Source organism: Stenotrophomonas maltophilia (assembly GCF_013464915.1).
Lineage (GTDB): Bacteria > Pseudomonadota > Gammaproteobacteria > Xanthomonadales > Xanthomonadaceae > Stenotrophomonas > Stenotrophomonas maltophilia_AT.
Window position 1 is genome coordinate 113,084 of sequence record NZ_RAVT01000005.1, and the last position, 56,321, is coordinate 169,404.

A 56,321-nucleotide genomic window follows, 5' to 3' on the forward strand; every position below is an offset into this window, starting at 1 on the left:
AGCACAGACGTGCAGAGCACCAACAGCCAGCTGGACGCCCTGCAGCGCCGAATCCAGATCCTGCAGGCCGAACAGGGCAACCCGGAACTGAGCCTGCCCAAGCCGGAAAGCGTGCCTTCGCCGGCACCGGCTGCCGCCAGCGACAGTCGCTGAGGCCCGGCCATCCGCATCCACGCACAACGGCGCCCCAGGGCGCCGTTGTCGCTTTCGGCCTTTCGAGAGCCACGCTCAGCGGCAGGCGTCGTACACCGCGTCGTCCAGTTGACGACGTTGCACGAAGTCCAGGCGCTTGCTCCTGGCCAGCACGTCCCCGCGGTGCTGTCGTGCACGCTCACAGGCCCCTGGGTCCGTACTGATGGGTATCAGCGCGGCCTGCGCCCGCCCCGAACGCACGGTGCGTGGTGGCGCCAGCGCCGCGCTGCCCGCCCTGGCCGGCTTTGGCACCGCTCCGCGTGACAGCGACTGCTCCTCCGGCACCTCCCAGCGCCATTCCGCGCGCCCCTGGCAGGGTGTCTGCTGATAGACCGGATGCGGCCCGTCCACGCATTTGTAGACGTTGGTCTGCGCGTGAACCGTTGTGGCCAGCAGCAGGCACAACAGTGGGCTGCATCGCACTCTCGACATCGCACCCTCCTGGACAGGACCGCCATCATCGTCGGCGCGGACGCCGCCGGGTTCCAGAGCGATACGCGTCACATCCCGGCCAATCCAGCACAGCCGTGCAAGCCACCCACCGGGCCGTGCGCTGTACTGCCGGCGGTACCGGCATATCCGCCGGCGCCGCCCCTCCCTACCGCCAAGGAAACCGCAATGAGCAACTTCGTCACCGTCGCCGACGGCGCGCGCATCTTCTACAAGGACTGGGGCACCGGCCAGCCGATCGTGTTCGCCCACGGCTGGCCGCTGTCCTCCGATGCCTGGGACCCGCAGATGCTGTTCATGGGCCAGAACGGCTACCGCGTGATCGCCCATGACCGCCGCAGCCACGGCCGTTCCAGCCAGACCTGGGACGGCAACAACATGGACACCTACGCCGACGATCTGGCGGCAGTGATCGAGGCACTGGACCTGAAGGACGCGATCCTGGTCGGCCACTCCACCGGTGGTGGCGAAGTGGCGCACTACATCGGCCGCCATGGCAGCAAGCGCGTGGCCAAGGTGGTACTGGTCGGCGCCGTGCCGCCGTTGATGCTGAAGACCGCCGGCAACCCGGCCGGCACCCCGCTGGAGGTGTTCGATGGCATCCGCAAGGGTACCGGTGGCGACCGCTCGCAGTTCTTCAAGGATCTGACCACGCCGTTCTTCGGCGCCAACCGCGATGGCAACAGCGTCACCCAGGGCATGCGTGATTCGTTCTGGCTGCAGGGCATGCTCGGCGGCGTCAAGGGCCAGTACGACTGCATCCACGAGTTCTCGGAAGTCGACTACACCGAAGACCTCAGGAAGATCGATGTGCCGGCACTGGTGGTGCATGGCGACGACGACCAGATCGTGCCGTTCGATGCCTCGGCCAGGTTGTCTTCGCAGATCATCAAGGACGCCGAGCTGAAGGTGTACGCCGGTGCCCCGCACGGCCTGACCGTCACCCACGCCGACCAGTTCAACGCCGACCTGCTGGCCTTCGCACACAAGTGACGTACCGCGGCGGCGCCACCCAGCGCCGCCGCCGTGGTAGAGCCGGCCGCKGGCCGGCTGCGCAGGATCGGGATGGATTGATCGGGCAGCCGGCCKGCGGCCGGCTCTACCTCCGGCAGGTCAGATATCGCTGTGGTGGTGCGGGACCCCCGTCCTGGGCAGCGGATCGTGGCCACCCACGAAGTGACGCACCACCGGCGCACGCTCGCCGCGATGCAGCCCACGCAGCACTTCCTGGATCGCCTTGTCGTCGGCGGTGATGCGTTCGTGCTGGCGCAGGTGCTCCAGCCACGAGGGGGTCACGAAATACTCGAGGTGGATGCCCGGGCTGGCCACATCCTCGACCACGCCCCAGACCACGGCACCATCGCGACGACGGATCGTTCCCAACGTGCGCATCTGTGCCTGGAACGCGGCACGATCTGCATCGTCGATGCGGTACTCGATGGTGACCAGCACCGGACCTCGATCGTTTGACACCGGCACCGACAGCTCCGGTGCCGGCCAGTGCCCGGCCGGGCGCAGATTCAGGTCTTCGGTACCGGCGATGCGTACGCGCCACACCAGCAGCCCACCCATCACCGCACCTGCGGCGGCCACCAGCAATGCCAGCTCCGGCGAGGTACGCTGTGCCAGCGCGCCCCAGCTCAGGCCACCGGCCGCCATGCCGGCCGAGAACACCATGATGTACAGCGCCAGCGCCCGCGCGCGTACCCATGCCGGAACTGCCGTCTGCGCGGCAATCTGCAGCGACGACAGCACGGTGATCCAGGCAAAACCGTTGATCAGCATCACCAATGGCAGCACGTACCAGCTTCGGGTCAGCGCCAGCCCGACCAGGCTCAGCGCCAGCGACAGCGTGGCCAGCAGCACCAGCAGGTCGCGGTCCATCTGCGCGCGCAGCTTCGGCAGCAGCAACGCACCGCCCACTGCACCGATACCGATGCAGCCGAGCAGCATGCCGTACTGCCCCGCCCCACCCTGCATCTGTCCGCGCACCACCACCGGCAGCAGCGCGTTCATCGCGGCGGCAAAGAAGAAGAAACCCACCGACTTGATCAGTACCGCCTGCAGCCGTCCAGCGCGGCTGGCGTAGCGCAGGCCCGCCTTCAAGCCGGCACCGAAACCTTCGGGCGGCAGGCTGGACTGCTTGGGATCACGCTTCCAGCCCCACACCACGAACAGCATCGCGGCGAAGGTGATGGCATTGAAGCCGAATGCCCATACCGCACCCAGCTGCGCCACGATCACGCCACCAATGGCCGGGCCGATCGAGCGCGCGATATTGATGCCGATCGAGTTCAGTGCCACCGCCGAGGCCAGCATCGGCTGCGGCACCAGCTCGGACACGATCGCCGCCTGCGCCGGCATCGCCATTGCCGCACCGCAGCCCATGCAGAAGGTCAACAGCACCAGCAGCTGCGGGGTCAGAAGGTCCATCGCCGTCAGTGCGGCCATCACTGCCGCCACCAGCAGCATCCACCCCTGGGTCGCCAACAGGTATTTCCGGCGATCGACAATGTCGGCCAGCGTGCCTGCCGCCAGTGCCAACAGCACGATCGGCACCGTGGTGGCCGACTGCACCAGCGCCACCATCAGCGGCGAACCGGTGCGTTCGGCCATGACCCAGGCGGCGGCCACATCATTGACCCAGGTGCCGATGTTGCTGGCCAGGATCGCCAGCCAGATCGAACGGAACATCTGGATCTTCAGCGGGGACCAGGCCCCCGCGGCCTGTGCAGGGGGTTGCGACGTGCTTGCGTTCACCATTGCCATGCTCCAACGATCGAGGCGAACAACGTGTCCTGGCCACCGGCCTGCTTCAGTGCAGGCCCGGCATCGACCCAGGCCAGCTGCAGCTGCCATTGCCAGTGTTCGCTGGCCTGCCAGCGGGTTTCGGATTTGTACTGGGTGCCGATGCGGCGCGCCCCGCCGGCGCTGCCCGGCAATGCCACCAGCGGTGCCGGCGTGGTGTAGACCGCATCAGCGCGACGATGCTTCCAGGCCATCTGTACGCCCAGCTCCGTCGTCACCGCGTCGTGCAGGCGCAGTGCCAGCGTAGGCTGCACGTCCATCAGGTTGGCTGGCGCCAGCAGGCTGGCCTCGCTGAAGTAGGCCGATTTCGGGAACAGCGCGTTGAAAGTGCCCAATCGCCCATCGTGCCGGTCGCCATCGCCGCTGGCGACGTCGGCCTTCAGCCCCAGGCGCGGTTGCAGCGGCACATCGCTCCAGCGCCAGCCGGTATCGGTAGCCAGCGTCCAGGCGCGGATGTCGAGGTTGCCGGTAGCGGTGCGCAGTTCACCGCCCTGCACCACCAGCTCGCTGTTCCAGTCCAGCGAACCCGCCTGGCCGAACCAGCGCGCGCCGAGTGTCTGCCGCCGCTCGTTGCCGGAGCCGGCGGCGAAACGCGCGCCGTCGCGGCGATAGTCCAGCAGGTACAGATCCCATTGCCCGGGCCAGCGGCCGCGCGCTGTGGTGGCATAGGCCCCCCACAGATGCGCCCCGGACTCACCGCGATCATCGAACGCCCCCGGCCGGTTCTCAACCGGTCGCAAGGCCATCAGGTCAAGCGTGCCGAGCCGTCCCTTCCAGCCTGCCCGTGCCCCATCGAAGGCCAACCGGATGTTCGGGCCATCGCGAACCGACAGCAACCGTGAGCTTCCATAGCCGGCTTCCTGCCGCCCCAGCTGCATGTGGAAACCGCCGCGTTGCCAACGCCAGTACGCCTGCTGCACGTCCAGCGCACTGCGGTCGGTCCGGCCTGGGCCGCCCGCCCTGCCCTTTTCGCCGTGCACACCCAGCTGCACTTTCGCCCGCCAGTCATCGCGGGCATACGTGGCCGACGCCAACGCACGCAGCAGACCATAGCCATCCTCGCTGCCGTCGATGCCGAACCGGGTCGGGTCGTAGTACATCCCGCGCACGCGCAGCGACGCGTCCCACTGCAGCTGGCCGTCACCCACGTCACTGCAGCGGCCACTGTCACAGGCCAGCGCCAGCGAGGGCGTGGCCAGCAACGCCAGGCTCAGAACGCGAAGCACGAGCATCCCATCGCGCCCCAGAACGCGGTCAGGTCATTGGTCGGCGCCGCGTGCTGCGCGGCATGCCCATGCGCGCCGTGGGTACTGCAGGCCACGCCGTGATGGTGGCGATGCGCAGCTGCCAACCCGGTGGCGGCGCCCCCGACATGGTAGCCACCGAACCTGTTGACCGGCGACCAGTCGGGCATTGCCGGCGGCAGCTGCGGCGCCAGGCCTGCGTAGTCGCCGTCGGCATGCACGATGCGGCCACCGACCACGGTCAGCACGCTGGTGATGTCGGCGATCTGCGCGTCGTCGACGCGGAAGAAATCGGCCGAGAGCAGGATGAAGTCGGCCAGCTGGCCGGCTTTCAGGGTGCCCTTCACGGCTTCGTCGCCGGAGAACCAGGCGCTGCCCTGGGTCCACAGGCGCAGCGCCTGCTCGCGTTCAAGCAGGTTTTCCTCGCCATACAGGGCCAGACCACCGACGGTGCGCCCGGTCACCAGCCAGGACAGCGCCACCCATGGGTTGTAGCTGGCCACGCGGGTGGCATCGGTGCCCGCGCCCACCGGTACGCCCTCGGCCAGCATGCGCTTGACCGGCGGCGTGTGCCGCGCGGCCTGCACGCCGTAGCGCTCGACGAAGGCTTCACCCTGGTAGGCCATGCGGTGCTGCACGGCGATGCCGCCACCCAGCGCACGGATGCGCTCGATGTTCCGCGGGGTAATGGTCTCGGCGTGGTCGATGAACCAGTGCAGGCCATCGAACGGCACCTCACGGTTGACCTGTTCGTATACATCCAGGATGCGGGTGATGCTCTCGTCGTAGGTGGCGTGGATGCGGAACGGCCAGCGCTTCTCGACCAGCAGCCTGACCACGTCGTGCAGCTGCGGCTCCAGTTCCGGTGGCAGCTCCGGTCGCGGCTCGTTGAACAGCTCGAAATCGGCTGCCGAGAACACCAGCATTTCCCCGGCACCATTGTGGCGCAGCAGGTCATCGCCCTGCCGCGGCTGCAGGATCTCGCTCCAGCCCCGGAAGTCGTCCACTTCCTTGCCCTTGTTCTGGGTGAACAGGTTGTAGGCGATGCGCACCGTCAGCTGGTCATCGCGATGCAGCTGCTCGATGACCTGGTAATCCTCGGGATAGTTCTGGAAACCACCGCCGGCATCGATCACCGAAGTGATGCCGAGCCGGTTCAGTTCACGCATGAAATGGCGCGTCGAGTTGGCCTGGTACTCGATCGGCAGGCGCGGGCCCTTGGCCAGCGTCGCGTACAGGATCAGCGCATTGGGCTTGGCCAGCAGCAGCCCGGTCGGGTTGCCGAGCGAGTCACGCACGATCTGCCCACCCGGCGGATCCGGCGTGTCCTTGGTGTAGCCACAGGCGCGCAACGCGGCACGGTTGAGCAGCGCGCGGTCGTACAGGTGCAGCAGGAATACCGGCGTATCCGGCGCGATGTCATTGAGTTCCTGCAGGGTCGGCAGGCGCTTTTCATTGAATTGCGTAGCAGCGAAGCCACCGACCACGCGCACCCACTGCGGTGCGGGCGTGCGGTCGACCTGGGCCTTCAGCATCGCCATCGCATCGGCGAGCGAGCGCAGGCCATCCCAGCGCAGTTCCAGATTGTAGTTCAGGCCGCCACGGATCAGATGAGTATGGCTGTCGTTGAGGCCGGGCAGCAGGCGCCGGCCCTGTGCGTCGATCAGGGTCGCTTCATTGCCCCACTCGCGCATGATCTCCGCGTCGCTGCCAACGGCGACGATGCGCCCTTCCTGCACGGCCAGCGCCTGCGCGTGCGGCTGCTGACGATCAAGGGTGGTGATGCGGGCATTGCGGATGACCAGCGTGCTCATGCGACGCTCCTTGGAAGTGGAATCGAGTGCGGCACCGGCACGGCCGGCCAGGCCCAGCGCCACCGCGGCGCCGCCGGCCAGCACCACGTTGCGGCGGCCGTGGTCGAGTGGATCGTGACTCATGCGAGATCTCCCGGAAGGCGTTGGCCGTCCAGTGCCCAGGCGCCGGGCCCGGCCAGCGCGAGGGCCAGCAGTACCGTGGTCCACATCAACGGGTACTCGCTGCCGCCGCGCATCCAGAACCAGCCCTTGGGCAGGGCCAACAGTACGGTGAAGCCGATGAAGGCCGCTGCCGCAAGCGCGGCGATGCGGGTCTGCCAACCGATCAGCACAGCCAGGCCGGACGCTACCTGTGCCAACGCCAGCAGCAGCGGCAACGGCGCTGCCGACGGCAACCCGAAGCCGCGCAGTTCGGTGGCGAAACCGGACAGCCCGGGACCGCCGAACCAGCCGAACAGCTTGCCCAGCGCGTGTGGCAGCAGGAATCCTCCGGCGGCCACGCGCAGCATCAGCAGGGCCAGGTCGAGGCCATGGCCAGCCAGCATGCTCAGTGCCCGCCTTCCTGCGCGCCGAACATGCGCTTGGCGTACTGGATGCCGATGCCGTAGCCACCGGCGTGATCGCGCGCGATGCCGGTGGTCAGATCGTAGGTCTCACCGCGTGCCCAGTCGCGCTGCAGCTCCAGCAGGTACTGCACGCTGGTCATCGGTACCGCGCCGGCCTGCACCATGCGGGTGATCGCACGCTCGTGTGCTTCCTCGCTGACATCACCGCAGGCATCGGTGATCACATGGACCTCGAAGCCCTGCGCCAGTGCCGACAGGGCCGGGCCGACGATGCAGACGCTGGTCCACAGCCCGGCCATCACCAACCGACGCTTGCCGATACGGTTGATTTCGTCGATCACCAGCGGGTCCTCCCAGGTATTCATCGAGGTGCGATCGAACACCGGCTGGCCCGGGAAGATCGCCGGCAGCTCCGGGAACATCGGGCCGGAGAACGAGGCTTCCGCCACCGTGGTCAGCAGCACCGGCACGTTGAAGCCCTTGGCGCCCTTGCCGATCAGGGACACGTTGTTGCGCAGCGCGGAGATGTCGATGGTGTGGGTAGCAAACGCCATCTGCGACTGGAAGTCGATCAGCACCAGCGCATGGTCGGTCGGCGACAGCAGGGACGGGGCGGGCGTGGCGGTGGCAAGGTTCATGCGTGGACTCCGTTGGAATCAAGGTCTGGTGGAAGCAGGAGGGCGGCATCGCCGGCCAGGTACTGGCCGGGACTGCAGCCCGTCTCTGCGCGGAAGCTGCGGACGAAATGGCTCTGGTCAAAGAAGCCGAGCTGCTGCGCCAGGCAGGACATCGGCAGATGCTGGGCCGACAACAGCTGGCGCGCGCGTTCGATACGGCGGCGGCGTACATAGCGCAGCGGGCTGGCGCCGGTACCGCTGCGGAACAGGCGCACCAGATGGAAGCGGCTGACGCAGGCGACGGCCGCCAGTTCGGTCACCCGCAGCGGCTGTGACAGGTGTTCGTCGACATAGCGCAATGCACGCTGCAATGCGGCGACCTGCTGCGGTGCCAGCGACGCAGCGGGGGATTCCTGTGCAGTAACAGTGGCCATCGAGGACGCCGCGAGGGGGTGGCCCATGGTGCAGGGCCCCTGCGCGATGCCCTACCCCCGTCGGTCGAGGCCAGCACCTACCCGAATGGGGGAGGCCGGCGGCCGATCACGCGGCGACCGAACAGCCGTGCGTCCAGCGAATAGGCGCCTGGCCCCAGCGCCAGCAGGGCCAGAGGCAGCAGCGCCAGTGGCCACGGCCCGGGCAGCGTGGACAGACCTGCGGCCGCCATCACTGCCGCCAGTGGAGTCAGCACACCAAGTGCGAGCATCGCCATAGCCAGCAGGCACAAGGCCGACAACCAGCCCCCTGTCATGCCGGGCGCGCAAAGTGCGGCCGCAATGCACAGCCGCAACCAGAGCAGACCGACGCCCGGGCCACGGTCGGGAAACATCACGAACAGGCGCTGCATGGCCGGGCTCCACGGGGCATGCCGGCGTGATACCGGATGGGGCCGCGTGCCGCCTACCCCGTTCGGGTCACCCTGGCCTGCCCCGCACCTGCCAGAATGCGCACCATGCGTGGCCGCCCCTTCCCGTTCCTGCGTCGCCTGCCGGCGCTGCTGACGTGCCTGCTGTTGATGACCGCCCTGCCCGCGCTCGCCGTGCAGCATCCCGCGCTGAGCAGCGGACTGCCCGGCTACGAGCACACCGCATGGCGGGTCGGCCAGGGTGCGCCGGGCGATATCTGGGACATTGCGCAGGACCGTGATGGCCTGCTGTGGCTGGCGACCGGTTCGGGCCTGTACCGCTTCGACGGCCGCCGTTTTGAACGCCAGGCGCCACCACCGGGCAGCAGCTTCCCGTCCACCAACATGGTCACCCTGGCGGTCGGGCGCGATGATGCAATGTGGATCGGCTACTTCCAGGCCGGCATCAGCCAACTCGCACGCGGCCAACTGCACAACTACGGTCGGCAACAGGGCGTACCGGTCGGCGTGGTGCCGCACTTCAGCCAGGACCGCGAGGGCCGCCTCTGGGCAGCGATCAATGGTGGGCTGCGCTGGTTCGATGGCCGGCGCTGGCAACCCCCACCGGCCTCTGCCGGGCTGCCGGAACACCGCGTGCAATGGGTGTTGCATGACAGCCGTGGCACGTTCTGGGTACTGGCCGATCTGAAGATATGGATGCGCGGACCGCACCAGGCGGCCTTCATCGATACCGGCATCGCCGTCTCCCAGATGGCAACACTGGTGGAGAACCCGCAGGGCGAGGTGTGGCTGGCCGACCGCGTGCGTGGCGCCTCGCCACTGGCAAACGCACACGGGCTGCTGGCCGAGCCCGAACGTGAGGCGCGGCGCCTGCCCGACCTGGTTGCTGCCCGCATGCAGTTCACCGCCGATGGCGCGCTGTGGGCGACGATGAGCCCGCATGGAGGCGTCGCCCGTGTCACGTTCGACGGCACCCGCGCCGTGCGCATGGAGCGCTTCGATTCACCGCACGGCCTGACTGCCACCTCGGCGGTGCCGATCATCGCCGACCGCGAAGGCAACCTCTGGGTAGGCACCAATCTTGGCCTCAACCGCTTCCGCGCGCGCAGCGTGCATACCCTGGCGGTCGGCCCCAGTGATCCGTACCGCTCGCTGGTGCGCACCCCTGACGGACGGGTGTACGGCTACGGTGAAGACCTCAGGCCCTACGACCTGCGGCGCTCCCTGCTGGAAGGCAGCGCCGCACAGCTGCAGGCCGCGGCGCGGCAGGCACCTGCACCGATCTGGCAGTTCGATTGGGTCAATCTGGCGCGCACCGTCGAAGGCCGCACCACGCTGATTCCGCTGCCCGCACCGTTCACCGGGCAGCCCCTGCACGCCCTGCTGTTCCCCGACCAGACGCAGGCCTGGGTATGTACGGGCGAACGCGGTGTGCTGCATTACCGGGACGACCACTGGCAGCGCGCGAGTCGCCTGCCCGAGCAGGCCTGCTCCTCGCTGGCGCTGGACGCCCATGGCCAGCTGCTGCTCGGCTACGCCGATGGTCGCGTGCGCCGGATGGGCACGACGGCCATCGATACCTTCGGCGCAGCGCAGGGCCTTTCTGTAGGGCCGGTAACCGCCCTGCTGCAGCATCAGGACCTGCTGCTGGTAGCCGGCGAAGCCGGACTCGCCGCTCGCATCGGCGAGGGGCCCTTCGTTGCGGTGCGCACCGACATGGCCGGCGTCCTCGAAGGCATCACCGGCATGGTGGCCGATGCGGGCGGGCATCTGTGGCTCAATGGCAGCCGTGGCCTGGTGCGGCTTGAGAGCAGCCTGCTGCGCCGAGCACTGCAGTCAGGGCAGCAGGTGACGCCCCGCCTGTTCGATGCGGTGGACGGCATGCCCGGCATCGCCCTGCAGAGCGGGCCGATCGCTACCGCCGCGCTGGCCGACGACGGTCTTCTGTGGCTGGCCACCAACCAGGGCCTGGCCTGGCTGGACACCACGCGTTCGCATGTCAACACGCTGGCGCCCAGCGTTCGCATCGGTGACGTGCTGCATGGCAGCGAACAGCAACCACTGCGGGACGGCCTGCGCCTGCCGGCCGGCACCAGCCAGCTGCAGATCGACTACGTGGCCCTTTCACTGGCCCGTCCCGAGCGCAACCGCTATCGCTATCGCTTGTCCGGCGTCGATGACGGCTGGCAGGACGCAGGCAGCAGCACCCGCGCCTATTACACCAATCTGGCGCCGGGAAGCTATCGCTTCGACGTGGAAGCCGCCAATGAGGACGGCATCTGGAGCTCGGTCCCGGCCAGCCGCAGCTTCCGCATCGCGCCCACCTTCTTCCAGACCGTGTGGTTCAAGCTGCTGTGCGTGGCCGCCGTGCTGGCGCTGCTCGTACTGGCCGTGCGCATCCGCAGTGGCCAGCTCGCCGCGCTGTTCCGCGCCCGCCTGCAGGAGCGCAATGGCGAACGTGAACGCATTGCGCGCGACCTGCACGACACCCTGCTGCAGGGCAGCCAGGGCCTGATCCTGCGCCTGCATGCAATCAGCCAGTCCGCGCAGACGCCAGAAGCAGTGCGCGGCCAGCTGGAATCGGCGATGCAGCTGGCCGAGCGCAATCTGGCCGAGGGCCGCGAACGCGTCAACGCATTGCGCGACGGCCCTTTCGCCGGTCGCGACCTGGCTTCGGCATTGGCCGATGTGCATGCCGAGTACGCGGGGCACGGCACCAATCCACTGCGTCTTACCGTGGAAGGCGCAACGCCACCACTGCAGGCCGATGCCGCGGAGGAAGTGTTCCTGATTGGTCGCGAGGCCATCCGCAACGCATTGCGCCACGCCAATGCCAGTGCCATTGAGGTGGAACTGTCCTACGGCACGCGCTGCTTCCTGCTGCACGTACGGGATGACGGTGTCGGCATTGCCGATGAAGACGCTGGACACGGCCATTGGGGACTGCAGGGGATGCGTGAGCGCGCACAGCGGCTCGGGGCCGAGCTGCAGTTGTGGACCCGCCCCGGACTGGGTACCGAAGTAGCGCTGGCGGTTCCCGCACGGCGCCTGTATCACCGCCGCGCGCCACGCTGGCGATGGCCCTGGAGCAGACCCGAGCATGACTGAATTCCCTTCCCCGATCGGCGTACTGGTGGTCGACGACCATCCCCTGCTGCGCGACGGGCTGGCGGCATTGCTGGGCGCGCAGGCCGATCTGCGCCTGCTTGGCGAGGCCGCCGACGGCGAGGAGGCCATCGCGCGTTACCAGCAGCTGCAGCCGGACGTGGTGCTGATGGACCTGCAGATGCCGCGCCTGGATGGTGTGGAGGCGATCGTACGGATCCGTGCACTGGACCCGCGCGCGCGCATCATCGTGCTGACCACCTACCGCGGCGATGTGCGCGCGGTGCGGGCCCTGCAGGCGGGTGCCAGCGCTTATCTGCTGAAGGACATGCTGCGCCACGAACTGGTCGACACCATCCGCATGGTGGCCGGTGGCCGGCGTGCGCCGATTCCACCCGCGGTGGCCGCCAGCATCGCCGCGCATGTGATCGAAGACCGCCTGTCACCGCGCGAGACCGAGGTACTGCGGCACGTGGCAGGCGGACTGTCGAACAAACGCATCGGCGAGCGCATGCAGATTTCCGAACAGACCGTGAAGGCGCACATGAAGAGCCTGATGGACAAGCTCGGCGTCGGCGACCGAACGCATGCGGTCACCCAGGCACTGCGGCGCGGCATCATCAGCCTGGATGACAGCGGGCTGGATTGACGCGCGGATCCCGGTGGTCCACCCGGTCGGATCCGTTCTTCTTCGCAGAACGGATCTGCCCCCTCGGTAGAGTGGCGCCGTGCGTGGATGAAGCCGGCCAAGCATCGTCACAATGCCTCGGCCAGGAACGCCAGCACCGCCGGCCCCACCTCGCGATCAGCGCGTGCGTGTCCTTCAGGTGTTCCACCCACCTGCAGATACGGGCCGACATCGTGGCGATGGGTGGTCGGCTGCAGGATGGGCGTGATCAGGTGTCCCGCATCGCCGTAGTACAGGAAGCGATCGCGTTCACCCCGCCCCGACAGTGCAAGCCTGCGCTGGGCCACCGCCAGCATCACCCCGGAATCGCCAAGGCGGTCGTCGCCTCCCCCCACCCACAACGTGCGCGCAGCGATCCTTTCGATCGGCAGCATGGCGTGCTCCAACGCCGGCTGCCACTGCGGACCGGGCCGCCCCCAGTCCACATCTTCCCGGTACGGCAGCCAGGGCAACGGCATGCCGTTCCAGCTCAATGGCGAGCGGTCTACGGCGCGGAAGTCTGCAGGGGCGACATCACGGGCAATGCCGCGGAATGGTGCCGGCGTACCAACCCATGACACTGCAGCACGCAGTTGTGGCATATGCACGGCGGTCGCCATGGTTACGATGCCGCCCCATGAGCCGCCCATCAGCCCGACCCGCTGAGGGTCCACCCGCGGCTGCTGCTGCAGCCAGAGCACTGCATCACGCACGGTCTCCAACGGCACCTCGATCAGGTCCTTCGGCACACCGGGCCCCCGGTACCACGCCACCGACAGCGCAACGTAGCCATGGCTGGCCAACCATGCGGCGTAGGCATCACCGCCGTCGAATCCGCCTTCGGCCCCTCCCAGCGCCACCAGTGCAGGGCCACGCGTTCCAGGCGCCCTTTCCACCGGCAGATACAGGTGCGCCTCGCGACCGCCAACCTCCACCCGTTGCACCTGCACGCCGGGCAGCATCAGGTGGCGTTGCAGGGTACGGCGTGCCACCACGCTGCCGGCGCGTTCCACTTCCAGTTCGAACGACTGCGGCCGGAAGCCCAGGCCATCGGCACTGCGCTGCCACTGCAAGGGCAGCGCGGTGGCCCGCCCGTCCTGTGGCTGCATCGACCAGATCAGGCCAGCAGCGTCGATGCCGCGATAGCTGCCCCGTTCCGATCCGCTGCGTGCGGTGTCGACGATGCCCTTCGGATCGGCACGCAGCAGGGCCTGCGACTGCCAGCGCTGGCCACGGCTGTCCTGCAGGGACAACCGCAACTGCACCGGCTCGGCGGCCGCCAGGCCCTCGACCGTGATCGAAGGAACGAGGTCGGCGCGCCCCTGGTGATCCTGGACTTCAACGCGCACCTCGGCCATCGCCGGCAGCGCCAATACCCCCAGCAACCAGCCCCAACAATTGCGCATGCCCTGCTCCCGCCTGGAAAACCGCAGGGTGCCGCAGCACTGTCCCAGGCGGCGCACGCCGTGCTGCCGATGGCATGAGCCGTGCCAGCGCTGGCACCGGTCGTGATTCAGGCCCGTGCCGCCAGCGCCGCCTCCAAGGTGGATCGATAGCTTCGGCTGACCGGCACGCATGCGCCGCCGGCCAGTTCAAGCAACGCATCGCCGTTGTGACGTTCGATCAGTGACTGCACGCGCAGCGGATTGACCATCACCGAGCGATGCACGCGCAGCAGACCGCCATCGGCCAACCGATCGGCCAGCTGCGCCAGCGATTCGCGCAGGAGATGCAGCTGTGTTCCCACGTGCACGCATGCATAGTGACCGGCCATGTCGATGTAATCGATCTGCGCCAGCGGCAGGTACTGCACACCACCTGCTCCCGGCACCGCCAGCGTCCTTGCGCGGTCCGCCCCAGGCCCGACCAACCCGGCCAGCCGGCGCACCCGCCCGATCGCCTCCTGCAGCCGGGGCAGTGCCACCGGCTTGAGCAGGTAGTCGGCCACACCCAGCTCGAAGGCACGCAACGCATGCTGCGGCAGCGCAGTCACGAAGAGGGTGTGCGCAGCCAATGCCGGCTGCTGCGCCGGCAGCTCCCAGCCGCGTCCATCCGGCAGCACCAGATCCAGCAGCAGCAGGTCGAAGCGCCGCCCCTGCAGGTGCTGGCGTGCCTCGGCCAGGCTGGCCGCCTCGGCGTCGACCCGCACTTCCGGGATGCCCGCCATCAGCGCACGCAGGCGATCACGTGCCAGCGCTACATCGTCCACCAGCAGCACGCTCAATGGGCGCGTCACGCGGCGCGCTCCGGCAGACGCACGCGGGCGCGATAGAACGCCCCTTCGTGCCCACTCTGCAACCGCCCTCCCGCCGCCGCCAGGCGACGCTGCAGGGTCACCAGGCCAGTGCCAAGGCCGCCTCCGCGTGAAGGCCGCAAGCAGGGATTGCACACGGTCACATCCAGTCCGCCACCGCCCACTTCAGCCTGAAGATCAATCCGCAAGCGCCCATCACCGGGTTGCCAGCCGCTGTGTACCACCGCATTTTCGATCAGCGGTTGCAGCAGCAGGCCCGGCACCTGCCACGCCAGCGCTTCAGCACTGGCCTGCAGGTGCAGATGCAGGGCTTCGTCGTGCAGCAGCGAGTGCAGCGCGACATGATCCTGCGCCGCTGCCAGCTCGTCGGCCAGGGCGCGCTGCGCCGGGCATTGCAGGGTATCGCGCAACAGCGACGACAACTGCACCAGCGCGCTGTCCGCTACCATCGGCCGCTGCAACGCCAGTCCACCGATGGCATTGAGTGCGTTGAACAGGAAGTGGTGCTGCAGATGCTGGCGCAGCGCTACCTCGCGCGCCAGCTGGAGGGCCTGCGACTGTGCCTTCAGCCGCTGCAGCCACGACAGTCCGTGGCCGACGCCCGCCACAGCGATGAATGTCGGCAACGCGAACAATGCCGTAATGCCGATCGCGCGTGCCGCGTGGCGCAGCGAGGTCGGTGGTTGCGGTTGCCACAGTTGCAGCAGCAGGTGCCCCAGGCCCCAGCCCAACGCGGTCAGCAGCGGGGTCAGCAGCAGGCACAGCAGCAACCACGCGACCAGGTGCCTGCGTCCGGGAAGCGGCCAGCGCGTGCAGGCCGCCCACAACAACGGCGTCGCCAGCATCCATGGCAGTTCGGCGCCCAGAATGAACAACGCCGCCGGAAGCACACCACCGGGTTGCTGGCTCAGATGCACCGCCGGCACTGCAGTTGCGATCAACAGACCCCACAGGCCCAGCATCACCCAGTGCGGTCGTGGCAGGGACAGCCCCGCTTCGGGGGCGGGCAGCAGGCAGGCGGGGGCAACGGACATGTGTGGCGTCGAACAGGAACCGGACACCATGCTAGGTGTCCGGCACCCATCCTTACCGTGCCGGAAGCAAGGGGATCATCCACGCATGGCGTGGATCCGTGCTGACCAGCTGTCGGTAGATCCACGCCATGCGTGGATTCCGTCCAACCCCGCAATCAGTCAGCTTTCGCCGCCTCTGCATTCCACGCCGCGACCTTGGCCTTGGTATCAGCCAGCATCCTGTCCAGCGCGGCACGGTCATACACGTTGCCGCGCAGGATCACGCTGTCGATCTTTTCAGTGGCCGCGATGTCCTGCAGCGGGTTGGCGGCCAGCAGCACCAGATCGGCGGCCTTGCCCTGCGCGACACCACCATAGCGGTCCATCTGGCCGAACCAGGCCGGTCCGGAACGGGTTGCCGCCGACAATGCCTGCGGCGCGCTCAGCCCCTCCTTCACGAACAACTGCAGTTCCTGGTGCAGCGCGATGCCCGGGAAGTTGAACGAATTGAGGAAGCCCGCATCGGTGCCGGCAATGATCGTCACACCCGCTTCCTGCAGCAGCGGCAGCACCGCCGCCACCTGGTGGTACTGCGCGTGTCGCGCCTCGATCTGTGCCGGCGTCGCCTTCGCTGCACGGTCCACGCGCCACTGGTAGGTCGCGCGCAGGCCCGGACCGATGTAGGCCAGGTACGGATCGTTGGCATGGTCGTCCTGGTCAAGGAAATCCAGGATGCGGCCACCGTTGAGGGTCGGAGTCACGAACACACCGCGCCTGGCGAAATCACGGTAGGCGTGCATCGCGGTACCACGGTCGAAGCTGGCATCGAGGCGGCGGTTGGCTTCGGCGCGGTCGATGCGGCCGGCACCGAAGTCGGCGGCGATCTGCGCCTCGTCCTTGCTGCCGGCCTTGAACGCGTAGTCCAGATGCTCGATCGAGGCCAGGCCGGCATCGACCGCCTGCTCCACGGTCAGCGCCATCGGAATATGGCCCGAGGCCTTGAAGCCCGCCTTGCGCGCCGCGCTGGCCGAGTACAGGAACAGCTCCGGCTTCAGCGTGCTGTCGGTGATCTTCACGAAATCGACCTTGTCGTGCTGCAGGCGGGTGATGGCCTTGTCGACGTCGGCCTCGCTGCCCACCTCGATCGTCCCCTTCCAGACCGGCTTGATGCCTTCGATCTTCGCACCCGAACTGAGCAGGCGCGGGCCGAACAACGTGCCCTTGGCGATCTCGCCGCGCCACTGCAGCACCTGTTCGGGCAGGTCGCCGGAACAGTCGCGCACGGTGGTGATGCCGTGCGCGATGTACAGCGGCAGCAGCGCCTTGTTCTCCTCGATCAGCGCCGGGCCGCCGCCGAAGTGCACGTGCATGTCCCACAGACCGGGGATCAGGTACTTGCCCTTGGCGTCGATCTGGCGGGCAGCACTCCACTGGCTGCGCAGCTGCGCGTCCGGGCCGACCGCGACGATGTCCTCGCCACGGATCACCACACTCTGCCCAGCCAGGGTGCTGGCGTGCTCGACATCGACCACGGTGGCGTTGCGGATCAACAGGTCAGCACGCTCGGCGGCGGAAGCCGGCAGCGGTGCCACCGCAAGAAGGATGGCAAGGGACAACGGACGGGAACGGAACATGGACAGCATCCTGGTGGGCACGACCAGCGTGCGGGGTGGAAGGGGCGCTGTATCAGCGCGTCGCGCCGTGCTGGCGCAGCAGGGTTTCAATGTCGGCATGGCCGCGCTGACGGGCATGGGCCAGCGGTGTAACACCATCGCCATCGGCCAGCTCCGGGTCGGCACCGGCCTCCAGCAGCAGCTGCACAATCTGTACATGGCGCGCACCGCCGTCGCCGAGCAGGATCGCTTCCAGCAGCGCGGTCCAATGCAGGCGGTTGACATGGTCCACCGCCACACCGGCCCGCAGCAGGGTGCGCACGGTGGCGACATGGCCGCGCTCGGCGGCGGGAATCAGCGCGGTTCCGCCATAGCGGTTGGTGCTGCGCAGATCGGCGCCGTGCGCCAGGGTCATCGCCAGGATCTCGTCCAGGCCGCGCGCACCGGCATACAGGTAGGCGCTGTCCTGCAGAGCATCCTTGGCGTTGACGTCGGCACCGGCTTCGATCAGTTCACGCGCGGCATCCACGTTGTTGCCGTGCGTGGCCAGCAGCAGCGCGGTGCGGCCCTGGCCATCGCGCGCCTCCAGATCGGCCCCCTGCTCGATCGCCTCGCGTACGGCATCGGCGTCGCCACGGCTGGCGGCATCACGCAGGCGCGCACCCCCATCAGCCTTGGGGGTCGCAGTGCAGGCAGGGGTGACCATGGCCAGAAGGCACAGCAGCAGCATGCCCGCCAGAGGCGCGGGCCAGCGAAGGGAACAACGGAAGCGCATGGCAGTGTCTCCTCATGTCCGTCGCCACGGAGCGCCGCGTGACGGTAGCAACAGCCGGGCATTGCCGGCTCCTGCCCTGCATGGTAGAAGTCCCCCCGGGCATCCAGAAGTGAAATGTTCAAATGCAAGACAGTGCCAAATCGAATAGAACCCTGTTCGAGCTGGACCTGCTTCGGGCGCTGGTGATGGTGGCCGACTGCGGCAGCTTCACCACTGCGGCTACGCGCCTGCATTCAACCCAGTCCACGGTCAGCCAGAAGGTGCGACGGCTGGAAGAGATGGCCGGACACCGTCTGCTTGAACGCGGCCACCGCGACGTGCATCCCACCGACGCCGGCCATACCCTGCTCGGTTACGCGCGGCGGATGCTGGATCTGAACGACGAAATGGCCCAGGCCCTGGCCGGGGCTACGGTGGAAACCGCCGTGAGAATCGGCGTGCCGGAGGACTTCGTCAACCCGCAGACCACACGCATGCTGGCCGCCTTCAGCCGCCGCCACCCGCAGGTGAAGCTGGAGATCAGCAGCGGCCTAAGCCGCGACCTGGCGCACGGCTTCGACCACGGCGAACTGGATCTTGTGCTGGTCAAGCAGCGGCGCAACAGCCGCCAGGCGGTGCACTGCCGCCGCGAGCCGATGCACTGGATCGACAGCCTGCGCAGCAGCTGCCTGCAACAGGATCCGCTGCCGCTGGTCACGTTCCCGCCGCGCGGGCTGTACCGCGACGAGATGATCCACGCCGTGGAAGCGTTGGGCCTGCGCTGGCGCATCGCCTTCACCAGCTCGTCGCTGAGCGGCATCCAGGGCGCCGTCGCCGACGGCATCGGCATCAGCCTGCTGCCGCGCCGTGCGGTCACCCGCGAGCACCGCATCATCGATGGCGAGCATGGCCTGCCGGTGATCGACAACTACGAGATCGGCCTCCTGCATCGCGCCGACGCTGATGACGCGGTGCGTGCGCTGGCCAGCGAGCTGTGGCGGCAGGTGCAGCGCGAACCGGATTGAGCACGGTGGATCCACGCCATGCGTGGATGCAACTCGCGCATTCGTCATCGGAATCTGATCAGAGCGGCCGCGCGGGGGCTTCCCTCTCCGGCTAGAGTGCGTGCTGTCTCCGTGCTCCACGGCGCCTTGCCATGTCCGACGCAACCCCGACCCGCTTCGATCCCCTGCCTGCGGCGCTGCAGACGCACCTGCAGCACCAGCGTTCGCTGATCGCCGCGCGCGTGGCCGCCGGATTCCCGACGTTGCCGGTACAGTGGCCGCTGGCGGCCACCACCCTGCAGCGCGTGATCGATGCCGAGCTGATCGATCGTGACGACTGTGATGGCTGGGAAGCGCTGGGCGTGGCGTTCGGTGACACCCTGGCCCAGCGCGTGCCGGGCCTGGCATGGATGCAGGTCACCGATGCCTGGGGCATCGACGCGGTGCTGCGCTATGCCGACAGCAGCCTGCAGATCGGCGCCAGCACGCTGCTGCTCAAGCGCATCGAACAGGGCGAGATCATCGACATCGCCCACCTGCTGGCGTGGCTTGAGGAATTCGTCGCCACCCGCGCCGACGATTACGCCTGACGGCCCATCGGGGTAGATCCACGCCGTGCGTGGATGAATGAGACCACGCGATGGTGCCATCCACGCATGGCGTGGATCTACAGCCAGCGGCCGTCGACCACCACGCGTCGCTCCAGCGGCACCGCTGCCACCGCGGCCGGGCCGTGGTCGGCGCGCACCGCCACGAACGTGGCCGGCAGGCCTTCGGCAAGACCGTAGCGCGGCAGACCGATCACCTGCGCGGCATGGGTGGTGACCATGTCCAGCGCCAGCATCAGGTCGGCATCGGTGTAGAAACCCGAGCGATAGCCGAGCAGCATCGCCCGCTGCAGCAGGTCGCCATTGCCATAGGGCCACCAGCAGTCGCGGATGTTGTCGTTGCCTGCGAACACGCGCACACCGGCATCATGCAGCGCACGCAGCGGCGGGAACGGATGATCGCCGGGTGCATTGCTCATGATCGCCACGCCGGCCGTGGCCAGCGCTTCGCCCACCTGCAGCGCACGCGCCAGCGGCACCTCGCCCAGCGAATACGCATGGCTGACCGCTACGCGCCCCTGCAGACCGGCAGCCCGGGTACGCGCGGCGATGCGCAGCAGCTGGGCCAGACCGGTTTCGCCGGGCTCATGCAGATGGATGTCCAGCAGCGCGCCGTAGCGTTCGGCCAGGCCGAACAGCAGTGCCAGCTGGCCTTCGGCGTCGCCGTCCAGGGTCGTCGGATCGATGCCGCCCAGCACTTCCACGCCGGCGGCAAGAGCCTGCTCCAGCACAGCCGCGGTGCCCGCACAGGACATCACACCCGCCTGCGGGAATGCCACCAGCTGGATGCGCATGATGTCGGCGCAGCGCAGTGCAGCCTCGCGTACTGCCTCAAGGTGGCGCAGGCCGGTGCTGCCATCGATATCCACATGGCAGCGCATCGCCACCGTGCCGAAGCCGCTGCACTGGCGGATCAAGGCTTCGGCGCGATCCACCATCGGTGCTGCGCCGGCCACCGCTGCCTTTTCCACCGCCAGCCGTTCACGCAGGCTGTTTACCGGCTGGTGCGGATGCCAGCGATCGCCGACAAAGCTCTTGTCCAGGTGGATATGGCCATCCACCAACCCCGGGAGCACCGCAAAGCCCTGCAGGTCGATGCGGTCAGCCCCCTCGGCCGGCACGGCATCGCCATTGAGGCCGCTGATGCGACCATCACGGATATGGAAATGCAGCGGCGCACCGTTGCGGTCGACACCGCCATGGACAAACTGGAGGGTCATCGGGAGCTCCCGGAAAGCCAATATGGGCGCCATCGTGCGCCTCACCACAGCCATCAACCAACGAAATATCTGGATGGCATGCATTCACCAGAACGATCGATGCCGCTGCGACCACCGGCCGCAGCTACGCCGTACACACCCCTGAACGGGTACCATAGGCGCCTGTTTCCGCTGTGATGCCGCATGGGCCCGTCCGACCGCCACGATCGCCTCCGCCGCTGGCAGGCCGCGTCCCTGCTTGCCGCCGCCCCGATCGCCAGCCTGTCCGCCACCGATGCAGCGGCTGCCGCGCCGCTGCAGTCGCCGCCGGGCCAACAGCGCATCGCTCCGGCGGCGCTGGTCGAACGCCTGCACCAGCGCGTGCTGTCCGGGCAGAGCGCCACCGCCACGCTGGAACACTGGTGCGCCGAACATGGCCTGGCTGAACAGGCTCGTGTACGCGCGGTGCGCATACACGGCCACGACAAACCGGCCCCGGCCGACGTACTGCAGGCACTGGCTGCAGCACCCGGCGCCGAACTGCGCTATCGCCGCGTGCAGCTGGTCTGCGGCAGCCGCGTGCTGTCCGAGGCGGACAACTGGTACCTGCCCGGCCATCTCAGCCCGGCCATGAACCAGGTGCTGGACAGCACCGATGAACCCTTCGGTCGCGTGGTCGGTCCGCTCGGCTTCCAACGCCAGACCCTGGCCGACCAGACGTTCTGGCCGCCACGTGGCGAAGGCGACCACGGCGTGATCCTGGAAGTGCGCGCCCTGCTGCGCGACCGCCAGCAGCAGCCTTTCAGCTACGTCATCGAGTCGTACCTGGTGCAAGTGTTGCCCTGATCGAGGCAGCGCCGGCCCAGGTGCGGGCGCTGCCCAACCATGCCAGCCTATTGGTTGGCGATCATCGAACGGGCAGCAGGATCGGTGGAAAACACGAACCTTCCCTCATGGTTCCGCTGGTCGAGCTTCTTGCTCAGGCCCGAGAAACTGTAGGTGGGCGCAGCAGTGTCCAATCCAAACTTTTCGGTCCAGGCTTCGTACTCTTCAGCCGATCCGATACGCACCGAACCGATGCACAGGCTGTATCCACACGCAAATTCACCCAGGGATTCGTCCTTTCCGAGGCTGCGTGCAATCGCCTGCCTGTAGTGGGCGGTCAGGTCCTGCGCTTCAGGACGCTTCCCGGCATCATCGGCAAATGCCCGGACTGTCTTTTCGAAAACCTTGTCCGATGTGAGGATGGCATCGCTTTGCTCCACGGACAGTGCACCGTCCTGCATCAATACACTTTCTGCAGCCAGATAAGGCGAATCCCCTGCGGACATGCCTCCGCCAGCAGATGACGGAATCGTTCCGCGTGCGCTCGCAGCCGTTGCAGGCGCCACTTCCTGGCCACTGCCCTGGCCACTGGCCGCGTTGCGTACGGCGGCAGATGACGATCCGGCGTTCGCCCGTGCGGCTCCACCCGCTGCCACATCATCCTGCGCGCACCCCGTTACAAATACTGCTGCCATCGTGATCAAAAGTACCCGTGCATCCATGTTCCATTCCTCCTTCACGCTCGTTGTCCGGCCCCCGTAGAGGCCGGATTCAAACCGGTACTACCTGTCGCGCAGGCTGCAGTTACTCTTCGGGCGGAGGCGTGCGGACCACGCGGGTTACGCGCCCGCCACAACAATCCGTTATGGTGTAGCCACCGTTGCCAGTGTTCTGCACGACACACCTTGACGTGCAGGTATAGCGCGCGCCACCGACGGTTACCGAATCTCCCGCCGATGCCGTTCCACTGGCCATGGCGAGTCCACCCAACAGGATCGGACTTACGATGAGGCTTGCCTTCATTGATCTCTCCTTGACTCTGGCAGTCTGCAATGCTGGGTCACTCCAGCAGCCGAAAACTAGCAGCGGTTAATGCGACGGTCAATTACATAAATGCGAATCGGAAACCATCAATGGAATACAAATAAACCTGCGGATGATTCTTTCGATTTCATCAGGCCCGATATCGAAACATGCATCTCGATAATACTTTCGATAATTGTGTTTCCAATGCGCCCCATGCGTCGTGCATGATGTCGGTCATTCGCATTTCCTTGCCTGACCGACCCGAGAAAATCGAAGATGGATCTTCCAGCAAGCCTGTTCGTCCAGATACCCAGTTATCGCGATCCGCAACTGATTCCAACACTCATCGATCTCGTGCGGCGCGCGGCCGCGCCGGCCGCACTTCACGTGGTGGTGTGCTGGCAGCATGGTGATGAAGCAACCCTTCAGGATTTCCTGGCTGCGGGCTTCCAGCTGGAATCGAGCTGCATCGGCGATCAGCATCCGATTCATCGCCTGCGCCTGAACGAGGCCGAAGTTGAACTGATCGAGGTGGGCTTCATGCATGCCCGCGGCTGTGGCTGGGCACGAAGGCTGGCGCAGGAGCGCTATCGCGACGAGCGCTACAACCTGCAGATCGACTCGCACCACCGTTTCTCGGATGCATGGGACGGTTTACTGGTGGAGATGCTCGAATCCCTGCGTGCACGTTCATGCAAACCGCTGCTGACCGGATACCCGCCCGCGTTTCAACCCGAGAGCTATCCCGATACCCGGCAGAACCATGTTGGTCAGATGCTGGTCCGCGGCTTCAATAGTGTAGGTGTGGTCAGCTACAAGGCAGTGCGCATGCCCCAGGATCCCGTACGCCACGAACCGATGCGAGCTCGATTCATCAGTGGCGGGTTCCTGTTCTCCGACGGGGAGTTCGTGCGGGAAGTCATGAACGATGCAGACCATTTCTTCTCGACGGAAGAGATCGTCATGGCGGTCAGGGCTTATACACATGGCTACGACTTCTTCCACCCCCATCGGCCGCTGCTGTGGCACCAGTACAACTCGGATGCGAACAGGGTGTGGGATGATCACTCCGACGAGCGCCGGTCACGCGGGGAAATCGAAGCCAGTGCCTTTGATCGCTCGCTGACGGCGTCGGGCAAGGCAGTGAGCATGCTTGCAGCAGCCGGATCAGGAGATGCGACCGCACTGGCCATGCACGGGCTCGGCTGCAAGCGCTCCCTGCAACAGTACGAGCGCTACGCCGGGTTGAGCTTTGCTCACCGGGGCGTGCACGAGGAGGCGACACGTGCAACCGAGCCTGACAATGCTCATTTCGCGACGGATGAGCAGCACTGGCTGGACAAACTGATCTGCCGACGTGTCTTTCAGGTACAGGTCAAGCGGTTGGGCGCAGAAATCGGCTCTGCCGATGATCTCGAGTCGCTGGTGCTGACCGCCCAGGCCGAGGACGGCACCACCGTCGGCCGGCGCGAGTTGTCACCGGAAGATCTCCAACAACTGATCACCCGGGGTGAATATGTCTGCATCGACCATTTCAGCAGCTGCCCGTCGCGTCTTCCTGCCTGCTACCAGATGCAGGTTGGCGGCAATTCCCAGGATGATGCCAACCGGTTCCAGGTGATCGTAGGGGAAATTGAGGAAGACCTGATTGCCTGAGCGCTGGGATCCCGACGAAAAGCCCGGCATTGCCGGGCCTTTCGTTCGCCTGCCGGATCAGCGGAACCGGTAATCCAGTTGCACCCAGTACTGGCGGCCGTACGGGTCGTAGTTGCCGACCGGGTAGAACGGCCAGCCGCCTCCGTTCTTGTCCGCCGGCGGGCGGCTGTCACGCAGGTTGTTGACGATCACGCCCACCGACAGGTTCTCGCCGAACTGGCGGAAGACGCTGGCGTTGTAGGTCATGTACGGCGCGATGCGGCCACTGCCATCGGTCTTCGGCAGCGAGCCGAAACGATTGCCGTACAGGGTGGTGGTCCAGTCACCCTGGTTCCAGGTGATGCTGCCGTTGGCCTTGCTGCGCCACTGGTAGACATCCAGCGAATTGCGGATGTCACGCTCGGGGTCGTCGGTGAACTGCCGGTATTTATGCTCCAGCACCACCGTATAGGCCAGGCGCGTGGTGAAGCGGCCATAACGGCCGGCATCGAAACGCCAGTTTCCCTTCAGGTCCAGCCCGCGAACCGATTCAGAGGCGGCGTTGATCGGGTTGATCAGCACACGGGTGACCTGGTCCGGCTGCACCGTGGCATTGGACGGGTTGCGGATCACACGCGACAGCGCGTCCTGGCACAGCGGTGAACCGATATCACGCGCCTCGCCGCCCAGCGTCTTTCCCAGCCGGCAATCGGCCTCGTCTCGCAGGATGCGGCTGGTATCCAGGCTGGTCACCTCGTTGTCGATGCGGATGTCGTAATAGTCGGCACTGAAGTCCAGGCCGGCCAGCGGCGACCAGACCACGCCGAACCCATAGGACTTGGCCGATTCCGGCTGCAGCTGCGCGTTGGCACGGTTGCTGTAGTCGATCGACAGGCCGTTGTAGTCGCAGTTGTCGTACGACTGGCCAGCAGTCCGGCAGCGCCAGTAGTCGGTCATGCCCGGGTTGTAGCCGCGGGTCTCGGTCGCGAACACGTAGTTCATATCCGGCGCCCGGAAGCTGGTGGCAGCCGTACCACGGATCAACAGGCTCTCGAACGGGCGGAACTCGACGCCGAAGCTCCAGGTTGCCTTGCCGATGTGCTCGCCGCCGGCACGGTACTGGTCATAGCGACCGGCCAGAGTGGTGGTCAGCGACTGCAGCAACGGCAGCTGCAGCTCCACGCCAGCGGCATAGCGGTCGCGCTCACCACCGGCACCGATACCGGCGCTGGTGTTCCAGAACTCGCCGGTACCCAGGCGCGGGTCCGGGCGATTGCGGTAACCCTGGCTGCCGGCCTCGACCACGGCGGCCAGCGCGGCGTCGCCACCGGGCAGTGCGAACAGCCGGCCGTTGACGCTGGCGCTGAAAGTCTGCAGCCACGCCGCGTTGCGGCTCTCCTGGTAGCCGGACAGGCCCTGGTACTCGGTCGGGTTCAGCGGCTGGAACAGGCGGGCCGGGTCCGGCGCATAGACCTCTACGCCATTGCGCACGCCCAGCTTCGGGCCAAGCAGGTACTCGTTGATGCCGGCCAGCAGCACCGGGCGACGGGTGCGGTTCTCGTAGCGGGAGCGGCTGTAGACCACTTCATAATCCCAGCCACTGTCACCGATCTGGCCGCGCGCGCCGACGTTGAACGACCAGGAGTTTTCCAGGAAACGGTTGGCATTGCGCGGCAGGCCGCCGACTTCCTCGGGCGCAAAGCGGCGGTACCAGCTTTCCAGGTTGCCGGTGGTCTGGTTGTAGAAGTAGTTGCGGGCCGAGGTCCAGGTGGGCGCACGGGTGTTGTTGGTGATGCGTGCGCTGCCCACGGCAAGATCGGCGAACAGGTCGGTGCTGTCGTTGACGTGGAAGGTCAGCAGGCCGTAGCCGTTGAGGTTGCGCTTCTCGGTCTGCACCGTCCAGTAGCTGGCGGCGGCCTCATTGCTGCCGCAGTACCAGCCCTGGCGCGGATTGAAGGCGCGGAACACGCTGCCGCCATAGATGTCCGACGCCGCGTCGCAGCCATCGACGCCCGGATCGATGTTGCGACCGGTGGCGGCGTTGCGGCGATAGGCGATCGCGGTCGCCTGCGGCGCCTTGCCGGCCGGATCATCCTCCAGCGAATCCATGAAGTCGCGCTGCCGCGCATGGATCGCCTTGCGCACGTCGAACTCGAAGCCGAACAGGGCATCCCAACGCTCGCCGGAACTACCACCGACCACCTGCGCGCGCTGGTTGTCGCCACCGCCCTGCTGGGTGCCGCCGGCGCGCACGTTCACGTCCACCCCTTCAAAGCGGTCCTTGAGAATGATGTTGACCACACCGGCAATGGCATCCGAGCCGTACACCGCCGAGGCGCCGGCAGCCAGCACCTCGATGCGCTCGATCAGGGCGCTGGGAATGTTGGCCAGGTTGACCACGTTCACCGAGCCCTCGTAGGCCAACGGGTAGTCGGCCTGGCGGCGTCCGTTGACCAGCACCAGCGTGCGGTTCGGGCCAAGTCCGCGCAGGTTGATGGTGTTGGCCGCCGGAGTGAAGGTGTTGCCGAAGTCCTCGCCCTGCACGTTGCCGGTGTTTTCGGTCAGGGCGCTCAGCGCGTCGAACGCATTGCGGTAGCCCTGCGCGTCGATCTGCTCGCGGCTGATCACGGTCACCGGAGACGGCCCTTCGACGCTGGCGCGCGGAATGCGCGAGCCGGTGACCTTCACTTCCTGCAACGAGGTGGGTGCGCTTTCCTGCGCGAAGGCCGGCAACGAGACCAGCATCAGGGACGACAGCGCGAGCACCAGCGGACGCGGGCGCAGCGCCTTGTGAGAGGCGGACATGGGCTTCCTGGGGGAGTGGGTGGTGGTACGGGAGCAGCGGCCTGAGCGGCGCATAACGATCCCGTAACGAAAGTGTCCTGAATGGGTGGTTTCAACGGAAATGACCAGCCCTGATGGACTTATGCCTGAACCGAATCAGGCTCCGCCCGGTGATCGTCGCGTTTTTGCAATCTTTTGAATGGTCTGGCGAACCGGGCATTGCCATCGTTCCGGGGATGATGACCCCGAACCCCGCACCCCGCCTTACCCCTTTGCGCCCTGTGTCGCGCCGCCACCTGCTGCAGCTGCAGGTGGCACCGGTCACGCTGCGCCCGTTCCAGCGGGCCGACCTGCCGGCCTGGCGCCTGTTCGACGACCGACGCCGGCGCGGTCGGCATCTTCACTCGGGCATCGACGAAGAAGCACGTTTCCTCGCCCACATGCACCGCTCGCGCCTTGAGCAGGACAACGACCAGCTGATGCTGGGTGTCTTCGATGACCAGCACGGCATCGTGCTGGACCAGTTGCACGTCCGCCTGCATTCGCTGCACTCGCGCTGTGCCGAGCTGCTGTCACTGCAGCATTGGCATGCACACACCGATGCGATGCTGCAGGCCCTGTGCCCGTTCCTGTTCGAGGATGTCGGCCTGCACCGCCTGTTCGTGATGCTGCCGCCGGACTGCAACGCGCCGTTCACCCAGGCATTGCGAACGCGGGGCTTCGAGCAGGAAGGCGTACTGCGCGATCAACATTTTGGGCTGGATGGCTGGCAGGATCGCCAGCTGCTGGCGCTGACCGCACCGATCTGGCGCAGCCAGCACCAGGCGGGGGATTAGCGCACCCGCTCCATCGCATCGCGGGCACCGGTCAGGACCGTGCAGGCATGGTCCTGCAGCTCTTCGCCGCTGGCCTCGTTGCCGCTGCCTGCGTCGACGCGGGTGGCGAGCAGGATGAAGCCAGGGCCAGCCTGCACGTTGTCCCGGCCAGCCACCACCAGGCTCCATTGGCCGACATCGCCCACGCCGCTCAGGTCATAGGCGAGCAGGTTGAGCGGATTGGCAGTCAACGCTGCACCCGGCAGCAGCCGGGCCTGGTACTGATGGCCGCGCAGCAGCACCGGCAGTGGCGTCCACCGGGTGCCCAGGGCACCGGCATGTGCATCCAGGGCCTGCAGCACATCGGCGCGCAGGCAGTCGACATGGATATGCAGCTGGTGCTGCGAGCGGCCATGCGGTGAATTCAGCGCCAGGCTGGCGACGCTGCGTGGCAGCGGCTGGCCAAGGGCCCGCTCGGTATGGCTGCGGGCCTGCCAGGCTGCGGCAAAGTAATTCGGCGCACCGCGCTGGTACAGGGCCCGGTTCTCGATCCCGCTGACCTTGTCCAGCGGCATCAGCAGGAACTGGTAGTCACCATGCGCATCCTTGACCAGCACATCGCGACGGTCCGCCGCTGCCTCCACCCGCAGGCAATCACCCCGCGGGCCTTCGGCGCCACGGCAGTCACGTTCGATCAACCGCCACAGCGCATCGGAATGGGCCGGCGGCGGCGGCGGCGGCGCGCTGGCACAGGCGGACAACAGCAGCAGGGATGGCAACAGGAAGGGGCGCAGGGACACGGCAACGGCTCACGGAACAGGCACGGCAGACGGCGCCGCGCTGCATTCTAGCCAGTGCAGTGCTGCAATCAGTAGGTGCCGAACGGCACTTCAACCACGATCGGAGCGGCGCCCTCGCCTGTCTGCAGGGTGTAGCGGTCCAGCGCACCATCGTCGTCGGCATGCGGCTGGCGCTGGAAATGCAGCGGGTAGCGGGTGTCGCCCAGGCGCAGGGCGCTGCCATCGGCCTCCAGCGCGGCACCTTCCGGAATCAACAGCCCGCCCAGGTCGCTGTAGGCGCCCGGCACATCGGCGAAGCTGTAGTCGGCCAGTTCGTCCACCCGCTGCATCGCGTAAACGTGCGGAACATAGGGACGCGCCGGGCTGCGGCCATTGCTCAGGTCGGTCACCCAGGCCTGTGGCAGGTGGTACTGCTCGCGCAGCGCGGCCACGCCCAGCGATGGACTGGCCACCTGCAGGCAGCACACCGTGCGCTTGCCCTCGCGGTCGAGAATGGCGAAGCGATCTCCACGGGTGGCGGCCCGCGGCAGCATGGCGAAGGCCAGGTTGCGCTGGGCCGGTACGTAGCCGGCCTCGGTCTGCAGGTTGCGCCAGGCACCGAACACCGGGGGGTCTACCGGCGCAGGTTCCGGTTCGGCGGCGGTGGCGGCAAACGCCATGCCCAGCATGGACAGCGCCAGTGCCATCATCGTCCTGCCCTTTTCGCGGATACTGCCTGCCGTCATACCGTGTCCAGCACCTGCACCGGAATGGCCCGGCCCGCCCGCTGGCGTGCTGCCAGTCATCCCTCCCACTATGCAACGACCACGCTGTGCCGGCAATGACCAGGGTGCTGACGCCTTTTGCACGCCGGGTGCTATCGTTCCCGCCATCTCCCCTGCGCAGGAGCGCTCGCATGTCCACCTTCCGTCTGTTCCTGTTGCTGCCCGCCTCGGCCCTGCTGCTGTCGGCCTGCGTCAGCACGCCTGGCCCGGAAGTCAAAGGCAGCGGCCGCTGCGACGCCAGCCAGCTGGGCTGGGCGATCGGCCAGCCAGCCAACGAACCCAACATCCGCCGCCTGTCTGCCGAAAGCGGTGCCGGCCTGGTCAACCCGATCGGCCCCAGCACCATCACCACCAAGGACATCCGCCAGGACCGCCTGCGCGTGTTCGTGGACAAGGACAACATCATCACCGCCACCCGTTGCGAGTAAGCGCCGCGGGGGGGTCTGTAGAGCCGAGCCCACGCTCGGCTGCTCTCCGGTCAGGCCGCACGGAAAGCCAGCCGAGCGTAGGCTCGGCTCTACAGGGTTCAGGGTTCGGTATAGCCGGCACAATCCGGCAGTGGCTGGTCGGGGAGGAACATCCCATCACTGAAGCGGAACAGCCGCGTATAGGTGCACGCCGGATCCTGCTCGGTGCGCAGGTCCTTCTTCTTCAGCGGCCCCTTGGCCAGCGAATCCTCGAAACGTGAGACGCCGGCCGGGAACCGCGTCGCCACCGTCTGGTAGCGCAGCACCGGCATGCCCTGCCCTGCAACGTCCAGCCCCAGCTTCGCCGAGAAGCCGTACTCGTCGTGGCAGGCGCCTGCGCGCTGCTTGCTGTCCTGTTCACTGAAGCAGGCACGGATCATCGCGTTGCCCAGCCATGGCAGGGTCAGCACATCATCGTCCACCTGGATGTCGTCCTGCAGGTGGCGCACCCGTGCCAACTGCAGCGTGGATGCGTCGGCACCTCCACCGGAATACATGGCGTTGAACGTGACGATGCCGCCCACCAGCACGTTCTGGCGGGCGCGCTGCTGCGGGTCGGTCACCGGTTCATCGCTGCCGACACCCGGAGCCAGGCGCACAATCCAGGGCCACAGCTTCAGCTCGCTTTCCTGCGGCACATCGATGCTGACGTGATAGCTGTGGAGCTTGCCTTGGTCCTGCGCCTTTTCCAGCACTTCAAGCATGGTGGGCCGGTCACCCTCCTCGGAGACCGGCTGCACGCGCACGCACCAGTTGCCGTCCCGGGTGCAGTCATAAAGCCCGGACGGTCCAGTCTCATTCGCGATCAGCACCTGCCCCAGCGGCTCCATCACGTTGCCGGCGGCATCATGCTGTTGCGGCAGGATCGAGCCCTGGGCCAGCACCAGCAGCGGGGTCGCCAGCAGTGCAGCGCTCAGGGTGGCGCGGGCGGCAGCGGTGGGCATGGATGGCTCCTGCATACGGGCTTCCGATGGTAACCGTTGACCGGGCGGCGTCGAGCCATGCTCGACTGCTGTCTATCGGGAAGAGCAGCCGAGCATCGGCTCGGCTCTACAGTAAAGCCGCGTTGTATCCGTCAATGCCCATTGCAGTCGCAGCCACCCCATCCCTTCGCCTTCGACGTCTGGCCAATACCCGGGTTGAAGGTATTGCTCGGATCAAGCTGCCTGTAGAAGCCCGCCAGCGCCGGCTTGGCCGGGTACAGGTGACCGACATTGTGCTCGGCCGGATACTCGGCGCCACGCTGGTCCAGCAGCGCCCACATCGCATGCTCGATCGCCATCGGGTCTTCGCCCTTGCGCGCGATGTAGTCCTGGTGGAACACGTGGCACAGGAAGTGGCCGTAATACAGCTTGTGCAGCAGGCGGCCGTCTATATCGGCCGGCAACTGCTCGAACCAATCGGCATCATCCCGGCGCAGGGCAATATCCAGCGCGACGATGTCCTGCACCTGGTCGCGATGCACCTCGCGGTAGCGCACCGCGGCACCTGCCACGGCGAAGCGATGCAGGAAGGCCTTGCGCCCCTCCTCCGCCGTGCAGTGGAAATAGCCGCCTTCGTGGCCAGCGAAGAAGTCGCGCAGCCAGGCTTCGGTGTCCGCTGCGTCCTGCGCGGACACCTTCAGCAGCAGGTGATGCTCATAGCGCTGGCGGAACTCGCCCATGCGCTTGGGCAGGTGCGAGGGCAGCAGGCCTGTCAGCACCTGCATCACCCGGTCGGTCACCCCGCGCAGGCCCAGCCGCTCGAACCAGCCGTCAACCCGGCTCTTCAATGCAAACGCGGCCGGCACGCGCGCGGTGCCGAGGCGGTCGATCAGCAGGAAGCTGTCCTTGCCGTAGCGTTCGCCGATGTCATAGGCATCGCGGTGGATGTATTCGCCGGCAATCGGCAGGCGTTCGAAGCCGGTCAGCAGCTGGCGTCGGATCGCGGTGAGGCTGTCGGTGCGGTTGCTGCCGATATAGAAGACCTCGGCCACCTCTTTTTCGAAGGTGTCCAGGCGCACCGCGAACACTGCCAGCTTGCCGGCAGATCCCGCTGCCTCGAAGTGGCGGCTGGGGTCGGCATTGAATCGCGCCGGAGTATCGGCATCGACCCGGCGCACTTCCTCGGCATAGCGCGGATCGGAGGCGGCGCGGCCGTCACCGTCACCCACGTCGGCAGCACGGTAGTCACCTGCCTGCAGGCGCTGCAGGATCTGCTCGGGCGTATCGCCCAGCGCGATGCCCAGATGGTTGACCAGCTGCAGCCGGCCCTGCGCATCGACCTGCGCGTACAGTGCCAGTTCGGTATAGGCTGGGCCACGGCGCACCAGCGCGCCGCCGGAGTTGTTGCAGATGCCGCCGAGTACCGACGCACCGATGCAGGACGAGCCGATCACCGAATGCGGCTCGCGGCCGAGCGGTGCCAGCGTCTGCTCCAGCCGGTCCAGCGTCGCGCCAGGCAGGCACAGCACCTGGCGGCCCTCGTTCAACAGCTGGATGCCGGTCAGCCGCAGCGTGCTGACCAGTACGATCGGACGCCCGTAGTCGTTGCCATCCGGGGTCGAGCCACCGGTCAGGCCGGTGTTGGCCGCCTGCAGGATGATCGCTGCCCCACCCTGCACCGCCGCCTGCAGCACGCGCCACAGTTCCAGCAGCGTACCCGGGCGCACCACCGCCAGCACCGGCCCTTCGCCGAAGCGATAGCCGCGGCGGAAGCGGCGCGTGGCCTTGTCGCCGGTCAGCACATGGCGACTGCCGACCGCGTCGCGCAACTGCGCCAGCACGGCATCGTGGCCGCTCACGGCAGGCTGACCAGTGAATCGCGGCCGATATCGGCGATGCGACGCGCGCCGGTCAGCGTCATCGCCACCCGCATTTCCTTGGCGATCAGGTCCAGCAGGTTGGCCACGCCGGCCTCGCCCTGCGCGGCCAGCGCGTAGACGAACGCGCGGCCCAACAGCACGGTGTCGGCCCCCAGCGCCAGCATGCGCACCACGTCCAGGCCGGTGCGGATGCCCGAATCGGCGAGGATCTTCAGGTCGCCCTGCACGGCATCGGCAATCGCCGGCAGTGCGCGTGCGGTGGACAGCACGCCGTCCAGCTGGCGGCCACCGTGGTTGGAGACCACGATGCCATCGGCGCCGAACTTCACCGCATCCCGTGCGTCATCCGGGTCGAGGATGCCCTTGATCACCATCGGGCCCTTCCAGAACTCGCGGATCCATTCCAGATCCTTCCACGAAATGGACGGATCGAAGTTGCTGCCAAGCCAGCCGATATAGTCCTCCAGCCCGGTCGGGTTGCCGCGATAGGTGGAGATGTTGCCGAGGTCATGTGGGCGGCCGAACAGGCCCACGTCCCATGCCCAGTGCGGGTGGGTGATGGCCTGGCCGATGCGGCGCAGCGAGGCGTTCGGGCCGCTCATGCCGGAGTGCGCATCGCGGTAACGCGCGCCCGGCACCGGCATGTCCACGGTGAACACCAGCGTGGTCACGCCGGCGGCCTGCGCCCGCTCCAGCGCGTTGCGCATGAAGCCACGGTCGCGCAGCACATACAGCTGGAACCACATCGGCCGCTGGATGGCCGGCGCCACTTCTTCGATCGGGCACACCGACACGGTGGACAGGGTGAACGGGATGCCCCGGCTGTCGGCCGCGCGCGCCGCCTGTACTTCGCCGCGCCGTGCGTACATGCCGGTCAGCCCGACCGGCGCCAGCGCCACCGGCATCGCCAGTTTTTCGCCGAACAGCTCGGTTTCCAGGCTCAGGTCGGACATGTTGCGCAGGATGCGCTGGCGCAGCGCGATGTCGGACAGGTCGGAAACGTTGCGCTTCAGCGTGTGCTCGGCATACGCGCCGCCATCGATGTAGTGGAACAGGAACGGCGGCAGCCGGCGTTGCGCTGCGGCACGGTAATCGGTGGAGGCGGAGATGATCATGGGGTCAACCGTGTGGGGAAGGTAGACGCGAGGCCCGCGCACGCCGGGCTTCGTTGTCATCGAGGGTGCGCAGCGTGGTGTGCACGAACTCGAGGTGGGCATGCGCGGCGGCGCGCGCGCGTTCCGGGTCGCCGGCCAGCACCGCGTCCATCATCTCGCGGTGCTGGTCGGACAGCGGCGAAAAGGTTCTCGCCGACGTATAGAGCTTCTCGCGGCTCTGCGAGATGTTGGTCTGCAGCAGCTCGAACAGGCCGCGCATCACCTGCAGCAGCACCAGGTTGTGCGAGGCCTCGGCGATGGACAGGTGGAAGGCCGCATCGGCCTCGGCTTCACCGGTGGGGTCATCCTTGCCATGCGCATCCATCATGGTCTGGAAGGCCTGCGCGATGCGCGTGCGGTCCTCGTCGGTGGCACGCAGCGCTGCATGCCAGGCAGTGGCACCTTCCAGCGCGTGACGGATCTCCAGCACGTCGAAGCGATACTCCGGGTCGCCCTGGAACAGCGGCAGGTACGGCGCCAGCGGTTCATCCAGGGCCTGCCGCGCGCGCGCCGCCGGTTCGGCCACGTAGGTGCCGCCACCAACCCGTGCGGTCAGCAGACCCTGGCTGGCCAGCTGCGCGATGGCCTCGCGCAGTGCCGTGCGCGAGACCCCCAGCTGCACTGCCAGCGTGCGCTCGGCCGGCAGCCGGTCGCCCGGCTGCAGCCGCTGTTCCTGCACCAGGCCGCGCAGCTGTGCGGCCACCTTATCGGAAATACGTTGCGTGCTCATGGCGCCATTGTGGCCCGAAGCGCGCAGCGGATGGTCAGCTGACCGTGCATGGCTCAGGGAATCATCCAGGTCAGCCAGTAGGCCTGCGCCAGGGTGATCAGGCCGACCATCGTAGTGAAGATCAGGCTGTGCTTCACCGTGAAGCGGAACAGGTCCGATTCCTTGCCGGCCAGGCCGACCGCCGCACAGGCAATGGCGATCGACTGCGGCGAGATCATCTTGCCGGTGACACCGCCGGTGGTGTTGGCCGCGACCAGCAGCACGTCGGACACGCCGATCTGCTGTGCGGTGGTGGCCTGCAGTGCCGAGAACAGCGCATTGGACGAGGTATCCGAACCGGTCAGGAACACGCCCAGCCAACCCAGGAACGGCGAGAAGAACGGGAACGCGTCGCCGGTATGCGCCAGTGCCAGCGCAAGCGTTGCCGACAGGCCCGAATAGTTGGCGATGAAGGCAAAGGCCAGCACCATCCCAATCGAGTAGATCGGCATGCGCAGCTCACGCACTGTCTCGCCGAAGGTCTGCAGCGCCGAACGGGCCGGCATGCGCAGCGCGATGATGGCGATCACCGCGGCCAGGATGATCGAGGTGCCGGTGGCCGAGAACCAGTCGAACTTGTAGATGGCCTCGTAGCTGAGCGGCGCATCCACGATCGGCGGCATCTTCTGCACCATCTGGTCCAGGCCCGGCACCGGGATCTTCAGCACCCAGCTTTCCAGTGGACCGCCGGCCGCGAACAGCGACTTGAACGGCTTGATGCTCCACAACGTGACCATTGCTGTGAGGATCAGGAACGGCGACCACGCCTTGGCGATCTGGCCGACGCTGTAGCGCGGCGCTTCCAGTGCCTGTGCGGCCGCCTCGGCGCTGGTTTCGGTATCGAAGCGGAAGATCCGCACCGGTTTCCAGCGGCGCAGGAACAGGGTCAGGCACACCAGCGACGCCAGCGACGCGGTGATGTCCGGCAGTTCCGGGCCGATGAAATTGGAGGTCAGGTACTGGGCGATGGCGAACGAGCCACCGGCCACCAGCACCGCCGGCCAGGTTTCCTTGATGCCGCGCCAGCCATCCATGATCGCCATGATCCAGAACAGCACGATGAGGGTCAGGAACGGCAGCTGGCGGCCGGCCATCTGGCCGATCTCGAATGCATCCAGGCCGGTGACCTGCCCGGCCACGATGATCGGAATGCCCATCGCACCGAACGCCACCGGCGCGGTGTTGACGATCAGGCACAGGCCGGCGGCATACAGCGGCTTGAAGCCCAGCCCGACCAGCAGCGCCGCGGTGATCGCCACCGGCGCGCCGAAACCTGCCGCGCCTTCCAGGAAGGCACCGAAGGCGAAGCCGACCATCAGCATCTGCAGGCGCTGGTCTTCGGTGACCGACAGGATGGAGGCACGGATGATGTCGAACTGCCCGGTCTTGACCGAGACCTTGTAGAGGAACACCGCGCCGATGATGATCCAGGCGATCGGCCACAGCCCATAGACGAAGCCGAAGCCGGCCGCGCCCAGCGCCTGGGTCAACGGCATGCGGTAGAACAGCAGGGCCACACCCAGCGCGATGGCCACGGTGATGGTGCCGGCCAGCCAACCCTTCATGCGCAGCACGGCCAGGGCAACGAAGAAGAACGCGATCGGCAGCAGCGCGATCAGGCTCGACAACCACAGGTTGCCGGCGGGGTCGTACAGGTGTTGCCAGGGCTGCATGGAAGCTCTCGACTGGGGGCGGGATGTGCCCCACCGCAGGCGGTGGGTCGCCGTGCCTGTCGATTATTGGTCGTACCAATATCAATCTGGATCAGGCCACGTGGAGCGGATTTAACCGCCACTCCGACGAAGTGCCTATTAGACCATAGGGCTAGATCACATATTGGTCGTACCACTACAGCCACCCGTGGTAGTGCCGGCCGCTGGCCGGCAACCTCGTCCGCCCCCWCCCCTACGAGATCTTCTTCTCCAACCGCCGCATCACCGCCAGCACCAGCACGCACAGCACGCTGACACCAATCGCAATCACGTATTTGCCGATACCCACGGCAATGCCGATGGCAGCCGCCATGATCAGCGAGCTGGCCGTGGTCAACCCGCTGACCTGGTCCTCGCGCGAGCCGCGCAGGATGGTGCCGGCGGCCACGAATCCCACGCAGGCCACCACCGCTTCGATAAGACGTACCGGGTCAACCTGCAGCAGGTCGCGGTAACGCTCCTGCTGGAAATGCTCTGCCACTGAATCGCCGAGTCCAACAATCAGCGCAGCAGCGCCGGCAATCAGCATGTGGGTGCGCAGGCCGGCGGCGTGCTTGCCCATTTCGCGCTCGACGCCGAGTACGCCGCCGAACAGCATCGCTGCAGCCACGCGCAGCAGGATCGAGACATCCTGGGTAAGTTCCATGGGCAAGACTCCGGTAACTTCCCGGAGCGTCGCGTGGCACCCGTGGCACAGAGGTGAAGACCACGCCACAGTCCGTTCACCTGGCAGCGCCGGGCCATGCCCGGCGTCACCGCACCCTGCGTTCAACGCATCACTGCGCCAGGTAGCCACCATCGATGGCGTAGTACGCGCCGGTCGCGAACGAGGCATCGTCACTGGCCAGCCAGGCCACCAGTGCTGCCACTTCTTCGGCCGTACCCAGCCGCTTCAGTGCATGCCGCCCTTCCAGCGTGGCGCGTACCTTCGGGTCCATTTTCTCCAGCAGCGGCGTGCTGATGAAGCCCGGGCCGACCGCGTTGACGCGGATGCCGTCTGCTGCATGCTCCCAGGCTGCGGTCTGGGTCAGCCCGACCACGCCGTGCTTGGCCGCCACGTACGCGGTGGAACCGGCATAACCCACCTGGCCCAGGATCGAGGCCATGTTGATGATGCTGCCACCCGTGCCGGCGGCACGCATGGCCTGGATCTGCGCACGCTGGCACAGGAACACGCTGGTGAGGTTGACGTCGATCACGCGCTGCCATCCTTCCACCGGATAGTCACCACTGCTGGCCGCCGGTCCACTGATGCCCGCGTTGTTGACCGCGATATGCACGCCGCCCAGCTCCTTTACCGTGCGCTGCACCGCCGCCTCGACGGCGGCATCGTCAGTCACGTCCAGCGCGATGCCGATGGCCTGCGCACCACTGCCCTGCAGCCATGCCACCGTGGCATCCACCGCGTCCTGCTTCAGGTCCCATACCGAAACGCGCGCACCGGAAGCGGCCAGGGTCTGCGCGACCGCCAGGCCGATGCCGGATACGCCGCCGGTCACGATCGCGGTCTTGCCGGTGAGCTGGTAATCGATCATCTGCATTCTCCATCTGTGGGGGTATCGATGCGGCGTGTCGCCGCGAACCCGTCACGCTACGCCTTCATCCGTGATGACCCGGCAGACAGCCCGTCCGCGGGTGATCGTTCCACGCGTAAAACCTCAACTCAAGTTGATGTATGGAATTGCGTACGGATATGCATGCAAAACGCTGGCGTATGTTCAGCAGCATTTTCACTTTGGCCGTAATCGTCAATCGTTTTGACCATCTCGAAATCAAATGCAGATGAATCAAGGCGACAATGGGAAACGTTTCCAGTTTCTTCGACACACTCATTCCAATCTGGCGTTTCCCCAGCCATCCAGCGTGCCATCGCCACCGCATCGCAGCGGGTCCGCACAGGCCACGACCGGAACTGCATCTGCAATGCAGAGCGCATGGGCGAGGTACTGCCAGTGTCCACCTCCTGCGCACATGCCGAGCAATGTCCCGATACTTCACTTTTGCCGATTACCGCCGCTTCGGCCACCGCCACGGCTTCGATTACCGCGCTGACCCGGAACACCTGCGCGACGACCAGTGGGCCGGCCATGGCGAAGTCAACGAGCAGTTCCTGCGCGGTGGCATGAGCCTGATCGCATCCGACGTCCACAATCGCTTTCCATACGTCGCCACTGCCCAGCAGAGTCCCGGGCTGGCCATCCGCGTGATGCTGCAGGGGCAGGTGGATGTACGCATTCCCCGGCGCAGCGGCTTCACCCTGCGCGCGGGCACTGCGATGACCGCGCACCACCGCGAACAGGTCGAAATGACCGGTGCACATCCCGGCGAAACGCGCATGCGCGGCGTCAGCGTGATGGTACCGGCGGAGATCGATCCGGATCTGTTCCAGCTGCCGCAGCTGCACACGGCGCTCAGCACTCACCTGGAGTGCCGCCACTGGGCGATTCCGCACACCCTGCTGCCGGTGCTGGGCCAGCTGTTCGACAGTCCCTGGCAGGACGGCATCGATGCGCTGTGGCGCGAGGGCGTCGCCCTGCAGTTGCTCGCCGTCGGCCTGCAGGCCGAGGACCTGCAGACCGAGCAGGTGCGCACCCTGCGTGCTGGCCAGCGCGAACGGCTGGAGCGGGTGCGCGCCTACCTGCATGATGACCCCAGCCATGCCCACAGCCTGGTCGAACTGGCGCAGCTGGCCTGCATGAGCCCCAGCTCGCTGCGCCGTCACTTCGCCCAGCAGTACGGGAGTTCGGTGTTCGACTACCTGCACGAGCAGCGCATGCGCCACGCCGAGCAGGGCCTGCGCGAAGACGGCTGGACGGTCGAGCAGGCCGCTGCCGCCAGTGGTTACCGTCACCCCAGTAATTTCGCCGCCGCGTTCCGCAAGCGCTTCGGCCTGGTGCCCAGCCGCTGGCGCACGGGCCCCTCGAAGGTGGGCTGAAGGCCCAGGCCCTGGTAGGCGTCGATCTTGGTCGATCGGCATGCCATGGCCCAGCCTTGGTAGGTGTCGACCTTGGTCGACACGCTCTCGCGCCATCGCGGATGCCGGCCAGCGGCCGGCACTACCAAAGCCGTCGTGCATCGCGCGGGCCCAGGTAGCGCCGGGCCATGCCCGGCGTCACCCTGTGGGCCTCAATACACCGGCAGATCGATGTAACTGGCCTGCGCCGCGCTGTGCCAGACCTGCTGCGTGGCCTTCTGGTAATCACCCGGCTTGGCCAGGTAGATGTTCGGCACGTAGGTCTGCGGGTTGCGGTCGTACAGCGGGAACAGGCTGGACTGCACCTGCACCATCACCCGGTGCCCCTTCTGGAAGGTGTGGTTGGCGTTGGGCAGGTCGAAGCGGTACGGCAGTACCTGGTTCGCAGCCAGCGGCTTCGGATCGCTGAAACTTTCGCGGTAGCGGCCACGGAAGATCGCCAACGACACCGGCAGCTCGTAGCCACCCATCTCCGGCGTCGACGCTTCCTGGTCCGGATACACATCGATCAGCTTCACCACCCAGTCGCTGTCGGTGCCGCTGGTCGAAGCCTGCAGGTGCACTACCGGCGTGCCGCCGATGCGCAGTGGCGCGGTCAACGGCTCGGTGATGAAGGTCAGCACGTCCGGGCGGCCATCGACAAAGCGCTGGTCCTTGACCAGCCAGGTGGTCCACATGTCGCGGTCACCGAAGCGGACCGGGCGCGGCACGAACGGCACCGGCTTGGCCGGGTCGGACACGTACTCCTCGAAGTCGCCCTCGCCCGCCGCCGGCGCCTGGAAAGCCAGCTTGCCACCAGCCCGCAGGTACAGCGGCTTGCTGCTGGCGGCACAGCCCTTGTCGCAGCTGCGCGGCCACCCCTTCAAGCGGTCCCAGTGGTTCTCGCCAGTGTTGTAGATCAGCACCGGCGGCGTATCGGCCTTTGGCGCGCCGTCCACCAGGTACTGGTCGAAGAACGGCTTGAGCACATCGCGGCGGAACTGCAGCGCGGTATCGCCATCGAACTTCAGCGCGCCCAGCTCGCTGCCGCTGTAGTTCACCTGGCTGTGCCGCCACGGGCCCATCACCAGGTAATTGCGGTTGTTGCCGCTGTCGCGCCCTTCCATCGCCTGGTAGGCGTGGTTGGCACCCCACATGTCCTCCTGGTCCCACAGGCCCTGCAGCCACATGGTCGGCACCTTCAGCGGTGTCTTCGCCATCACCGCGTCCAGCGCCTGGCCCTGCCAGAAGCCGTCATAGGCCGGATGTTCGACCAGCTTCTTCCACCAGGTCAGCTGGTCCACGCCGGTGAAACGCGCGTAGTCGCCAGCCGAACCGATGCGCAGGAAGGTGCTGTAGTCGTCGTAACCGAGGCTGGGCAGCGGCGTACCCTTGCCGCGCTTCTCGGTCTGCATTGCGAAGTAGTTGAAGTTGACCTGGCGGAACGCACCGTAGTTGAGCCAGTCGTCACCCATCCAGCCATCGACCATCGGGCTCTGCGGCGCAGCCACCTTCAGCGCCGGGTGCGGGTCGGTCAGCGCCATCACCACGGTGAAGCCCTCGTACGACGAGCCGAGCATGCCGACCTTGCCGTTGCTCTCCGGCACGTTCTTCACCAGCCAGTCGATGGTGTCCCAGGCATCGGTCGAATGGTCAACTTTGGTGTTGTTCAACGGCCCACGCAGCGGCCGGGTCATCACGTAATCGCCTTCGGAGCCGTACTTGCCACGAATGTCCTGGAACACGCGGATGTAACCGCCGTCGACGAACACCTCGTCGCCCTGCGGCAGCAGGTCGCGCATGCGCGGCGAATCACTGCGGCTGGCGCGACCGGCAGCGTCGTAAGGAGTGCGGGTCAGCAGGATCGGGGCATTGCGGGCGCCCTTGGGCACCACGATCACCGTATACAGCCGGGTGCCATCACGCATCGGCACCATCACCACGCGCTTGTCGTAGTCGCGGCCGACATCCGGCGCAACGAAGGGCTTGCCGCTGATGTCCGGGGTCATCGGCGGGGTATCGGCAGCCAGCACGCTGCTGGACAGGCAAAGGGCGATGGCTACTGCAACGGCACGCACACGCATGGACAACCCTCCCGGCAGGAAAGACCCCAGCCTACTCCTGCCTTGCACGGTGAAGTGTGGGTAGGCTTTGCATTCTGCGGCGGAAGCAGGCAGGACTGATGGCACATGTGCCCGCCGGTGCCGCTGCGCTCGCCGGCGACCGGTAGTGCCGGCCGCTGGCCGGCAACTTCATCCATCCCGGGCACGGTACGCGATTGCCGGCCAGCGGCCGGCACTACCGATCAGGCTGCCGCTACTTCATGCAGCGCCAGCCAGCGCCAACGGCCCTCTTCCTGCCGCAGCACGGCCAACGATTCCCGCCAGGCAACCGTCCCTTCGCCCACTGAATGCCCTTCGCGATAGCGCAGCACCGCCAGCGGTGGAGGCGCTTCTACCGCCTGCACGGCCTCGACGGAAATCTGCAGCCCTGGACGCGCACCATGGCCGCCCGCAAACAGTGCCTGCACGGCAATCCGGTCCAGCCTGCGTCCCGCGATGCCGACCATGCTGAAGTCCGCACAGAAATGCCTCATCAGATCATCGAGCGCATCGGCGCTGAGGTCGGCACGGAACCAGGCCTGCAGCTTGTCGTGCAGGTGGTGTATTTCATGTTCTGCGGTGATATCCATCAGGCATTCTCGGGTTGGGAAAGAGAAACAGAGTGCGACCGGCGCAGCAGCGCCAGCGGCAGCAGGGTCAGTACGGCGGCCAGCCCCAACGCCACGCGCGTGGCGTTTTCCGGCAGCCATTGCATGGCCAATGCCAGCAGCAGCGCGATGGCGGCGGTGCCAAGGCAGAAACTGAGCTGGCGGTTGAGGTTCCAGAGTGCGCTGGCATCACCCAGCGCCTCGCCCTCGATCCCATGGAAGGCCAGCGTCTGCGCGGTGCTGCTGCACAGGCTGCCGCCGGCGCCCATCAAGGCAAACAGCAATGCTGCAATGGCAAAGACCGGCTGCGGCAGCAGTGCCATCAACAACAGACCGCTGGCCTGAAGCAACATGCCGATACGGAGCACCATGACTGGACCGACGCCGGCCAGCAGGCGCTTGCTTGCCGTGATCGCAATGGCCGAGGCCAGCGCCCACGGCAGCATCAGCGCGCCGATGCGCGCGGCACTGTAGCCGGCCTGATGCAACTGCAGGGTACTGACCAGCTGGCTGCCGATGAACACGCCCGGCACTGCCAGATACACCAGCATTGCCAGCCGCAGCCCGCGATGGGACAGCAGCGACCAGCGCAGCAACGGATGCGCCTGCTGCCGTGCATGCCGCAGGTGAACCGCCGCCAGCAGCAATGCGATCAGCAGCAGCATGGCACCGGCGGCCCGATGGCCGGGTTCGCCCAGCCAGGTCAGCGCCAGCAGCAGCGCGCCCAGCGCCGCCATCGCGGTGGACAGCGCATAGGCCTGCAGGCGTGGCGCACTACGCGCGCCGTCGGCCGGCATCCACGCCAGCACCAGGCCGATCGCCACCACGGCCAGCGGCAGGCTGGCCCAGAGCACACCGCGCCAGGACAGCCACTGCACCAGCAACCCGCCCAGCGCGGGCGCCAGTGCCGGCACCAGCAACGCCACCAGCAGGATGCGCCGGGTCAGCGCGCCACGCTGCTCGGGCGTGCACTGGCGGTAGGCCGCCGCTTGCGCCACTGGAATCAGCAAACCGCCGGCCAGCCCCTGCAGCAGGCGCCATCCCAGCAGCCAGCCGATACCCGGCGCGGCACCGGCCAGCATGGCAGCGGCGGCGAACACCAGCAGCGCCGCCAGCAGCAACCGGCGCTCGCCACAGCGCGCGGCCAGCCAGGGCGCCAGCGGAATCACCACGCTCAGGCCCAGCATGTAGGCGGTGCCGACCCAGGCCAGGGTACCGACATCGGCATGCAGGTCCGCCGCCAATGCCGGATAGGCCACCGTGGCGATGAACATGTTGACCAGGTCCAGGGCGAACACCAGCAGGAAGATCGCCTCATGGCGCAGGCGGGGGGACGACATCGGCGGCGCTCCAGCGGGGAAGCGGGCAGCATGCCGTGCGGGCCTTGTTGGAAAAACACGACGGCAGCTGCAACACTGTCAAATCTTTTTTGACAATAGGCCGCCATGGTCAGCCTCGATCGCTTCGACATCTTCCGCGCCGTGGTCGAGGCGGGCAGCCTGACTGCTGCAGCCGATCGCCTCGGCCTCAGCCGCGCGGTGGTCAGCTTCAACCTGAAGCGGCTGGAGCAGGAGCTGGGCGTGACCCTGCTGCTGCGCAGTACCCGCTACCTGGCCCTGACCGAGGCCGGCGAGCAGTTCCTGCAGCACTGCGTGCAGGCGCTGGACGCCGCCCAGGCGGCAATCGATGCCGCGCGCCGCGACCAGCACCAGCTGCAGGGCATGCTGCGCCTGACCACCACGCCGGAGTATGCACAGCTGCGCTTGATTCCCGCGTTGGAGGCGTTCCGTGCGCGGCACCCGGCCCTGCAGTTGCACCTTTCAACCTCTCCGGCGCCAGCGGACCTGATTCCTGAACGCTTCGACCTGGCGATCCGCCTCGGCCGCCTGCCGGACTCGGGCCTGCATGCCAGCGAACTGGAGCGCCACCCGCTGTGCGCGGTGGCGGCTCCGTCGCTGCTGGCACGCCTGCCCTCCGCCGATGCTGCCGATGACCCCGTACAGCTGGGCACCCTGCCCCGCCTCGGTTATCCACGCCTGTCCGACGTGCCGGTGGTGGCTCCGGATGGCAGCGATGCGTTGTTCGCCACCAACCCCGGCAATGCAGTCGTGCGCGTAGATGGCGCCAGCAGCCTGCGCGCGTTCGCCGTGGCCGGCGCCGGGGTTACCGTGCTGCCCCGCTGGCTGATCGAGGACGACCTGGCCCACGACCGCCTGCGGCAAGTGCTGCGCCATCATCGCTTTCCGCAGCAGAGCGTGTACGCGGTCTATCCGCACAGCACGCAGCCCTCACCGAAGGTGCGGCAGCTGATTGATTTCCTGCGCGGGTGGTTCGCCACATGAAAAAAGGGGACGGAGGGGATTAAGTCGTTTATGCATAAACGACTTAATCCCCTCCGTCCCCTTTTTTGCATGGCCCCTTGCGGGGCCATGCCTTCAAGCTTCAGCGCAGCACCTGCTCCAGCAGCTGCACATCCACCGTCTGCAGCGGCTCGGCAGCGTTGCGCGACAGCTGCACCTGGTAGGTGCCGCCGTCGATCTTCCACTGGCGGGCCTGCGCATCGTAGTGGGCCAGGGTCTTCGGCTCGGCTTCGATGCGGATGCGGCGCTGTTCGCCCGGCTGCAGGGTCACCTTGTCGTAGCCGATCAGGCGGATCGGCGTGGTGCTGCCGGCCGGCAGCTTCAGGTACAGCTGGGCGACGTCGGCACCGGGGCGCTTGCCGGTGTTGCGGATGTCGACGCTGGCGACCAGGCGCGAGCCTTCCACGCTCACCTTCAGGTTTTCATAGGCGAACGAGGTGTAGGACAGGCCGTGGCCGAAGGCGAAGGTGGGGGTCAGGCCCTTGGCCGCCATCCACTTGTAGCCGACGTTGGCGCCTTCGATATCGAAATCGAACACATCACCGAACGGCTTGGCCGGCTTGAAGCCGAGGCCGTCGATGTGCGGCCGCGGCAGCTGCGATTCGTCCACCACCCAGGTCACCGGCAGGCGGCCCGACGGGTTGACCTGGCCGGTCAGCAGCGCGGCAATGCCTTCGCCACCGCGGATGCCCGGGTACCAGGCCTGCAGCATCGCCGGCACCTGCGCCAGCCACGGCGTGCGTACCGGGCCATTGGTTTCCAGTACGAGCACGGTCTTCGGGTTGGCCTTGGCCACCGCCGAAATCAGCGCGTCCTGGTTGTCCGGCAGCTGCATGTCCGGCAGGTCCACCGATTCGGCCGCCCACTGGGTGGCGAAAACGATGGCCACGTCGGCCTGCGCGGCTGCCTTGGCCGCAGCGGCGGCGTTGCTGCCATCCACATACTCGAAAGTTGCATCCGGACGCACCGCACGCAGCGATTCCAGCGGCGAGGACGGGTGGAAGATCACCGGGCCTGGCCAGGTAGTCGGCAGCACGCCCGGCACCGCATTGGTGCCCTTGGCGGTCACGCCCACCATCGATGAACCACCACCGCCGATCACGCCCTTGTCGGCATGGCCGCCGATGATGACGATGCGCTTCACGCTGTCAGCCAGCGGCAACAGGTTGCCTTCATTGCGCAGCAGCACGCTGCCTTCTTCCACCGTGCGCTGGGCCACGGCGAAACCGGCCTCGGCGTCGACCCTCTGGTGCTGCGGCGGGTTGTCGAAATTGCCGTGCAGGAACATCGTGCGCAGGATGCGCGCCACCATGTCATTCAGGCGCGCCTGCGGCACCACGCCGCCATGCACGGCCAGGCGCAGCGGTTCATCGAAGAACACCGCCGCGTCGAACACTTCACCGGCCGACTGCTGGTCCAGGCCGGCCAGCGCCGCCTTCGAGCCACTGTGCACGCCGCCCCAGTCGGACATCACGAAACCGGGGAACTTCCATTCCTGCTTCAGCACCTGGTTCATCAGGTAGCCGTTCTCGCAGCCGTAGGTGCCGTTGATCTTGTTGTACGAGCACATCGCCACGCCCGGGCGACCGGCGTCCAGCGCGATCTCGAACGCCAGCAGGTCCGACTCGTGCATGGCCTGTTCGCCGATGCGCACGTCGTGGAAGTTGCGGCGGGTCTCCATATCGTTCAGCGCGAAGTGCTTCATCGAGGAGATCACGTGCTGGCTCTGCACGCCCTGGATCAGTGCGCCGACCATCGAACCGGCCAGCAGCGGGTCTTCACCGGCGTATTCGAAGTTGCGGCCATTGCGCGGGTCGCGCTGCAGGTTGACGCTGCCCGACAGCAGGATGTTGAAGCGCTGCTGCCACGCTTCCCGGCCCATCGTCGCGCCGCCTGCGAAGGCGACTTCGCGGTTCCAGCTGGAGGCGGTGGACGGGCCGGACGGCATCGCGGTTGCAAAGTCACCCGGACGGATGCCACCCGGATTGGTCACGCCCACGCCGGCATCGGCCGACTGCTGCGACGGAATGCCCAACCGCGCCACGCCCGGCACGAAGCCCGCCGAACCGACCGCACCTTCCGGCAGCGGGCCACCGTCCTTGCCCAGCCCGAAGTAGCTGTGCAGCATCTGGAACTTCTCATCCTCGGTCATCGCCTTCAGCAGCAACGCAGCGCGCGCATCGGCGTTGAGGGTGGTGTCCATCCACGGCCTGTCGCCATGTTTATCGGCGGCATAGGCCAGGGTCAGCAGGGTGGCGCGCAGGGTGCTGCCTTCCACCTTGAACGGTGCACTGCTGGCCGCCTGGAAGCCATCGCTGAAGTAGCTGGCATCGGCTTCCAGCGCGACACGCGCCGGATCGAAGCCAGCGGCCTTGGCCGATTCACCGGCCACCGCACCGAGCAGCACCGCCGGTGCGCCCAGCCGCGAACGGGTGACCAGCGCCGGCAACTGAGCGGCACCCGCGCCAGCGTCGGTATAGACCGCGACGGTGTGGCGGCCATCGTCCAGGCGCAGGTAATTCAGGCCCGGCTGGTCCGGACCGGACTCGGCAGCGATCGGCAGCCGGGTCAGCACGGCCTGGCCGCGCTGGGTCTGGCCATCGTCCTTGCCGGCGGCGATGAAGCGGTATTCGTAACCCAGTCCGTCGGCCAGCACCTGCAGCGGATCGACCTGGCCAATGCCGCGCTGCACCTGACGCACGCTCACCGCGTCCACCTTCAGGCTCTTCAGCTGCGCAGCCAGGGCCGGCATCGCCTCGGCGCTGGGCGCCTGTTCCAGGGTCAGCACAGTGAACGCGGCGGGGTCGGCCCAGGCCGGGGCGGCCAGTGCGGCAGACAGGGCCAGGGACAGTGCAAGCGGCTTTGTAAACGTTTTCATCGGCAGGCGTAATTCCGTTGCCAAGGCAATCGGTCCAGGGAAAGTGCCGCCGAAGGGTGCAGCGTTCATGCCGCGCAGGGGTTGCCAGGCAACGTCCCGCAGGCCGAAGGACGGGCCGGTCTGCGCGCGGGACCCTCCTCCCGGCGTGACAACCTGCCTGCCCAGGCCGCGCAGGGCGACCCAATCCTGTGAAGATTGTGCGAGGGCGTTCACACCTGTCAACAGGACCTAAGTCACAGGCGCATCCCGCGGCCGGTTATCAGGCCATCACCGGCGGTCATCAGCGCGCCGTGCGAGGCTGCCGATAATGAGGGTCCCTGGCCACGAACCGAGCCCATGACCGTACATCGCGACTTCGACCATCTCTGGCGCGACCGCTGTGACACCTCCAGCCAGCGCGCGCCGCGCGTGCTGATCCGGGTGTTCGTGGCGCCGGGCGAGCTGGAGCGCAGCGTGGCCTTCTACGAGCAGCTGCAGGGCGTGGTGGCCGATGCAGGGTTCCCGTTCCCGGAGGCAGGGCTTCGCCTGGCGATGGTCGGCGCCTTCCTGCTGATCGAGGGCAGCGAGACTTCGCTGGCGCCGTTCACCTCGACCACCGGGACACTGCTGGTCGATGACGTTCGGCCCTATCACGACAAACTGGTCGCGGCCGGTGCCGAGATCATCTTCCCGTTGCAGGTGGTGCCGACCGGGGCGGCGTTCAATGCGGTGCATCCCGATGGCACCGTGGTCGAGTACGTGCATCACCGGCCGGATCCGCAGGGGCGGTGAGGTGACGGCGGGGCTGCGCCCGGCACCCGCGGTAGTGCCGGCCGCTGGCCGGCAACCTCAGAAGCAACAGCCGAAGCAACAGCGGGCTTCCTGTGGGGTGGCGGAGTGGGTCCGGTTGCGGGGGACGGCGCAAGTCCCCCTCCGGGGCCCGGCCCAGCCGCTGGCGGCTGTGCGTTCGGGCGCTTGCGAAGCAGTGCTTGGCAAGCAAAGCGCCCTCACCCATGTAAGCTCGGTCGCCGCTTGCTCGTGTGCGCAGTCCTGCGCACACGGCAAGACCGGGGTTGGGCGTCCTGCCCAACCCGCCGGGCGCATGCGCCCGACCCATGCGGCTCACGCCCCCGCAACCGGACCCACCCCGCCTTCGACAATTCCCTGCACGGCCTGCTGTAGAGCCGAGCCCATGCTCGGCTGCTCTTCGTTCAACTGTCGGAACATTCGATTTCGATGGAGATTCATCCCCGCATGGCGTGGATCTACAATCCCTCCATGTCCTCTCCCGCCCTGCCCTGGAATGGCACGCTGCTGCTGGATGCTCACGTGGCCGTGCTGCAGGGCCACGCCGGTGGCAGCGATACGCACGCGCACTACGCCCATCAACTGTTGCTGAGCGAAGCCGCGCCCTGGCAGGTCGAGGTTGATGGTGTACGGCAGCAGGGCCAACGGCTGTGGCTGCCGTCATTCCAGCCGCACGCAATCCTGTCAGCGCCGGAAGCGGGCTGCACGGTGTTCCTTGAGCCGGCGCATGCCGACCTCGAACAGATCAAGCAGCACCTGCACGTGCTGCCCGGCACTGCGATGGAACTGCAGGACTGGCTGCCGCGATTGAGCCGCGCGCAGCCATTGGACCGGCGGGTGCAGGCAGCGCTGGCCCGTATCGCCGAGCACCTTCCCGGCCCGGTGCCGGCCGTCGACATCGCCGGGGCGGCGCATCTGTCCACCAGTCAGCTGCACCGGCGCTTCCAGGCCGATCTGGCAGTGACCCTGCGCGGCTGGGTGCTGTGGCAACGGCTGCGCAACGCGCTCATGCATCATCTGCGCGGACACAGCCTGACCGACAGTGCACATGCCGCCGGCTTCGCCGACCTGTCCCATCTCTCGCGCAACCTGCGCCGCATGTTCGGCATCGGTGCCGCGCAGCTGCAGGGCCTGCAGCTGCACGCGGCCTGACACGGCCGATCATCCGCGCCTGCGCAGGCCTTCGGGCAGCTCCGGCACCTCGCCATGCGGCAGTTCGCGGAACGGCGCCAGCAGCTGCCCAGGGTAATCGCGCGGATAGTCCGGCTGGCTGCCGATGCCGAGGTCGTGCTGCCGCAGCCGATAGCCCGGCGCATCGAACGCGGTCCCCAGCAGGTGATCCCAGACGGTCAGGAACAGGCCGAAGTTGACGTCGCCGGCGGTGCCGTAACGCATGTGGTGGAAGCGGTGCAGCGGCGCCCAGGCCATCACCCGGCCCAGCACACCGGGACGCATGTCCACGTTGGAGTGCTGCAGCAGCAGCTGGATGGCGATGGCGAACGCCAGCACCGCCGCCACCGGCATCGGCAGGCCCAGCAGCAGCAGCGGCAGCACACCGCCCACCGCTTCGGCGGCCTGGTGCAGTGGGTGTTTCATCAGCCCGTTGAAACCGTACATGCGGGTAACGCTGTGATGCACGGCATGCAGGCGCCACAACCAGCCGATGCGATGGCTGGCGTAGTGCACCAGGGTGATGCCGAGATCGGCAGCGATGATGGCAACCAGTACCTGCACCGCGAACGGCCACTGCACCGGCCAGACCTGCCACGGAATGATCGCCGCCAGCAGCGGCACCGCCGCGATCGACAGCAGGTTCAGGCCTTCGTTGACCAGCGCATGCAGGGTGTCACGCATACGGTCGCCGTGGTCGTGGTTGAACGCAGGGTCATACGGCCACGCACGTTCGGCGACGAACGAAGCCGCGATGGCGACCGCCAGCAAGGCCAGAAGCCACAGCGGGTCACCGTGGCGGTGCCCCACCCAGACGATGGCGGCGGCGACGAAACCCAGCAGGAACAGCGGGGCATACAGGCGGAGCATCCAGTGCTTCATGGGCAATCCGAAACGTAAGGGGCCTGCATGCTGGCGCGGCGCGATGGTTGAGGGCTTGAACAAACGGCGCAACCCGGCGCGCTCCCCGGTGGATGACCATCGTGGACGGCACCGCATTTCCCCCATCCACGCAGGGCGTGGATCTACAATGGCGCCCTCATCGCGCCCGGGACCGGTATGGATTCCTTCAACCTGATGCGCGCCTTCCGCCGCATCGTCGAACGCGGCGGGCTGGCCCGCGCCGCCGAAGACCTGGGCATGTCGCCGGCCGGGCTGAGCAAGCAGCTGCGCACGCTGGAAACCCACCTGGGCGTGGTGCTGCTGCAGCGGACCACGCGGCGCATGAGCCTGACCGAGACCGGCCATGCCTATTACCGCGAATGCTGCCGCCTGCTCGACGAACTGGACGCATTGGAACGTGGCATCGCCGAGCAGCGTGGCGAGGTGGCCGGGCGCCTGCGCGTGAACGCGCCGCAGTCGTTCGCGCTGAGCACGCTGTCGCCGCTGCTGCCACGGTTCCTGCAGCAGCATTCGCAGCTGTCGCTGGACCTGGTGATGGAAGACCGCCTGCTCGATGCGGTTGGCGAAGGTTTCGATGTATCGCTGCGGCTGCGTGCCGAGCTGGATGATTCACGGCTGGTGGCACGCCGGCTGGCCTCGCTGCAGCAGGTGCTGTGCGCGGCGCCGTCCTACCTGCAGCAGCACCCGGCACCACAGACAGTGGACGATCTGCGGGCCCACAGCGTGCTGGCCTACAGCCTGTCCGACTCCCCCGGCAGCTGGCCGCTGCTCGGTCCCGATGGCCAGGTGACGATCACCCTGCCGGCGCGCGTGACCGTGAACAACAGCCTGCTGCTGCGCGACCTGCTGGTTGCCGGCATGGGCATCGGCGCGCTGCCTTCGTTCCTGGCGGCACCAGCGCTGGCCCGGGGCGAACTGCAGCAGGTGCTGCCCGACCACCGCTATCCACCGCGCTTCGTGCATGCGGTCTACCCCACCTCGCGCCACCTGCAGCCCAAGGTGCGTGCCTTCATCGATTTCCTGCACGCCGAGCTGCCCGGCTGCGCCGGCCTGGATTCGTAACCGCCAGCGAAAACTGAGCTGCCTGCGGGGCGCTGTTTCAGCCACGCCGCGCTGCCTACTCTGCCGCCTCCCCTCTCACCGATGGCAGGCAGATGTCTTCCGTTCCGTCCCCCACCACCGCCGCGCCGGTGGTCGATTTCTTCCACGACGTGGTCTGCGGCTGGTGCTTCGTGCTGGCCCCGCGCCTTCAGCAGGTCTCGGCCGAACTCGGCATCCAGGTGCGCCATCGCAGTTTCGTGCTGCAGGACTCACGCGCGCAGATGGTCGAGGTGTTCGGTTCGATGGAGCGCGCCAAGGCCATCATCCTGCGCCACTGGACCGACTGCGCCGCGCATGAAGACACCGCGCGCATCGATATCGAAGGCATGCGCGCACAGGACTTCGAATACCCCTCCGGCTGGCTCGGCGCACTGGCCTGCCAGGCCGCCGGGCGGATGGGCGGCAACGACGCCCATGGCGCGATGTTCGATGCCGTGCAGTGGGCGCACCTGCACCAGCACCGCAACATCGGCGATGCCGAAGTATTGCTGGATATCGCCGAATCGCTGGGGCATCCACGTGGCGCCTTCGCCGACCACATGCACAGCGATGCAGTGCGCCAGCGCGTGCAGGCCGATCGTGCCGAAGCCGCTGCCCTCGGCATCCGTTCCATTCCCACCGTGATCGGCGGCAACGGCCTGCGCCTGCAGACCCTGCCGCTGCCGCAACTGCGCCAGGCCCTGGCGCACCTGGTCGCGGCCTGAGCCGCGCCCTCCCCCACCCTGCAAGGAGATTTCCCATGACCCCACGTACCCTGGCCACCGCGCTGGCCCTGCTGCTGGCCGGCACCGCCGCTTCCACCACCGTGTCCGCGCACGAACGCGTTCCCTCGGGCCAGCAGGTCGGCACCAGCCCCTGGGGACCGAAGGACGAGATCGGTCGCCTCAACCTGATCACCGAGGCCTCGCGTGCGGCGATCCTGTCGCGGGTCAGCGGCGGCAAGGCCTATGACCTGGCCACCGACTACTACGTCGGCATGCCCAGCTGGCAGGATGCCGGCGACCCGCACTACCAGTTCTGGATGACCCACACCCCGCGCGGCACGGTGATGGATGATCCGATGGGCGTGGGCGAGACCATGAACCTCACCCGCAGCTACACCGGCACCGCATTCTCGATGTACAGCCACACCGGTACCCACATCGATGCGCTGAACCATTTCGGCATCCACGGAAAGATCTGGAACGGCTTCGAGGCCGACAAGCATCTTGGCGACCGTGGCTGGAATGTCACCGGCATCGAGAAATTCCCGCCGCTGATCGCGCGTGGCGTGCTGATCGACGTGGCCGGCGCCAAGGGCGTGGACATGCTGCCGGACAGCTACCGCGTCACCCGCCAGGACCTGAAGGATGCGCTGGCACGCCAGCAGGTGAAGCTGCAGCAGGGTGACGTGGTGCTGATCCGCACCGGCCGCATGCGCCTGTTCGAACAGCCCAAGGCCTACATGGCCAACCCGCCGGGCATGGGCCTGGACGCGGCGCGCTTCCTGGTCGAGGACAGCGGCGCGATGATCGTCGGCGCCGACAACCTCAGCTTCGAGACCTTCCCCTCGGAGGTGTCCGACGACTACGTGCCGCTGCACACCTACCTGCTGGCCCAGCAGGGCGCGCCGATCATCGAGCTGGTGGCGCTGGACGACCTGGCCCGCGACAAGGTCTACGAGTTCGCCTTCATCGGCGGCCCGCTGAAGATCCGTGGCGGCGATGCCGCACCGCTGCGCCCGGTGGCGTTGCCGGTGCGCCCGTAACCGGGGCCTGTGGGTGCCGACCTTGGTCGGCACCGCGCTTTACCGCTATCCACGCATGGCGTGGATCTACCAGGCTGCGGCATGGATTTGCCGGGGCTCTGTCCAGTAGATCCACTCCATGCGTGGATGCTTTACCCCTTCAGCAACCTGAAACCCGACCCGCCGATTTCATTAGTAATTCTACTTACAACGCGAGTAGCATGTCCGGTCTCAGCCCCTGATACCGGCCTGTCGATACTCGCTCCATGCCAGCCGTTTCCGCCCGTTCCTGCCGCTTCCAGCCTACCCGGCGCCTCCCCAGGAGGACCGGCTGATGGGTGCCGTCGTCGCCCTCGACCGGCTGCTGGACGGCCGCCAGCTGTGGCGCGGCCCGGCCCGCCAAGGGCCCGCCAGCGACCACCTGGCCAGCGGCCACCCGGCACTGGATGCGCGCCTGCCCGGCGGCGGCTGGCCGGCCAGCGGGCTGTGCGAGGTACTGCAGGCCGCGCCCGGGGTGGGCGAGCTGGCCCTGGTCTGGCCGGCACTGGCGAAACTGAGCCAGCGCGGCCGCCCGATCGTACTCGTCGCCCCGCCCTATCGCCCGCATGCCCCGGCCTGGGCCGCAGCCGGGCTGGAGCTGGCCCAGCTGCAGATCATCCATGCCGCGCCGAAGCAGGCACTGTGGGCCACCGAGCAATGCCTGCGTTCTGCCGCCTGCGCGGCGGTGCTGTGCTGGCCACACCAGGCCGACGACCGCTCACTGCGCCGCCTGCAGGTGGCTGCCGACAGCGGCCAGTGCCTGGGCTTCGTGTTCCGCGAGGCGCAGGCAGCGCGCAACCCCTCCCCGGCCAGCCTGCGCCTGCAGCTCGATCATGGCCAGGTACGGGTGCTGAAGTGCCGTGGCGGCCTGCCACCGGCGCAGCCGTTGCCACTGGCCATCGCCCACTGAGGCCGCGCCATGCATTGGGCCTGCCTGTTGTTGCCGCAGCTGGCGCTGGACAGCGTGCTTCGCCTGCAGCCGGACCCGCAGCGGCCACTGGTGCTGCTGCAGGGACCGGCACAGCGTCGCGTGCTGCGAGCGGTCAGCCCGTCCGCACGCGCAGCGGGGCTGCGCCCGGGCATGCTGTTGTCGGCCGCGCAGGTGCTGGTGCAGGACATGCACCTGCATGACTACGACCCGAACGCGGAACAGCACACCCGGCAGCTGCTGGCCAGTTGGGCCTACGCCTACAGCTCGCAGGTCAGCCTCGATTTCCCGCATGCACTGGTGCTGGAGATCGGCGCCAGCCGCGCCCTGTTCGGTGACTGGTTGACGATCGAAAAGCGCCTGCGTGGTGAACTGCATGAGCTCGGTTTCCGCCACCGCCTGGTGGCTGCACCCACCGCGCATGCCGCGCGCGTGCTGGCCAACGTCCACGACGGCCTCGGCATCGATGCGCAGCAGCTGCCAGCGGCGCTGGCACAACTGCCGTTGCAGCGCTGCGGCCTGCCCAGCGAAGCGGTGACCGTACTGGCACGCTCCGGGCTGCGCACGCTGGGCGCGGTGCTCGAGCTGCCGCGCGACAGCCTGGCCCGGCGCTTTGCCCCCGAGGTCCTGCAGCAGCTGGATGCATTGCGTGGCCTGCCCACCGCGCCACTGCGCTACTACCAGCCACCGGACCGGTTCGATGCGCGCATCGAGTTCGAATACGAGATCGAATCCAGCCAGGCCCTGTTGTTTCCGCTGCGCCGCCTGCTGCTGGACCTGGCCGCCTTCCTGTGTTCGCGCGATGGCGGCGTGCAGCGCTTCGACCTGCATTTCGAGCATGACCTGCTGCCGGCCAGCGTGCTGACCATCGGCCTGCTGGCACCCGAACGCGATCCCGCGCTGCTGTTCGAGATCGCGCGCAACCGCATGGAAGCCTTCGCCCTGCCGGCCGGCAGCCGCGCACTGCGCCTGCAGGCCGAGCAACTGCCACCGTTCGTGCCCGCCGCGCGTGACCTGTTCGACACCCGGCCGGCGCAGGCGATGCCCTGGAACCAGCTGCGCGAGCGCCTGCGCGCACGGCTGGGCGATGACGCCGTGCAGCCGCTGGCGGTACAGGCCGACCATCGCCCTGAACGCGCCAGTGGTATCCAGCCCCCGACCAAACCGCCCGCTTACTGGCCACTGCGCCCAGGCTGGCTGCTGGACACCCCGCAACCACTGCGTGACCCGCGCCTGCGCATCATCGCCGGGCCGGAGCGGATCGAATCGGGTTGGTGGGACCAGGCCGACGCGCGCCGCGACTATTACGTGGTGGAAACCGCGCACGGTCAGCGTGGCTGGGCCTTCCGCACACGCAATGACCCGCATGCGCCGTGGATGCTGCATGGCTGGTTCGGCTGAGCCGCGATGCACAGTGAACTGCCCGGCTACGCTGAACTGCACTGCCTGTCGGCCTTCAGTTTCCAGCGTGGCGCCTCGATCGCCGAAGAACTGTTCGCGCGCGCCGCCGGCCAGGGCTACCGCGCGTTGGCGATCACCGACGAATGTTCGCTGGCCGGCATCGTGCGCGCCTGGCAGGCCGCGAAGACGCATGGCGTGGCGCTGATCATCGGCGCCGAATTCCAGGTCGAGGATGGGCCGAAACTGGCCCTGCTGTGCACCGATCAGGCCGCCTATGTCGGGCTGTGCCAGTTGATCACCACCTGCCGGCGGCGCGCGCCCAAAGGCGAGTACCGCTGCCTGCGCGAGGACCTGCTCGGCCTGCCCGAGGGCCTGCTGTGCCTGTGGCTGGACCGGCAGCCGGCCGCTACTGACCTGGAACTGCTGCGCACCGGCTTCGATGACCGCCTGTGGCTGGCGGTGGAGCTGCATCACGAACACGACGATGCACGCCGGCTGCAGCAGCTGCAGGCCTTCGGCGAACGCCACCGCCTGCCGCTGGTGGCCAGTGGTGATGTGCACATGCACGTGCGCCGCCGCCGCGCCCTGCAGGACACGCTGACCGCGATCCGCCACCGCTGCAGCGTGGCCGAGGCCGGCTGGCGCCTGTTCCCCAACGGCGAGCGCCACCTGCGCCCGCGCAGCGCGCTGGCCCAGCTTTATCCACCCGATTTGCTGGCCGAGACGCTGCGCATCGCCGAGCGTTGCCACTTCACGCTGGAGCAGCTGCAGTACACCTATCCGCGTGAGCTGGTGCCGGAGGGCCACGACCCGGACAGCTGGCTGCGCGTGCTGGTCGAGCGCGGCATTCCGTGGCGCTGGAAAGACGGCATCAAGCCGGCACAACGCACGCAGATCGAGCACGAACTGGCGTTGATCAAGCAGAAGAACTACGCCTCCTATTTCCTCACCGTGCAGGACATCGTGCGCTTCGCCCGCAGCCAGGACATCCTCTGCCAAGGGCGTGGCTCGGCGGCCAACTCGGCGGTGTGCTTCGTGCTGG

The 56,321-nt window shown here is 67.3% G+C and carries 51 protein-coding genes (2 of these 51 running past the window's edge); 20 read left to right on the plus strand and 31 right to left on the minus strand.

Annotated elements, in window-relative coordinates:
- On the plus strand, nt 1-153 hold the end of the coding sequence (locus D7T59_RS01920) for a DUF2968 domain-containing protein (protein ID WP_164136509.1). Its footprint begins 561 nt before the window's first position; 153 of the gene's 714 nt are visible here — the last part of the coding sequence; its start codon lies off the left edge, out of view; its stop codon occupies nt 151-153.
- A 75-nt stretch (nt 154-228) separates the two neighbouring features.
- Here D7T59_RS01920 and D7T59_RS01925 read toward each other — a convergent pair whose 3' ends face one another.
- Nucleotides 229-624 (minus strand): hypothetical protein, encoded by a 396-nt coding sequence (locus D7T59_RS01925; protein ID WP_164136508.1) that lies wholly within the window; start codon nt 622-624, stop codon nt 229-231.
- Nucleotides 625-810: 186 nt separating this feature from the next.
- Between D7T59_RS01925 and D7T59_RS01930 the strand changes: the two genes are divergently transcribed.
- Nucleotides 811-1,635 carry an alpha/beta fold hydrolase gene (locus tag D7T59_RS01930; RefSeq protein WP_180851134.1) on the plus strand — a complete coding sequence of 275 codons (825 nt, stop codon included), beginning with the start codon at nt 811-813 and terminating at the stop codon, nt 1,633-1,635.
- A gap of 120 nt (nt 1,636-1,755) precedes the next feature.
- Here the strand turns inward: D7T59_RS01930 and D7T59_RS01935 are convergent, their stop codons facing one another.
- From D7T59_RS01935 to D7T59_RS01965, 7 genes are all read right to left on the minus strand, one after another.
- Nucleotides 1,756-3,405 carry an MFS transporter gene (locus D7T59_RS01935; RefSeq protein ID WP_180851135.1) on the minus strand — a complete coding sequence of 550 codons (1,650 nt, stop codon included), beginning with the start codon at nt 3,403-3,405 and terminating at the stop codon, nt 1,756-1,758.
- Nucleotides 3,399-4,682, minus strand: coding sequence for an alginate export family protein (locus D7T59_RS01940; RefSeq protein WP_180851136.1), 1,284 nt, complete (start codon nt 4,680-4,682; stop codon nt 3,399-3,401). Before D7T59_RS01940 ends, D7T59_RS01935 begins: the two co-directional genes overlap by 7 nt.
- Nucleotides 4,661-6,508: an amidohydrolase gene (locus tag D7T59_RS01945; protein WP_180851161.1), complete on the minus strand. Its 1,848-nt coding sequence runs from the start codon at nt 6,506-6,508 to the stop codon at nt 4,661-4,663. The genes D7T59_RS01940 and D7T59_RS01945 overlap by 22 nt, the downstream gene beginning before the upstream one ends.
- Before the next feature lie 119 nt (nt 6,509-6,627).
- Nucleotides 6,628-7,053 carry a DoxX family protein gene (locus tag D7T59_RS01950; protein ID WP_180851137.1) on the minus strand — a complete coding sequence of 142 codons (426 nt, stop codon included), beginning with the start codon at nt 7,051-7,053 and terminating at the stop codon, nt 6,628-6,630.
- Nucleotides 7,054-7,055: 2 nt separating this feature from the next.
- Nucleotides 7,056-7,712 (minus strand): hydrolase, encoded by a 657-nt coding sequence (locus tag D7T59_RS01955; protein ID WP_180851138.1) that lies wholly within the window; start codon nt 7,710-7,712, stop codon nt 7,056-7,058.
- The gene (locus D7T59_RS01960; protein ID WP_180851139.1) at nt 7,709-8,152 is read right to left on the minus strand and encodes a helix-turn-helix transcriptional regulator; all 444 of its coding nucleotides are present in this window, start codon (nt 8,150-8,152) and stop codon (nt 7,709-7,711) included. Before D7T59_RS01960 ends, D7T59_RS01955 begins: the two co-directional genes overlap by 4 nt.
- 50 nt (nt 8,153-8,202) lie before the next feature.
- A complete protein-coding gene (locus D7T59_RS01965) occupies nt 8,203-8,535 on the minus strand; it encodes a hypothetical protein (RefSeq protein ID WP_180851140.1) in 333 nt (110 codons plus the stop codon).
- Between the two features lie 96 nt (nt 8,536-8,631).
- Between D7T59_RS01965 and D7T59_RS01970 the strand changes: the two genes are divergently transcribed.
- Both D7T59_RS01970 and D7T59_RS01975 read left to right on the plus strand, forming a co-directional pair.
- Complete coding sequence (locus tag D7T59_RS01970; RefSeq protein WP_180851141.1) at nt 8,632-11,661, plus strand: sensor histidine kinase; 3,030 nt, start codon at nt 8,632-8,634, stop codon at nt 11,659-11,661.
- On the plus strand, nt 11,654-12,307 hold the full coding sequence (locus D7T59_RS01975) for a response regulator (protein ID WP_180851142.1): 654 nt from the start codon (nt 11,654-11,656) through the stop codon (nt 12,305-12,307). The genes D7T59_RS01970 and D7T59_RS01975 overlap by 8 nt, the downstream gene beginning before the upstream one ends.
- A 107-nt stretch (nt 12,308-12,414) precedes the next feature.
- Here D7T59_RS01975 and D7T59_RS01980 read toward each other — a convergent pair whose 3' ends face one another.
- The 5 genes from D7T59_RS01980 to D7T59_RS02000 form a co-directional block, all read right to left on the minus strand.
- Nucleotides 12,415-13,731 (minus strand): acyl-CoA thioesterase/bile acid-CoA:amino acid N-acyltransferase family protein, encoded by a 1,317-nt coding sequence (locus D7T59_RS01980; RefSeq protein ID WP_180851143.1) that lies wholly within the window; start codon nt 13,729-13,731, stop codon nt 12,415-12,417.
- 107 nt (nt 13,732-13,838) lie between these two features.
- Nucleotides 13,839-14,561, minus strand: coding sequence for a LytR/AlgR family response regulator transcription factor (locus D7T59_RS01985; RefSeq protein WP_164136496.1), 723 nt, complete (start codon nt 14,559-14,561; stop codon nt 13,839-13,841).
- Nucleotides 14,558-15,613 (minus strand): sensor histidine kinase, encoded by a 1,056-nt coding sequence (locus D7T59_RS01990; RefSeq protein ID WP_258012930.1) that lies wholly within the window; start codon nt 15,611-15,613, stop codon nt 14,558-14,560. The genes D7T59_RS01985 and D7T59_RS01990 overlap by 4 nt, the downstream gene beginning before the upstream one ends.
- A 155-nt stretch (nt 15,614-15,768) precedes the next feature.
- The gene (locus D7T59_RS01995) at nt 15,769-17,226 is read right to left on the minus strand and encodes an amidohydrolase family protein (protein ID WP_180851145.1); all 1,458 of its coding nucleotides are present in this window, start codon (nt 17,224-17,226) and stop codon (nt 15,769-15,771) included.
- A 52-nt stretch (nt 17,227-17,278) separates the two neighbouring features.
- Entirely contained in the window at nt 17,279-17,980 is a 702-nt protein-coding gene (locus tag D7T59_RS02000) for an ankyrin repeat domain-containing protein (RefSeq protein ID WP_180851146.1), read from the minus strand.
- A gap of 122 nt (nt 17,981-18,102) precedes the next feature.
- Between D7T59_RS02000 and D7T59_RS02005 the strand changes: the two genes are divergently transcribed.
- Together D7T59_RS02005 and D7T59_RS02010 are read left to right on the plus strand one after the other, a co-directional pair.
- A complete protein-coding gene (locus D7T59_RS02005) occupies nt 18,103-18,984 on the plus strand; it encodes a LysR substrate-binding domain-containing protein (protein WP_180851147.1) in 882 nt (293 codons plus the stop codon).
- A gap of 131 nt (nt 18,985-19,115) precedes the next feature.
- The gene (locus D7T59_RS02010; protein WP_180851148.1) at nt 19,116-19,553 is read left to right on the plus strand and encodes a DUF3806 domain-containing protein; all 438 of its coding nucleotides are present in this window, start codon (nt 19,116-19,118) and stop codon (nt 19,551-19,553) included.
- Between the two features lie 77 nt (nt 19,554-19,630).
- On the opposite strand, the gene D7T59_RS02015 is transcribed toward D7T59_RS02010, so the two are convergent.
- A complete protein-coding gene (locus tag D7T59_RS02015) occupies nt 19,631-20,791 on the minus strand; it encodes an amidohydrolase family protein (RefSeq protein WP_180851149.1) in 1,161 nt (386 codons plus the stop codon).
- A gap of 183 nt (nt 20,792-20,974) precedes the next feature.
- Here D7T59_RS02015 and D7T59_RS02020 point away from each other — a divergent pair, with 183 nt between their 5' ends.
- Nucleotides 20,975-21,616: a hypothetical protein gene (locus D7T59_RS02020; protein WP_164136488.1), complete on the plus strand. Its 642-nt coding sequence runs from the start codon at nt 20,975-20,977 to the stop codon at nt 21,614-21,616.
- Between the two features lie 47 nt (nt 21,617-21,663).
- On the opposite strand, the gene D7T59_RS02025 is transcribed toward D7T59_RS02020, so the two are convergent.
- The gene (locus D7T59_RS02025) at nt 21,664-22,335 is read right to left on the minus strand and encodes a hypothetical protein (RefSeq protein WP_180851150.1); all 672 of its coding nucleotides are present in this window, start codon (nt 22,333-22,335) and stop codon (nt 21,664-21,666) included.
- Between the two features lie 562 nt (nt 22,336-22,897).
- On the opposite strand from D7T59_RS02025, the gene D7T59_RS02030 reads away from it, so the two are divergent.
- Nucleotides 22,898-24,277 (plus strand): GlcNAc-transferase family protein, encoded by a 1,380-nt coding sequence (locus D7T59_RS02030; protein WP_180851151.1) that lies wholly within the window; start codon nt 22,898-22,900, stop codon nt 24,275-24,277.
- Between the two features lie 57 nt (nt 24,278-24,334).
- Here the strand turns inward: D7T59_RS02030 and D7T59_RS02035 are convergent, their stop codons facing one another.
- Nucleotides 24,335-27,061 carry a TonB-dependent receptor plug domain-containing protein gene (locus D7T59_RS02035; protein ID WP_180851152.1) on the minus strand — a complete coding sequence of 909 codons (2,727 nt, stop codon included), beginning with the start codon at nt 27,059-27,061 and terminating at the stop codon, nt 24,335-24,337.
- Nucleotides 27,062-27,276: 215 nt separating this feature from the next.
- On the opposite strand from D7T59_RS02035, the gene D7T59_RS02040 reads away from it, so the two are divergent.
- Nucleotides 27,277-27,876 carry a GNAT family N-acetyltransferase gene (locus tag D7T59_RS02040; protein ID WP_180851153.1) on the plus strand — a complete coding sequence of 200 codons (600 nt, stop codon included), beginning with the start codon at nt 27,277-27,279 and terminating at the stop codon, nt 27,874-27,876.
- Here D7T59_RS02040 and D7T59_RS02045 read toward each other — a convergent pair.
- Entirely contained in the window at nt 27,873-28,655 is a 783-nt protein-coding gene (locus D7T59_RS02045; protein WP_180851154.1) for a CDP-diacylglycerol diphosphatase, read from the minus strand. The two genes, D7T59_RS02040 and D7T59_RS02045, sit on opposite strands and share 4 nt — an antisense overlap.
- 68 nt (nt 28,656-28,723) lie before the next feature.
- Nucleotides 28,724-29,380: a decarboxylase gene (locus D7T59_RS02050; RefSeq protein WP_180851155.1), complete on the minus strand. Its 657-nt coding sequence runs from the start codon at nt 29,378-29,380 to the stop codon at nt 28,724-28,726.
- Between the two features lie 170 nt (nt 29,381-29,550).
- Here D7T59_RS02050 and D7T59_RS02055 point away from each other — a divergent pair, with 170 nt between their 5' ends.
- Nucleotides 29,551-29,847, plus strand: coding sequence for a hypothetical protein (locus D7T59_RS02055; protein ID WP_164136481.1), 297 nt, complete (start codon nt 29,551-29,553; stop codon nt 29,845-29,847).
- 98 nt (nt 29,848-29,945) lie between these two features.
- On the opposite strand, the gene D7T59_RS02060 is transcribed toward D7T59_RS02055, so the two are convergent.
- The 8 genes from D7T59_RS02060 to D7T59_RS02095 form a co-directional block, all read right to left on the minus strand.
- A complete protein-coding gene (locus D7T59_RS02060; protein WP_180851156.1) occupies nt 29,946-30,830 on the minus strand; it encodes a hypothetical protein in 885 nt (294 codons plus the stop codon).
- A 131-nt stretch (nt 30,831-30,961) separates the two neighbouring features.
- On the minus strand, nt 30,962-32,668 hold the full coding sequence (gene dld, locus D7T59_RS02065) for a D-lactate dehydrogenase (RefSeq protein ID WP_180851157.1): 1,707 nt from the start codon (nt 32,666-32,668) through the stop codon (nt 30,962-30,964).
- Nucleotides 32,665-33,804, minus strand: a complete 1,140-nt coding sequence (gene lldD / locus D7T59_RS02070; RefSeq protein WP_010485059.1) for an FMN-dependent L-lactate dehydrogenase LldD — start codon at nt 33,802-33,804, stop codon at nt 32,665-32,667. Before lldD ends, dld begins: the two co-directional genes overlap by 4 nt.
- Before the next feature lie 4 nt (nt 33,805-33,808).
- Nucleotides 33,809-34,573, minus strand: coding sequence for a transcriptional regulator LldR (gene lldR, locus D7T59_RS02075; protein WP_012480578.1), 765 nt, complete (start codon nt 34,571-34,573; stop codon nt 33,809-33,811).
- A gap of 53 nt (nt 34,574-34,626) precedes the next feature.
- Complete coding sequence (lldP, locus tag D7T59_RS02080) at nt 34,627-36,285, minus strand: L-lactate permease (RefSeq protein ID WP_164136477.1); 1,659 nt, start codon at nt 36,283-36,285, stop codon at nt 34,627-34,629.
- Nucleotides 36,286-36,517: 232 nt separating this feature from the next.
- Nucleotides 36,518-36,970, minus strand: a complete 453-nt coding sequence (locus D7T59_RS02085) for an MgtC/SapB family protein (RefSeq protein WP_111111908.1) — start codon at nt 36,968-36,970, stop codon at nt 36,518-36,520.
- Nucleotides 36,971-37,100: 130 nt separating this feature from the next.
- On the minus strand, nt 37,101-37,859 hold the full coding sequence (locus D7T59_RS02090; RefSeq protein WP_180851159.1) for an SDR family NAD(P)-dependent oxidoreductase: 759 nt from the start codon (nt 37,857-37,859) through the stop codon (nt 37,101-37,103).
- 128 nt (nt 37,860-37,987) lie between these two features.
- Nucleotides 37,988-38,260, minus strand: a complete 273-nt coding sequence (locus tag D7T59_RS02095; RefSeq protein WP_164136475.1) for a hypothetical protein — start codon at nt 38,258-38,260, stop codon at nt 37,988-37,990.
- Nucleotides 38,261-38,305: 45 nt separating this feature from the next.
- Between D7T59_RS02095 and D7T59_RS02100 the strand changes: the two genes are divergently transcribed.
- Nucleotides 38,306-39,259: a helix-turn-helix transcriptional regulator gene (locus tag D7T59_RS02100; protein WP_099553206.1), complete on the plus strand. Its 954-nt coding sequence runs from the start codon at nt 38,306-38,308 to the stop codon at nt 39,257-39,259.
- 191 nt (nt 39,260-39,450) lie between these two features.
- Here D7T59_RS02100 and D7T59_RS02105 read toward each other — a convergent pair whose 3' ends face one another.
- From D7T59_RS02105 to D7T59_RS02115, 3 genes are all read right to left on the minus strand, one after another.
- A complete protein-coding gene (locus D7T59_RS02105) occupies nt 39,451-41,361 on the minus strand; it encodes a CocE/NonD family hydrolase (RefSeq protein WP_180851160.1) in 1,911 nt (636 codons plus the stop codon).
- 221 nt (nt 41,362-41,582) lie between these two features.
- Nucleotides 41,583-41,969 (minus strand): DUF4440 domain-containing protein, encoded by a 387-nt coding sequence (locus tag D7T59_RS02110; protein ID WP_180851162.1) that lies wholly within the window; start codon nt 41,967-41,969, stop codon nt 41,583-41,585.
- A complete protein-coding gene (locus D7T59_RS02115; RefSeq protein WP_180851163.1) occupies nt 41,969-43,327 on the minus strand; it encodes an MFS transporter in 1,359 nt (452 codons plus the stop codon). Before D7T59_RS02115 ends, D7T59_RS02110 begins: the two co-directional genes overlap by 1 nt.
- A 105-nt stretch (nt 43,328-43,432) precedes the next feature.
- Here D7T59_RS02115 and D7T59_RS02120 point away from each other — a divergent pair, with 105 nt between their 5' ends.
- Complete coding sequence (locus D7T59_RS02120; protein ID WP_180851164.1) at nt 43,433-44,329, plus strand: LysR family transcriptional regulator; 897 nt, start codon at nt 43,433-43,435, stop codon at nt 44,327-44,329.
- 100 nt (nt 44,330-44,429) lie between these two features.
- On the opposite strand, the gene D7T59_RS02125 is transcribed toward D7T59_RS02120, so the two are convergent.
- The gene (locus D7T59_RS02125) at nt 44,430-47,225 is read right to left on the minus strand and encodes a beta-glucosidase family protein (protein WP_180851165.1); all 2,796 of its coding nucleotides are present in this window, start codon (nt 47,223-47,225) and stop codon (nt 44,430-44,432) included.
- A 336-nt stretch (nt 47,226-47,561) separates the two neighbouring features.
- Here D7T59_RS02125 and D7T59_RS02130 point away from each other — a divergent pair, with 336 nt between their 5' ends.
- Both D7T59_RS02130 and D7T59_RS02135 read left to right on the plus strand, forming a co-directional pair.
- On the plus strand, nt 47,562-47,996 hold the full coding sequence (locus D7T59_RS02130) for a VOC family protein (RefSeq protein ID WP_180851166.1): 435 nt from the start codon (nt 47,562-47,564) through the stop codon (nt 47,994-47,996).
- A 462-nt stretch (nt 47,997-48,458) separates the two neighbouring features.
- Nucleotides 48,459-49,163, plus strand: coding sequence for an AraC family transcriptional regulator (locus D7T59_RS02135; protein WP_180851167.1), 705 nt, complete (start codon nt 48,459-48,461; stop codon nt 49,161-49,163).
- Nucleotides 49,164-49,172: 9 nt separating this feature from the next.
- Here the strand turns inward: D7T59_RS02135 and D7T59_RS02140 are convergent, their stop codons facing one another.
- Nucleotides 49,173-50,063, minus strand: coding sequence for a sterol desaturase family protein (locus D7T59_RS02140; RefSeq protein ID WP_180851168.1), 891 nt, complete (start codon nt 50,061-50,063; stop codon nt 49,173-49,175).
- A gap of 177 nt (nt 50,064-50,240) precedes the next feature.
- On the opposite strand from D7T59_RS02140, the gene D7T59_RS02145 reads away from it, so the two are divergent.
- The 6 genes from D7T59_RS02145 to D7T59_RS02170 all read left to right on the plus strand — a co-directional run.
- Nucleotides 50,241-51,146 carry a LysR family transcriptional regulator gene (locus tag D7T59_RS02145; protein WP_180851169.1) on the plus strand — a complete coding sequence of 302 codons (906 nt, stop codon included), beginning with the start codon at nt 50,241-50,243 and terminating at the stop codon, nt 51,144-51,146.
- A gap of 92 nt (nt 51,147-51,238) precedes the next feature.
- On the plus strand, nt 51,239-51,889 hold the full coding sequence (locus tag D7T59_RS02150; protein WP_180851170.1) for a DsbA family oxidoreductase: 651 nt from the start codon (nt 51,239-51,241) through the stop codon (nt 51,887-51,889).
- 35 nt (nt 51,890-51,924) lie between these two features.
- Nucleotides 51,925-52,932, plus strand: a complete 1,008-nt coding sequence (locus tag D7T59_RS02155) for a cyclase family protein (protein ID WP_164136465.1) — start codon at nt 51,925-51,927, stop codon at nt 52,930-52,932.
- Nucleotides 52,933-53,245: 313 nt separating this feature from the next.
- Complete coding sequence (gene imuA / locus D7T59_RS02160; protein WP_180851171.1) at nt 53,246-53,860, plus strand: translesion DNA synthesis-associated protein ImuA; 615 nt, start codon at nt 53,246-53,248, stop codon at nt 53,858-53,860.
- Between the two features lie 9 nt (nt 53,861-53,869).
- Nucleotides 53,870-55,279: a Y-family DNA polymerase gene (locus tag D7T59_RS02165; RefSeq protein ID WP_164136463.1), complete on the plus strand. Its 1,410-nt coding sequence runs from the start codon at nt 53,870-53,872 to the stop codon at nt 55,277-55,279.
- Nucleotides 55,280-55,285: 6 nt separating this feature from the next.
- Nucleotides 55,286-56,321, plus strand: the beginning of a protein-coding gene (locus D7T59_RS02170; protein WP_180851172.1) for an error-prone DNA polymerase. The gene runs 2,075 nt beyond the window's last position; the window shows 1,036 of its 3,111 coding nt (coding positions 1-1,036); the start codon lies at nt 55,286-55,288; the stop codon falls past the right edge of the window.

What these genes read in the sequence shown, in the direction of transcription:
- D7T59_RS01925 (WP_164136508.1), bottom strand. Translation starts at nt 624, where the DNA reads ATGTCGAGAGTGCGATGCAGCCCACTGTTGTGCCTGCTGCTGGCCACA.
- D7T59_RS01930 (WP_180851134.1), top strand. Translation starts at nt 811, where the DNA reads ATGAGCAACTTCGTCACCGTCGCCGACGGCGCGCGCATCTTCTACAAG.
- D7T59_RS01935 (WP_180851135.1), bottom strand. Translation starts at nt 3,405, where the DNA reads ATGGTGAACGCAAGCACGTCGCAACCCCCTGCACAGGCCGCGGGGGCC.
- D7T59_RS01940 (WP_180851136.1), bottom strand. Translation starts at nt 4,682, where the DNA reads ATGCTCGTGCTTCGCGTTCTGAGCCTGGCGTTGCTGGCCACGCCCTCG.
- D7T59_RS01945 (WP_180851161.1), bottom strand. Translation starts at nt 6,508, where the DNA reads ATGAGCACGCTGGTCATCCGCAATGCCCGCATCACCACCCTTGATCGT.
- D7T59_RS01950 (WP_180851137.1), bottom strand. Translation starts at nt 7,053, where the DNA reads ATGCTGGCTGGCCATGGCCTCGACCTGGCCCTGCTGATGCTGCGCGTG.
- D7T59_RS01955 (WP_180851138.1), bottom strand. Translation starts at nt 7,712, where the DNA reads ATGAACCTTGCCACCGCCACGCCCGCCCCGTCCCTGCTGTCGCCGACC.
- D7T59_RS01960 (WP_180851139.1), bottom strand. Translation starts at nt 8,152, where the DNA reads ATGGGCCACCCCCTCGCGGCGTCCTCGATGGCCACTGTTACTGCACAG.
- D7T59_RS01965 (WP_180851140.1), bottom strand. Translation starts at nt 8,535, where the DNA reads ATGCAGCGCCTGTTCGTGATGTTTCCCGACCGTGGCCCGGGCGTCGGT.
- D7T59_RS01970 (WP_180851141.1), top strand. Translation starts at nt 8,632, where the DNA reads ATGCGCACCATGCGTGGCCGCCCCTTCCCGTTCCTGCGTCGCCTGCCG.
- D7T59_RS01975 (WP_180851142.1), top strand. Translation starts at nt 11,654, where the DNA reads ATGACTGAATTCCCTTCCCCGATCGGCGTACTGGTGGTCGACGACCAT.
- D7T59_RS01980 (WP_180851143.1), bottom strand. Translation starts at nt 13,731, where the DNA reads ATGCGCAATTGTTGGGGCTGGTTGCTGGGGGTATTGGCGCTGCCGGCG.
- D7T59_RS01990 (WP_258012930.1), bottom strand. Translation starts at nt 15,613, where the DNA reads ATGTCCGTTGCCCCCGCCTGCCTGCTGCCCGCCCCCGAAGCGGGGCTG.
- D7T59_RS01995 (WP_180851145.1), bottom strand. Translation starts at nt 17,226, where the DNA reads ATGTTCCGTTCCCGTCCGTTGTCCCTTGCCATCCTTCTTGCGGTGGCA.
- D7T59_RS02000 (WP_180851146.1), bottom strand. Translation starts at nt 17,980, where the DNA reads ATGCGCTTCCGTTGTTCCCTTCGCTGGCCCGCGCCTCTGGCGGGCATG.
- D7T59_RS02005 (WP_180851147.1), top strand. Translation starts at nt 18,103, where the DNA reads ATGCAAGACAGTGCCAAATCGAATAGAACCCTGTTCGAGCTGGACCTG.
- D7T59_RS02010 (WP_180851148.1), top strand. Translation starts at nt 19,116, where the DNA reads ATGTCCGACGCAACCCCGACCCGCTTCGATCCCCTGCCTGCGGCGCTG.
- D7T59_RS02015 (WP_180851149.1), bottom strand. Translation starts at nt 20,791, where the DNA reads ATGACCCTCCAGTTTGTCCATGGCGGTGTCGACCGCAACGGTGCGCCG.
- D7T59_RS02020 (WP_164136488.1), top strand. Translation starts at nt 20,975, where the DNA reads ATGGGCCCGTCCGACCGCCACGATCGCCTCCGCCGCTGGCAGGCCGCG.
- D7T59_RS02030 (WP_180851151.1), top strand. Translation starts at nt 22,898, where the DNA reads ATGGATCTTCCAGCAAGCCTGTTCGTCCAGATACCCAGTTATCGCGAT.
- D7T59_RS02035 (WP_180851152.1), bottom strand. Translation starts at nt 27,061, where the DNA reads ATGTCCGCCTCTCACAAGGCGCTGCGCCCGCGTCCGCTGGTGCTCGCG.
- D7T59_RS02040 (WP_180851153.1), top strand. Translation starts at nt 27,277, where the DNA reads ATGATGACCCCGAACCCCGCACCCCGCCTTACCCCTTTGCGCCCTGTG.
- D7T59_RS02050 (WP_180851155.1), bottom strand. Translation starts at nt 29,380, where the DNA reads ATGACGGCAGGCAGTATCCGCGAAAAGGGCAGGACGATGATGGCACTG.
- D7T59_RS02055 (WP_164136481.1), top strand. Translation starts at nt 29,551, where the DNA reads ATGTCCACCTTCCGTCTGTTCCTGTTGCTGCCCGCCTCGGCCCTGCTG.
- D7T59_RS02060 (WP_180851156.1), bottom strand. Translation starts at nt 30,830, where the DNA reads ATGCCCACCGCTGCCGCCCGCGCCACCCTGAGCGCTGCACTGCTGGCG.
- lldD (WP_010485059.1), bottom strand. Translation starts at nt 33,804, where the DNA reads ATGATCATCTCCGCCTCCACCGATTACCGTGCCGCAGCGCAACGCCGG.
- lldR (WP_012480578.1), bottom strand. Translation starts at nt 34,573, where the DNA reads ATGAGCACGCAACGTATTTCCGATAAGGTGGCCGCACAGCTGCGCGGC.
- lldP (WP_164136477.1), bottom strand. Translation starts at nt 36,285, where the DNA reads ATGCAGCCCTGGCAACACCTGTACGACCCCGCCGGCAACCTGTGGTTG.
- D7T59_RS02085 (WP_111111908.1), bottom strand. Translation starts at nt 36,970, where the DNA reads ATGGAACTTACCCAGGATGTCTCGATCCTGCTGCGCGTGGCTGCAGCG.
- D7T59_RS02090 (WP_180851159.1), bottom strand. Translation starts at nt 37,859, where the DNA reads ATGATCGATTACCAGCTCACCGGCAAGACCGCGATCGTGACCGGCGGC.
- D7T59_RS02095 (WP_164136475.1), bottom strand. Translation starts at nt 38,260, where the DNA reads ATGCGCTCTGCATTGCAGATGCAGTTCCGGTCGTGGCCTGTGCGGACC.
- D7T59_RS02100 (WP_099553206.1), top strand. Translation starts at nt 38,306, where the DNA reads ATGTCCCGATACTTCACTTTTGCCGATTACCGCCGCTTCGGCCACCGC.
- D7T59_RS02105 (WP_180851160.1), bottom strand. Translation starts at nt 41,361, where the DNA reads ATGCGTGTGCGTGCCGTTGCAGTAGCCATCGCCCTTTGCCTGTCCAGC.
- D7T59_RS02110 (WP_180851162.1), bottom strand. Translation starts at nt 41,969, where the DNA reads ATGGATATCACCGCAGAACATGAAATACACCACCTGCACGACAAGCTG.
- D7T59_RS02115 (WP_180851163.1), bottom strand. Translation starts at nt 43,327, where the DNA reads ATGTCGTCCCCCCGCCTGCGCCATGAGGCGATCTTCCTGCTGGTGTTC.
- D7T59_RS02120 (WP_180851164.1), top strand. Translation starts at nt 43,433, where the DNA reads ATGGTCAGCCTCGATCGCTTCGACATCTTCCGCGCCGTGGTCGAGGCG.
- D7T59_RS02125 (WP_180851165.1), bottom strand. Translation starts at nt 47,225, where the DNA reads ATGAAAACGTTTACAAAGCCGCTTGCACTGTCCCTGGCCCTGTCTGCC.
- D7T59_RS02130 (WP_180851166.1), top strand. Translation starts at nt 47,562, where the DNA reads ATGACCGTACATCGCGACTTCGACCATCTCTGGCGCGACCGCTGTGAC.
- D7T59_RS02135 (WP_180851167.1), top strand. Translation starts at nt 48,459, where the DNA reads ATGGCGTGGATCTACAATCCCTCCATGTCCTCTCCCGCCCTGCCCTGG.
- D7T59_RS02140 (WP_180851168.1), bottom strand. Translation starts at nt 50,063, where the DNA reads ATGAAGCACTGGATGCTCCGCCTGTATGCCCCGCTGTTCCTGCTGGGT.
- D7T59_RS02145 (WP_180851169.1), top strand. Translation starts at nt 50,241, where the DNA reads ATGGATTCCTTCAACCTGATGCGCGCCTTCCGCCGCATCGTCGAACGC.
- D7T59_RS02150 (WP_180851170.1), top strand. Translation starts at nt 51,239, where the DNA reads ATGTCTTCCGTTCCGTCCCCCACCACCGCCGCGCCGGTGGTCGATTTC.
- D7T59_RS02155 (WP_164136465.1), top strand. Translation starts at nt 51,925, where the DNA reads ATGACCCCACGTACCCTGGCCACCGCGCTGGCCCTGCTGCTGGCCGGC.
- imuA (WP_180851171.1), top strand. Translation starts at nt 53,246, where the DNA reads ATGGGTGCCGTCGTCGCCCTCGACCGGCTGCTGGACGGCCGCCAGCTG.
- D7T59_RS02165 (WP_164136463.1), top strand. Translation starts at nt 53,870, where the DNA reads ATGCATTGGGCCTGCCTGTTGTTGCCGCAGCTGGCGCTGGACAGCGTG.